We start from the raw sequence: 57,024 nt of genomic DNA on the forward strand, positions 1-57,024 counted from the left end.
GTTCCCCGCGTAAGAGGCGACGCGCGTTCCCCGCGTAAGAGGCGACGCGCGTTCCCCGCGTAAGAGGCGACGCGCGTTCCCCGCGTAAGAGGCGACGCGCGTTCCCCGCGTAAGAGGCGACCCTCTCGTTGTGGTCCAACGCGAATAGTTCCCCGTGCTCGACGTGATATCGCGTACGCAACGCTCCCCCTTGTGGTCCCGACTCCCGACGCGCCCAGCTCTCCCAACGCAACGTGCCATGCCAAGCCCTCCCCTTGTGGTCCCCCTCCCTTGTGGTCTCTCCCCCTTGTGGTCCTTGATCTCTCTTCTCTCTTCCTTGATCTTCTGCTCTCAACTGTTTGGTGGTGGTTTGTCTGCTGCCCGATCCGCACTATCTTCAGCGAAGCGGGAGATAGTGCGGATCGGGCAGCAGACGGACCACCACCAAACCCACAGGTCAAGGCGATTTCGTATCGCACTTTCATCGCAACGCTTGTGTGCATTCATTCCGCATCCAGTGTGCATTCATTCCGCATTCGTTCCGAATCGAAAACCGGTGCCAGACATAGCGAAAGGCCCGTCCAGCGGAGTGCTGGACGGGCCTTGGTGATTCGAGGGGGCGGCTACTGTCGCCGCGGTGGGTACTGGTCCCAGGTCACGCCGTCGAGGTCGCGGCCGTTCTGTTTGGGGGTGCGCCCGCCCCACTGCTTGAAGAAGAACGCGACCCCGGCAGCGACGCTCTGATCGCAGAGGGCACGGACCCAATCCGGGCGCATCGGCCGGGCCTCGGGGCCGGACTCCCCGCCGACGATGGCCCAGTCGATCCCGGTCAAGTCCAGGTTCGGTAGCGGCCCTAGCAGCGGCTCGCACGACAGGAATCGCACCGCGGCTGGTGTCTTGCGCAGTTCGTCTGCCCGCCAGCAGTATTCGTCGGACTCGATAGAGGTTCCGATCCAGACGTTCGGCAGAGGCCACCGGCTGTCGCGGGCGCCGGCGGTGTCCGGCGGGTCGGTGGCGTTGGCGCGACCGGCCGCGGCTTCGGCGACCTGGTCCTGGAATTGGTTGTCGGACAGGATTTTCGCGAGGCGTCCGGGGCGTTTCGTCAGGATCTGGAACGTGTGCTGGTGGGCGGTGGCCATGACGCCGAAGATCTCGGCCAGGAACTCGCGGGGGACACGGGCGTGGCCGAGGTCGCTCATGCTATTGACGAACACCAGCCGCGGGCGGCGCCAGCGCAGGGGCTCGGTCAGTGCTTGCTGGTGCAGGGTGAGGCCGAATCCGGGTCCGCTGGTGCGGGGGTGCCCGTCGGTCTGGTATTTCGCCGATCCCATGGCGCGTAGCCGTTTGGCCATGGTCAAGGCGTAGCAGTGGTCGCAGCCGGGGCTGATGCGGTCACAGCCGGTGGTGGGGTTCCAGGTGGTTTCGGTCCATTCGATTCCGGTGGTCCGGACGGTGGCATTCATGATCCATCTCGTTCTTCGCAGGGTTGGCGGGTGCTGTGGGTGTGCTAGCGGCGTATGGGTGGGGGTCAGCGGATGAGGTGGAGTGTCGCCCCTGGTCCGTCGCTGTCGCCGTCGGTGTCGCCGCGTTCGGCTTTGAGCCGCTTGACGACCTTGCCCACGTAGCCGTACGACAGTCCGGTCGCCGCGGCGATATCGCGCAGACTGGCGTCGGCCGAATGCATCGCCCAGATGGTCGCGTCGCGGTCCTCGGGAGAAACCGCCGTGTCCTCGGCGGGATCGGGGATGTGTCCTGTGCTGTGTCCTGGATGCACTGAGGACACAGCGGCTGTGTCCTGGGTGTGTCCTGTGGCAGGCGATGACACACCCGGGGACACGGTGGTGTGTCCTGAGGACACAGCAGGCGACAACGCTCCAAAATCCTCGAAATCCGTTGCGGGAGCGGTTCGCTCGGCGATCCCTGCGCGAGGTGTGGTCTTGAGTGCCTGGCCGAGTACCTCGATCAGGATTGTCAGCCCGTGCATGACGGCCATGGCCGCGATCGGCGCTGCACCTGCCACGATCGCTGCCGCCCAGCCCTTGAGGGTGCGTTCGGGCGACAACAACCAGGCGTGTGCGCCGTTGCCGACCAGGCTGACCAGCTCCGACATTGCGAGCATCCACCAGAAGAACGCGCGCTGACCCGGCTCGATGGTCGCGCCGTCCTTCTCGCGGCGTTTCAGCACGACCAGCGCGATAGCTGCCTGGATCAGCGGGCCGTCCACGATGACCGGGGCGCCCCACGCCAGCCACGACGTGATGCCTGCGGCCTGCGCGAGCCCGTGCAGGGCGATAGCCGACCATCCGCTCGCGGCGGTCAACACCGAAATCACTGCGATCAGAGCCGCGGTCTCGACATGATCGCGGGCGGGCCGGTTCCGACCCGGTGTGTCCTCGGCTGTGTCCTGGAATCGGTTCGGTGTGTCCTCCGCTCGGGCGGGTGTGTCCTGGCGGGCGGTGCCCGTGTCCTGCTGCGCGCCAGCCGGGACGGAAGGACACAGGGTGGGGTCGACGTCCTCGGCCGAGGACACGGCGGGCGGGTGGTCGGCGGTGACACGGTGCTGCGGGTCGGGGCTGGTGTCGGTGGCGGTCATGGCGTGGTCCCTCCTCTTGTGGTCGTCGCCGGGTCCGGGTGGGTGTGACCGTGGGGCGCAACAGTGCGCCCCACGGTCGATCCGGCGGCGTTGCCGGTCACTTGCCGCCGTGCACCGTGGCGGGGGTGTAGGCGGCGGTGTAGAGGCGGGCCTTGTCGTTGTCGGGGTCGGGGCCGGTGTAGGTGACCGACAAGGTCGCGCCGACATCGAAACTGGAGGCGCCAGCGGTGGCCATCGCCTGTCCGATCGCCTGTTCCATCCGGCTGGTCGGGTACAGATTCCGTGCCCCGACCGGGGTTTCGAGGGTGATGAACATCTGCATGATGGTGTTGCCGTAGCGGTCCTTGGCGACCTCGCCGGGGGCGCCGTCGAACTTCAGCTTGGGCTGCTCACCGATGTCGGTGATCCGCCCGTACACGGTGGTGCCGGGCGTGGTGTTCTTGGCGAACGCGGACGGGATCTTGTTGGCGGCCTTGATGAATCGCTGACCGAAGTTGGTGGCGGACATGGCTGGATATCTCCTCTGTGATTGAAGGTTCGGTGAGGTCAGCGGCTGCGAGTGCGCTGCTGCTGTTGTGGTTGGCGGTAGTGGCGGTCGAGGTAGGGCACCATCTCCAGGTCCTCGAAGCCGTGGCCGGCGTCGAGGTGGTCGGACAGGTCCTTGCCCGCGGCGGCTTGGAGCACCCGGACTTCTCCGACATGGCCGTGCAGGGTGTGCGCGACCTTGGCGGCGTGCAGGTAGCCAGGGCGGTCGCGGTCGGCGACAACGATCACCCGCCCCGCCCCGTGCAGCCATTTCGCGTGCTCATGGGTCCAGCTGCCGGTGCCCATGGCGTTGCAGGTGGCGATCTGCCCGGCCTCGAACGCGCGGGTGACGTCTTTCTCGCCCTCGCACACGTAGATCTCCCGGCCGCTGTGGACGGCGTCGAGGACTTCGGGCAGCCGGTAGGGCAGCGGCGCGAAACCGGTGTGTTCCCAGTCGTTTCCGTTCCACCGGGCTTGGGTGAACGACTTCCTGTCTCCCAATTCGTGTGGGGTCGAGCGGCGGGTGACCGCGCCTTCGATGCGCCCATCGGGCTGCCGATAGACGTAGGTGCACACGTTCTGCGTCGGCCCGATCGCTTCACCGAGATCGGGTTTCGACGGGATCGGCAACCGCGCGTAGTCGATGGCCTTGTCCACCAACGACACTCGCTGCTGCTGTTCCTGCTGGGCTCGGGATTGCGGGCGGCGTTGCCCGCGCTGGTGGGGCTGGTGGGGCTGGTTGGGGTTGCGTTCGGGTAGTCGGTCCCACATGTCCCGCACGCGGAGCCCGACCTTGTCGAGGACGTCCTTGTCGTCACAGCGGGCGAAGCAACGGACGATTGTCTTTCCCTGGGCGGGGTCGTAGCGCACCCCAAGCGAGGGATTGTGGTGCTTGCCGTCGGCCTCGTGGACCGGGCACAGGAACACTGTCCACCGTGCCCGGTCCCGGCCCGGCCCCATCGTGGCGGTCAAGGCAGCAGTGATCAGCTGCCACGAACGCCCCTGAGCCGGATCATGATTCATGACTGATCAGCGCTCCCGCTGCACCTGACGGCGCTGCGCGCGCGTCAGCCGAGCCAGCGGTGACGGCCGGCCCGCGGCTGTCACTCGCACTGCATCCCAATCGATGTCGGGATGGGCCGCCAATGCGTCGAGGTCGGCGGCCCGGTACAGCGCGACATTCGGCGCCTGGCTGCGGCGTTGCCAGCTGGAGCGGCCGTGTTTGACCGGTTCCAGCCACGCCGCTGTGACCAGGTGCCGCAGGTCACTGGCGCGGACCCGCAGATACTCGGCGGCCTCGTCGAGGGTGTAGAGACGACCGCGCACCGCTGCCGCCTCCAGCGCCGCGGCGTCGTCGAACCGTTCCAAGGTACGCCCGCAATACAGCGGGAAGCCCTTGTAGTCACCGACTTCGGGCAGACTGCCCGATCGCGCCAGTTCCTCGATGGTGTCGCCGGTGACCTCACGGCCGAACCGCTGCGACAACACCTCTGCGGCCCGCACCGCCCCGAGATCGGGAATCGGTCCCACCGCCTCCCGGATCTGATCGATCCGGAATTCGGCGTCGGCGACGACCGCGTCCGACCACCGCGTCGGCCGCGATGTCGTGCCCGCGTCCGGTGCCGGGATGATCCCGTCGGCCACCGCGCGGTCGAACAATGCCACCGACAGCCCGAGCCGTTCACCGAACTGGATCGGACCCCAATACCGGTGCCGTCGAGGCGAATTGCTCTCTGCCATGACGATCACCGCTCCCGCTGGATCGGGCCGCGGCGGCGGACCCGGTGCGGTTCGGTCAACTCTCTGGCCTGATAGAGGCTGCGACGCTGTACCTCGTCCAGGCCGAAGTCGTCGCCTTTGGCCAGGTTGAACTCGATGTTGTCGATGAACCGGTCCATGGTGTCGGGGGCGTCGCGCCAATCGGCGTACGCATCCGACAGGTACCGCCACTGGTCGGCGTGCGGGCCCGAGTTCCACCGGTCATCGATCTGACGGGTCTTGGCGTAGATCTCGTCGATCTGTTCGTTGGTCACGTCCGGCCGGTAGGCAGACTGCTGCAGCGCGGTCTGTTCCCGGAAGTCGGAACGCATAGCTTCCTCGTGCTCGGCTTCCATAACTCAGCGCTCCCTTCGGATCGGCGTGCGCTGCTGGTGAAGGGCTTCGATCGCGAGGTGCTCCTCGTGGGCGATGTTGCGGGCCTGGATCACGCTGCGGCGCATGTCCTCGGTGAGTCCGTAGTCCTCCCACACGTTGTCGCTGACGTCGAGGGCTTCGGCGAAGCCCTGCATCGCGTGCGGGTAGTCGCGGAAATCGGAATAGACCATGTGCAGGAAGTCCCAGTCCACGGCGTACGCCCCGGAGCGCCACCGCTGGTCGCGTTCGAAGGCCCGGCCGGTGATCTCGCGGCGTTCGGCCTCGGTCACACTGGGTTGCAACGCTTTCCACCTCTCGGTGATCTGGTCGTGGAAGTCGCTGCGCATGGCTTCTTCGTGTTCGGACTGCATGCTGGTCACCGGTCCCTTCTGATCGGCTCGCGCTGCGTGGACGGCTTCCACGTCTGCTGGGCGCAGCGCTGTTCGCGGGCGATGTTGTGGGCCTGGTTCAGGCTGCGTAGCTGCACCTCGGTCGGCCCGTAGTCGGCGTAGACGGTCGGGTTGGTGCGCAGGTCCTCGACGAAGATGCGCATGTCCTCGGGGTAGTCGCGCCAGTCGGTGTAGGCGGCGTGCAGGAACGCCCATTCCTGCGCATGCGGGCCCGACTGCCACCGCTGGTCGTATTCGGCGACCCGCCGACGGATCTCGTCGACCTGGTCGTCGGTGACCCCGGGCGCCAGAGCGTTCAGGCTGATCGCAACGCGGTCGGAGAAGTCCGCCCGCATCGCCTCTTCGTGTTCGCGGTGCATGATCACCGGCTCATCTGCGGGCGCGGCTTGTCCGCACCGTTGGTGAACTGCTCACGCCGGACGCTGCGGAGCTTGTCGACGGCCTCGTCACGCTCCCCGCGGTACCGGTCGCGATCGGCGCGCGCGGTGTCGAGGTCGCCCCGCAGATCCCGCAGCTCCTGGTTCAGGCCCAGCTGGGTGTTCTTCAGCGTGTCCAGATCGCCGTGCACTGATTCGAGCTGCTTCTTGTGGTTGTCGCGGTCGGCGGTCACCGCGTCCAGGCCCCGCTGCAGCATCAGCACGCGCCGCTCCAGGTCCTCGGAACTGGTTCCGGTGCTGGGCTTTTCGACCTTTCTTTCCTTGTCGGGGGGTTGGGGCTTGTCGGGGTTCAGGTCGCGGTGCCAGTCCTCGACGCTGGCGCCGATGTCGACCTGGTTGCCCTCGGCGAGGTAGAAGGGGTGGCGGCGGCCGGTCTCGCGGGCGCGCACGGCCAGCGAGGTTCCCGGCTTCCAGGAGTTGAACCGGACCGTGTCGTTCGTCCACGCGGCGGCCTCGGCTTCGGTGGCGAAGTAGCCGCGCATCAGCTGCTGCGACCCGTCGGGCGAGCTGGCGGCCAACGACACCTGGCAGCGGGAATTGGCTTCGGCGTTGGCGAATTCCCACCGGACCTGCTCGGTCGTCATCCCCGCGCGCTGGGCCTGCTCGGCGGCCTGGCGCCGCGCGAGCTCACCGTGGGGGTCGCGGCCGCGGCCGCTGGCCTGGTCGCGCAGCCACGTGTACTGCACGTGCCGGATGTCCTGGATCGCGTTGGCGCGGGCGTAGTCCTGATCGATCGCGACTTCCTGCGCAACGTGCGACGCCGACTTCGGCGCCGGCGGTTGCGGCTGACCCTGCTGCGGCGATTGGGTCGGCTGGGCGGGCTGGTCCACGGTCATCGACGCCACCCGACGGTCCCATTCCTGGGTGCGGGCGCTGACCCACTGCTCGGACTCGACCGCCGCCACCCGCGCCTCACGGCGGTCGCGGTCGGTCATCGGGGTGAACACCGCCGCGAAGGACGCGTCCATCGTGTGCGGGGCGCGGGTGGCGCGGTCCAGAGCCATCACGACCTGCCCGCGGTGCTCGATCCCGAGCGCGGAACTGCCCAGGCTTTCCTCGATCCGCAACCGCATCGCCTCCAGGCGCTCGATGTCGGCGGCGGCGTCGTGGTCGGTGTAGAGCGGGTCGTTCTCGCGCCGGAACCGCGCCACGGCGTGCTCGGAGCGGTAATCAGCGACCCGCTTGGTGTAGTAGGCGGCGTTGACCTTCTCGGCACCGACCTGGGCCATGATCTGCTCGGCCAACTCGCGGCGCTGCTTACGGTTCAGCTTCGGCGCGCGACCGTCGGCACCACGAAAGGTGCGCAGCCACTGCCCCGCGACGGTGAGCACGTCACGGAACGTGCGGCCGGTCTGCTGGGTGATCTCATCGATTTCAGACATGAGGTGATGAATTCCTTTCAGGGATACAGGGATTGGGTTATCGGGTGCGTTCGATGGGCGGGCGCTGCGCGGCGAGCTGCTGTTCGCGGTGATCGGCGGCGGTGTCGGTGAGGCTGATCCGGCTCGCAGGGCCGCGCACCCAGCCGATGCCCTTCTCGACGGTTTCCAGGTCGCGGTCCATGACCCGCAATCCCTGGTGAGTGAGGATGGCGGCCTCACGCGGGTCGGTCGGCGCGCCGAGATCGTCGGCCCGCAGGGACTTCGGGGACTGCACCAACAGCGCGTACTGGCCGCGGATTCGGGCGATGTCCTTGCGCAGTGCGCGCACGCGGTCGCCGAGTTCTCCGATCTCGTCGTACAACTCGCTGGGGATGGGTAGGACCGGCTCTTTCCGGTTCTTGAACATTGGTTTCCTTTCTGTGGAGCCCGCGAAGGTGCGGGGTCAGTGGGCTTTGCGATGGGCGCGGGCGGCGCGGTGTTCGGTGAACGCGGCCAACGCCAGCGACGGGGACGGGCGCCGCGCGGCGTCCCAGCTCAGGTATGCGATCCAGCCCAGCCCGTAGACGACGATGGGGACACCGACCTCGGCGGGCTGGCCCCACGCCGCGGTCGCGGCGAGGCCGACCACAACGGAGGAGCCCGCCGTGCTCGCACGCCAGATCCGGCCGTGGGTACGCGGGTTCGCCGCCGGGACCGGCACGGGGTCGCCGGATTCGGCGGGCGCGGCCGTGGCGGGCTGCTCCGGTACGGCGACCGGTCGCGCGGTCGGTGCGGCCTGCGGGTTCTCGTCGGCGACGTCGGAGAGGAAATCGGCGATCTCGTCGGCCATCACCTCGGCCTCGGCGGCGATCTCGTCGCGGCTGAGGCTCTTGCGGGGCTGCTCGTCGTCGTGCTCGTCGTCGTGGTCGTGGTCGTGGTCGTGGTCACGGAAGATGCGCATAGCGGTTGTGCTCCAATCGGATTCGCGCAGGTAGGTGAGGGGTTATGCGGTGGCGGCGGGCGTCGGGTCGTCGCCGACGGGTAGAACCGGGGCGGGCGAGGTGCCCGGCAGCGGGGTTTGTTCGGCCTTGTTCAGGGGCACGACCCGTCCGAAGCGGGCCTGACCGTGTTTGAAGAACACGAAGTCACCGGTGTCGAACTGGCGCACCCGGTCGGGGTCGACCAGCCATTTCTCGCCGACGGACACCTGGCCCTCGTCGCCGTGGCGCTGGCCTTTGATCAGGTGCCGTGACGGCAACATGACCGGCACCGATCCGGCGTGTTTGCACAGTTCACCGGCGTTTTCCATGTAGCCCAACAAGACTCCGCCGGCGCAGGTTTTCAGCAGTCGTCCCAGCGACCAGGCGTCGGGGGCGACCGATTCCGGGGATTGGCCGCAGAAGACCATGGCGATCTTCTGGGAGCGTCCGCGTTCGGCGATGTCCTCGATCCCGATGGACCCGTGCTTGGTGGTCAGGGCCGAGAGTTCGTCGATGAACAGGATCACGCTGCGCCGCAGGTGCTTTGCGGTGCGTCCGGCGCGCTGCATCAACAGCCGCAGGGTCATGGCGACCTGGGCGCGGGCGGCGTCCTTGTCCAGAGCCGGGACGGTCATGAACAGCACGTCGAGGTCGTCGAGGTCGACGCCGTCGTCGAAGACCATGCGCCCGCTGGTGTCCTTGAGCTCTTCGAACAGGTTGGTGCACTTGATCAACGCGTCGTCGAGCTGGGGAACCTTCTCGCCCTGCATGGCATCGATCTGGCGCACCACATCGGGGGCGTAGTTCCACGCCTTCTTGAGGTTGTCCTCGACCAGCAGGTTCAGGAACTCGACGTGGTTGCGGGGCTTGCCGGTCGGGTTGTCCACCACCAGGGCCGCGATGCGGGTTTGCATGCCCTCGAAGTGCTGGCCCTCGGCGGTGGTGGCCTCGCCGGTCGCCGCCAGCAGGGCCGCGACCATCGCTCGCAGGTCCCGCGCGGGGGTCTTGTCCCAGGCGTCGAGGGTGTCCATCCCCGGCACCCCGACCAGCGCGATCCGCTTGGGGTCCACGCCCTGGGCTTGCATGGATTCACGCAGGCTCATCCCAAGTTCGCGGTCGTCCTCGCCGCCCTTGCACGAGATCATCACCAGCAGTGGGCGGGCATGTTTGCCTGCCATCGCGGGCACCCCGGACCACTTCTGCCAGGCCCGCCACTCGTAGTCGAACAGCGCGGCGGCATAGCGTTCCATCAGGACGGTCTTGCCGCTGCCGGTGGTGCCGAACAGGGCCTGCTGCTTGCGGACATCGGAATGCGCGATGGCCAGCCAGGGTTCGTGCCGTTTGGTCAGCGTCCGCCATACCCCGGGCGCCTTGTGGCTGACGGTGTTGGCGAGGGTGCCGAGCACGATGTCGTGCCCACGGTGCAGGGGCGCACCCTTTTTCGCCGCGCGGGCCGCGGACTGCTGGCGCCGCGCGGTCAGCGAGTCCTGTACGCGTTTGGTGGTGCGCAGCGACTTCAACCCGACGGTCTCGGTCTTGATCAGGAAATGCGCCCACCACAGCGACGCCACCAACATCGTGGACGGCAGGCCGAGGACCAGCATCATCGACAGTCCGCCCAGATGCCCGTGGGCGAGGTGTTCGGCGCCGTCCCACAACAGGCTCAACGGTGTCGACCACGACCCGCCCGCCAACGCCGACGCCAGCGGCAACGCCCACGCCGCGGCGGCGAAGTTCCGCAGCCGGTGCGGCTCAACGGGTTTGGTAGCAGCGACGACCACGATCAGCACGAGCATCGCGGTCAACGCCGCCCCGCACACCAGCGCGGTCTCCACCGTCGCACCGGCATGCGACAGGTCCGGGTTCGACCAGTGGGTGAGCGGGTCGGTCGCCTCCCGCACGACCGGCGGGGTTCCGGGCGGGGCCTCGGCGGTGATCGGTGCAAACGGGGTCGCCGAAACGTCCGGCGCGGCGGCCAGGCCGCAGTCGGTGGGGGTGATCAGTGGGGTGCAGTCGGGGGTGCTCATGATGCTTCCTTGGAGATTTCGAAGATGGTGTGGCGCTCGCGTTTTGCCTCGCGGTCGGCGTCACGGATGCTCTGGCGGCGGTCTCGGAACGCCTGCCATTCCTTGTCGAAGTCCCGGATTCGCAGCTGCAAGGACAAGGAATCGAATTCGGCGGGCAGCCGGGCCGCGGCGGCCTCGACGTTGTTGAGAACCGCGTCGGTGCGGCACAGGTACAGCAGGCCGACCATGGTGTAGGGGTGCGCGTCACGGGCGGCACGGATCGCGCCCTGCAACGCGGTATCCATGTGAGCCTTGTCCTTGACGCTGAGCTCGACCTCCAGCGCCCACCAGCCGTAGCTGCCGCCCACCACGCCCAGGAACCGGCCGTCATGCAGATGCGGGCGCCCTGGCAGCGGGTCGATACCGGTGGAGAACTCCAACACCGCGGTACCGCGCCGCTTCTCGGCGGCGATGCGGGCGGCGACGGTGGCCTCACGCTGCAGGGCGCGTTCGGAGATGAACGCGGTCGGATCGTTGCCGACCAGCATGATCCGGGCCTGGGCGACCGCGCGGTAGTGCTCGGCGTACATCAGCGGCGGGGTCCATTCCGCAGGACGCCACCCCAGATAGCGGGCTTGCACTCGCGGCGGGGCGTACACCCACGCCCGGCCGCGCTGCACCTTCTCCAGCTCGCACAACAGCCCTTTGGCGATCAGCTCCCGCACGATCGCGTACGCGCTGGATTCGAGGACGTTGAGGTACTGGGCCAACACGTCGACCTGCATGCCGCGCATGTCCGACACCGCCCGCAACACCTGGGACTGACGTTCGGTGATCGCGGCCTGCCGACGCGACGGCAGAATCCGGCCCAGCGACCCCGCCGGCACACCGAGTTCGGCGGCGATCTCCTTGGCGCGGAACCCGCTTGCCCGCAAGGCTTGTGCCTCGCCCAGGACGGTTTCGACCTGGCGCAGGCTGACCCCGAGCAGTTCACGAATCTGGGTGTAGGTCAGCCCGGCATCTCGCAGGCCACCGATGATCTGGGTCCGGTACCGACGCTCCAAACCGGCGTAATGGTGGTTCCTCGTGTTGTGGTTCATCGGCTGCGCCTCCTGTCCTGGTCTAGGGATGCCGGTGTTGTGTTGGAAGTGCGGCGGGCGGCGAAGTCGTGGCGGGCTTGCGCGGCCAGCTGGGCGGCGTCGCGGATTTCGCGGGGCCGCACCCCGCATTTCGGGCAGCGTCGCGACGCCCCGCCCTCGCGTTTGAGCTGCCGCTCACGGGCGCGAGTGCCGTCCCAGGTGCGGGCCAGCTCCCAACCGATTCCGTTGTTGCGCAGCACTTCCAGCAGTCGCGCGCCGCGCCCGGCCCGGTGTTCGGCCAACCGGTGGTCCAGATCAGAGGTCCACCCGGTGTAATGGCGGGCGTGCCGATACGGGCGTTCGAAATGCAGCAGGTAGACCGTGCCCTGCGGCGCGCGGCGGCTCATCGCGACCTCACGATCCCGCGCTGACGCGGCACTGCACGCCCACGCGCGATATCGGTACGGGCCTGCGCCGCGAGCACACCCATGGCCTCGATCTCGCTGCACGAGTTCGGCTCACGTTCGGACTCCGGAGCACCGTCCTGAGTGCGGGCATGGGCACGGTCTCGCTCGACAAGCCGGGTGTTGATTCCGAGCCGCTCAGCGATCTCCGGGGCGGTCAAGCCCTGACTGGTCAGGCGGTCGACGTGTTCGCGGCGTTCCTCACGCGCGGATTCTGGTGTCCAGCGCGCTTTTTCGGGGCGCCCGTTCGGGTCGTCGATCGCGGTTTCGTCCCACTCCAGCGGCAACGGCCATCCATTGCGTGCGCCGATGGCCCGCGCCCGCGCCGACTGGCCCGGCACCCACTGCCAGCGGTCGAACACCGCCCGCACCGCGCGCTCACGCTCGGCCGTAATCGAACGCCCGAAAGTCTCACCGTCCGTGCGTTTGCCGACCAGGGCCGCCATCGTGGCACTGTTGGGCGCCACCCCGATCTCGCGAGCGATCCGCGAGGCCGAATGACCGGCCGCGACCAGAGCTTGCACCCGCCGCCGCGCACCCAGAATCGGCACCAACGCGTTGTCGGCAGCGACGTCGCCAGCATGCTCAGGAACAGCGACCTTCAAGATCGCGGCCTGAATCTGCTCACTGACGCGCCCGTTCGGGTTGGCCAGGACGCGGCTGATCGTGGAATGCCCCAGCCCGGCCAGGTGCGCGACCTGGCCCGGGCGGATACCTGCGGCACCGAGCATCTCGATATGAGCGAGCACCGCGTCATTGGGCACGCGCGGATTCCAGCGGCCGTAGGCGATCTGACGTTTGCGCAACCGGTCGTAATGCAGCTTGCACATTCCACGCCGCGCCACCTGGTCCACGCCGTCACCGCACCCGCATTCGGCGCTCATCGCGACCGCCTCCGATCGGGCTCCGCGCCAGGACGCGCGGACCGGCGCGCAGCGAGCTTCGCGCGGGCTTCCGAGATCAGCTCCCGCATGTCGCTGGCATCGATGCCGCGGTCTTCGCACGCGTTCGCCGAACGCACCCACCGCGCGATCTGCAACGACTCCCGTTGCGCCGGACTGCACTGCCGCTTCGGGACCGCGGTGGCCTCGTCGTAGAGGTAGCCGCGCACCACCCCGCGACGGGTGTTGGCCATCACCTGCGCCTGCGCCTCATCACCCGGACGCTGATTACGCTGGGCCAGTTGACGTTTGGTCCTCAGATGACCCGGAGCCATCCGCCACGGATAGGTCGGAATCCCATACCGCTCACCATCGGGATCATGGAACCGCGCGGTCATCGCGACCGCCGCCGATCAACCCCGACCGTCGCACGGGCCGCGGTGGCCTCCAGCGACGTCATCAACGCGCGTGCGGCGGGCCGCTCCTCGCTCCCCCGGGCCGGACGCGGCTGTCCGGGATGCTGAGCGCGGGCCTGCCCGACCCGATCGATCCACGCCGCCGACGTCAACTGCTCATGCGAGGCCGACAACGCGTACATCTGTTCCCGGTCGAGAACGTCGTCCAACGCGGTCGACAACTCGGCGACGCGAGCATCACGATCGGCCAGGACACGACGCAGCCGCTGGTTCTCGGCCTCCAACACAGCCTTCGACCCGAACAAAGCCGCCCAGTTCATACCAGATCACCCCCGGCGGGCAGCTCAGCCAGCGGCTCAACCGCGGTCGCCGCCAACGCATCCGCGATACCAGCGGACACCAGATCACGCAGCAACATCGCCTGCTCCAGCGTCAACTGCATCGACATGCGACCCCGGCCGGGATGGCCGTCGACAACGTCGACACAGATCCTGTCGACGTTCTCGAAGTAGCCGACCTGGAACGAACCCCACACCGACGTACCCACACGAACCTTGTCGACATTGACCGCGGACCCGTGCTCGTCGACCTGGGACACGTGGTAGCCCATGAAATCGCGCATCACGCCGCCCCCTTCGCTTCCGCAGGGACGCCGAGCAGCGCAGAGAGCTTGGTACGCACGGCTTCCGAGACTGGAGGGGCGTCGGCTACGAGCTTTGCGACGTACTCAGCGACGTCAGCCTGGCGCCGGCTTCCGGCACCTTCCTGCCTGCGTTCACTACGAGTACTCACGCCACACCGCCGGTCTGACTCAGGGGGCGGACCAGCGCGAGAACCTGGTCGCGATCCACCTTGATCAGTCGCGGACCGACCTGGAAGCCATCCAGCAGGCCGCCGTCGACCCAGCGGCGGATGGTTCGGGGATGAACTCCGCCGGCCAAATCAGCCGCATCACGGAGGCTGATCAGCGTCTTTCGCGAACCGTATGAACTGTTCCGCCTGCTCACGAACATCACTCCTCTGAACTATGAAGGCAACATCAGATTCACCATCTGATGTCTTCAAAGTTAGATCTGATGTCCTCTGATGTCTAGACATTCGTGCGCTTTTCATCACATTTGCTGGCGGTTTGGAAGAAGTCCCACGTCAGGAAGGTTGCATAGGCATCAACTGGTATGTTCTGTTTGCCAAGACAGCCATCGGAGGAGAACGTGGACATCACCGGCGACGCGAAGCACCGCCAGATCGCACGCGAGATCCGCAACGAGATCGAGTCCGGCCGACTGCGGCCCGGCCAGAAGTTGCCGAGTACACGGGTGCTGGCCGAGCAGTTCGGGGTGAGCGTTGCACCGGTCAACGACGCGATGGCCATCCTTGAAGAGGAAGGGCTGGTTGTTAGCCGACCACGTTCCGGACGAATGGTCAGTGACAATGCCGCGCCCGGAGCACCACGCCCACGGCGAGGACGGCCTCAGGTGATCTATGTAGGCGGCTATGCAGGCAGCGGAAAAACGGAGTTCGGCCGCATACTGGCGAAGATGACCGGTTGGGCGATGCTCGACAAGGACACCATCACCCGGGCTGTGGTCGATACGGCCCTCGTTCAGCTAGGCAGCACCGTTGCCGACCGCGAATCGCCGATCTACATGGACCTTGTCCGCCCTGCCGAATACGAGTGCCTCGCTGCCGCGGTTCGCGAGAACGTCGCGTGCGGCGTAAGCGTCATCGCGACCGCGCCCTACATCAAGGAGTTCGGAACTGAGGCTTGGTTCCGCCGTACAGCGGCTGAGCTCGACACCATGGGCGCGGACATGGAAGTGATCTGGATCCGATGCCAGCCAGATTCGATGCACTCATACATCACCCGGCGGGGCGCGGCCCGGGACAGTGGGAAGCTCGCCAGCTGGAACACCTACATAGACGGCCTCGACATCACTTTCGAACCACCCTGGACGCACACTATCGTCGTGAACGACCCCGATTCGCCGCCGTTGCGAGAACAGGCGCAGGATCTGATCAAATCCCTTAGGGACTGAGCATGGATACCGCGATCGCGCTGTACGGTCCGCCGGCAGCGGGCAAGGACACCGTAACGGCCGCACTCGCAAAGGCAGACAACAAGTTCCGCCACTACCAGCGCATGAAGGTCGGCACCGGCCGTACCACGGGATATCGGATGGCCTCATCCGCTGATCTCAACCATCTGGTCACCGCTGGCGAGGTCATCTACTCGAACAGTCGGTACGACTCGACGTACGTCATCGATCAGCCCGAACTGAACAGAATGCTTGGTGCAGACCAGATTCCGGTGCTGCACGTAGGCCAGCCGGAAGCCATAGACGCACTGCTCAATGCAGCTCCGGCGGTTCGGTGGGTCATCGTGGAGCTCTGGTGTCCGCGAGATGTGGCCGCAGGACGAGCAGCTGCCCGGGGCACCGACGATCTCGACGAGCGTCTCGCGGCCTGGGATGCGACCACGAGACTCACAGTCGCTGATGCCCGAATCGACACGGCATCCGTCAGTCCGGCTGAAGCCGCGGGTCTAATCGTCAAAGCCGTTCGCGCCGCCCAGTCCTCCATCGTGGTGCCGACGATGCACCTCGTACACCCGGATGGGTCTCTCGACCTAGCGGCTACCCACCGTCACGCGATCGCAGCTGGCGCTGGATGGGTGGACCACTTCCTGATTAATGGCTCGACGACCGCGGGCGGCGACCTATCTAGCAGCGAGCGCGCCGCCGTGCTTGATGTCTGGCTTGAGGCGGTCCTCCCGGGCCGACTCCTCGCCTGCACCTGGTCCACTGAGGACATCGCAGCTGCCGGCGAACGTCACATACGGCCAATGGCGGTGCTGCAGGCCGACAATCGATCCGCGGCCGAGCAGCTCCTTCGGCATCTGCCGACCGGGTCAACGATCTACAGCCACCCGATGTTCGGCAGCACGTTCGATGCCGACCTGGCCGCTTGGGCTCGACGCGAGGGCCATCTGCCATCTGGCGGGAAGCTCGCGAAGGTGAGCCTGGACGAAATCGCAGAAATACGCCACGCCGCACCCGCGTTCGCGACATGGGACGGTTCCTCACGGCGAATTCGAGATTCGGTTGGTGCTGGCGCCGCTGGCGTCGTAGCGACACCGCTCGCTGCGTCGCTTACCTCACTGCCACCCCGAAGTATTGCGCACGTTCAACAGGCCATCGATCTGACGCAGGCCCAGCTCGACCAGTTCCCAGAACGCGCCGACAAGCGCCGCTGGCTGCTCGAACAGATTCATGCGTGATCTGCCGATCGGAACAACATGATCGATGAAGTTACGCAGGTCCTCGTTCGTGCAGCCAAGGAAGCGATCTCGCCCCGATTTCGTCGCCTAGCCGTCGGAGACGTGGCCGAAAAGGGACCAGGGGATCTGGTCACAGTCGCGGATCGTGAAGCCGAACAACTGATTTCACAAGGACTGCGAGAGATCCTGGATGTCCCGGTAGTCGGAGAGGAAGCCGTTACTGACGATCCGTTCCTTCTCACAGCCTTGGAGAGCCCCGCGTGCTGGCTGGTGGATCCGATCGACGGCACATCGAACTTCGTGGCCGGCCGAAGCGAATACGCCGTAATGGCTGCACTGCTCCGCAGCGGCGAGCCCGTCGCCGGGTGGATCGTCCTGCCGGAGACAGGCCAGCGATACGTCGCTGAGCGCGGATCTGGGTCATTTCGAGACGAGCTCCGAATCCATCGACCACCCCCACCGGTAGAGGTCGAACAGCTTCGGGGCGCCGCGCCCACAAAGCGCCTCGGCAAGAAAGAGAAAGCCCGCTTGTCAGAAGTCGGCAAGAAATTCGCAGGCTTGGGACCAGGCTTTTTGAGCGCGGGTGTCAACTACGCTCGGCTGATCGACGGCGACCTCGACTTCGTCCTGTACCAGCGGTCACTGCCCTGGGACCATGCGGCCGGCACCCTAATTCTGTCCGAAGCTGGTGGCAACTCCCTTCGGCCAGATGGGACGCCATATCGACTGGCGGAGAACCCGGCCAACCAGCTGTTGAATGCAGCGAATCCAGCTTCCTGGTTTGCCGCGCGCGACGTCCTGTGGGAGAACTAGGTGCGCTAGATGATGTCGTCCGGCGGGGGCAGCAACGGGTACGGCCGGGTGCGATTCTGCTCCTCGATCCGTGCCCGGCACTCCGGGCACAACATCGACATGTAGCCCTCGCCGACCGGGCGCTCGCCGCAGATCTGGCACAATTTCTGATCGTCCGACACGCGCAGATCATAAGCGACCGCTCGGCTATGATTCGCACATGGGTTCGAATAACCGGCGTGTCTGGTATCTGCACCCGGACGGCTACGCCATCGATAACGACGAGTTGGTCCAGACTTCGCGCGGGTGGGCGCTCCCGACGCCGATCTTCTGCTCGGGCCCAGAACGCGACGTACTCCACGCGAGCCGGTCGACCCTCGGATGGACTGCGTGCCGCCGCGCGGGCTGCTCCCGCGGTCACCTTCTCCACACCTGCGGTCGCTGCGGCGCTCATGTGTTCCAGCCGGAACTTGGACCGGGCTGCAGCCCGTTGGCCTTCGATGGGCGGGACGGCGTCAGTGATGGCAGCTGACCACCTGCTCGCCGCGGTCCTCGACGTTCTCGCCGAGGTCGATCCCGCCGAGATGTTCGACGCGCGCGATGTACTGCGCGCGGTCCGGCCCACGGTCGACACAGCGCCGACCCTGGACGACATCGACGAGGTGCTCGCGCTGCTCGCCCTGCCGATGCTCGGTGGCGTCGTCGCCGTGTGCGACGGCGTCTATCGGAGCGGGGTTACAGCCGAGATCGTGGTCGCGAGGTTGCGGCGGCTCACCGAGGCCGTGCAGGTGGTCGACGACGAGGATCTAGCTGACCGCTATTGAACGTGCTGGAAGGCATTGCAGCGCTATCGATGCCAGCCACTTCTGAACTGATCACTTCTGGACACCTGCGGTGGCGTCCTTCAAGGCGGCCTGGGCAACCATGGAGAATCCGAAGTAGAGGTGAACCAGGCCGAGCATGGAAACCATGAAGTTGTGGTTCTGGATCCCTTCGCGCTCGGAGTCTTCGGCGAGTTCGTCGTATTCCTCACTGTGCTTGCCGTAGTGGATCAGCTCGCCGTAGTTGTACAGATTGATGACCTCGGCTGGGTTCACGTCGCCGTACATCTCGTGCTGGTCAATCTGGCCTGCTGGGCACCCGTTACTTGTGAGAACCATGCGACACACGATGTTCTGCAACGGACGACTCATTAGCTGGCCTCGGGCTTTGCGCCATGCTGCGAGGATTTCCATACGGCTATCGGCGTGGCCGTCAGTTTCCTGTTTGGCGTACCTAGCCAGGATGTTGGCAACGTTCGAGAAATCAGGATCGCCCGCACTAGAGCTGTGCAGCTGGCGGAACCGCACTGAGAACCCAACCATGTCTTCGTCATCGACCCGATCGAAGCTCATTGTTGCGTTGCCGTTCTCGATTGATAACTTCATCCCACCCTTATGGCTAACCACGCTGTAGGCCGCGGTCTTCTCGCAGACCTGGACGAAGCGCATCAGGTTCCGACGGTCGGCCGCGTCGATGGGCAAGGTGAACGCGGGAAAGTCCGCAGGATCGGGAAGGCCGAAGGCATAGGTGAGGTGCTGCCAGTGGTACTCGAAATGTGATGGCTCAGAAGAGTTTTCAATCAGCGGTGGCCTGAACTTCAGCGCCACCGGCAGGATGGAGTCCTGGTGCGTGGTCCACTTGGTTGTGAGCGTCCCACCGCGCTTCCCCTTTGGCACGACGTTGATCTCCGGCAGCGATTGCCGCTGCTTCTTCGGGGGCTTGGGGGGCTTCGGTGGCCTGTTCGGGTTTTTCCGCCCGTATTTCTTGCTCATGCTCCGCCCTTCTAACCGCTGTTGGAGGTCTCAATGCTGGATACAGGGTGGCCGATCCAGCGCATCTCTCGCTATCGATTTTCTTACCAGGACGCTACTGCGTACCCTCCGAAACGACTGAGCCCCACCCGGATTCCGGACGGGGCTCAACCAGCCCGTGGGCTTCTCGCCTGATGGCGTCGAATATCTGCACGTCAAACGCCCCGTTCACACCTCAGCTGACGTTCCGGAAACGAATAGCCTTTGCGCAGGACTCACCGGTCCTACCGCGGCCACTCCCGCCTCCCCTTCCGCTTCGCGTGGCCGGCGGAGTAGCGGCGCGTCGCATGGCCTCAGGGAACCGCCTCGCGCGCGCGGCCGTCGAACAGGTCATGGAGTACGACGAGTACCGGTGGCCGTAGGGCACCTGGGCTTCTTCATTGGAGTCAGACAACCACATCAAGTTCGGGGAGCAGCGTAGGCTGCCACTCCCTACCCGCGAGGCCGGCCGTCACACGCAGACGGAGCTTTCGCTCATGACCTGGCGCGACATACACCCAGAAGAGCACGGCACTGCCTGGACTCATCGCTTCGTGTCGTTCGGCGCGATCAGCGACAACGTCGGCCTGTCTGCTGACGTCGAACCTGATGTCGGGGCTGTCATAAATCTCGATGACGAGATGATCCAGCTGCCCTTGCCGAAGCCTGAGGCAAAGTTGCCACGATTCACCCGAGGTGGACTTCCAAACCGGCGTATCCCACTTTGGCGTGAGTTCGTCGTGTCGGCGGTCGGTGTCGGTTTCAGCCATCTGCTCCGCCGCCTCTGCCGATTTCTTGGCCGAATCGGCCTGGCGACGGGCATAAAACGCACTGTAGGCCGCGACCGCGGCAGCGATTAATGAGACAGCAACGCCAGCCGCTGTTAACCAATCGTTGAGGTGCACACCCGGACAGTAGCTGTGGACGGCGGCGGATCGGCGAGACTCGCTGAACCCCCGCTAGGATGTTCAGGCACCCGAAACGCGTTGCCGGTCAAGGACCGCGCGTAGTTGCTCCGGTGTGAGCCATTGCGGTCGGCCACGATGGATCATCTGATGGCAGTTCGCGCACAACAACACCAGATCGTCGATGGTGCTCTCGACCTCGCCTGAGAAGTGCAGCGGCACACGATGATGCACATGCACGAAACCGTCGCCCAAACTTCCATAGGTCTGCTCGAAGTCGAAGCCGCACACTTCGCACGCAATGTCGTGGCGCTGTTCCCGCGACTGCGCGATCTTCTCCGCCCGCAGCTTCGGGTTCCGCTCCCGCACGTTGACCAGTCGCCGTATCACCTTTCCCTCAGCGGCGGAAACAACGTCGATCCCGGCCCGTGGCTCCGACGCCGGGACCTCGTCCAGATCCATATCGGCATCGCCTTCGGCGAGACGACCCATGGAGCGCAGCGCGGTCGCCAGCGCATGCATCCTCTCGGGATCGGACACGAAGGCAGCGGCCACCTGCCGGGTGAGAGAGCCGCCCCGCTTGGCGGCGCCGAGGTGGCCGGGGCGTGCGGTCCGCAGATCTTCGAGCTTGTGGTGCACACTGCCCGGGCTGCGCAGTTCTTCCAGGTACTGAGCGAAGTCCCATTGCGTCCGCAGAAGCTGCGACAGCTCGGCTACTCGGACATCCGACTCAGCAATCGGCACCCAGTCGTTCCGCGCGAGGAGATCGCACGCCAGAATGGTCTCCTCAAGCTGCCAGTCAGGAATCTCGACAACATCGAACCCCAACGCTCGCAACGGGTCCGCGACAGCACGACCACCCGGTATCAAGGCCGCAGGCCAGTCGCTCATGAGCTCCACCGCGACTCCTGCAATGGGTTTCGCATCGTAAGCAACGCCGCCGTGCAGAACGAAGTAGCTGCGGTCCCGTCGAAAACCGTGCCGAGCCAGAAACCCATCCCGCCCTAGCTCGGTGAACAACTCGATCGCCTGCAACACATACGTACGCGTCACGCTTTGCAGCACAGCCACCATCGCGTCAGTCCCTCCCACAGTTTCGTGTCGCAGATTACTGAGACCCTCGGACAAACCTCACCAGGCTGAAGCATCCGACCGCTGAAATCACCCAGGCGGTTTCGTCGACAACCGCGCAAAGATCGATGAAATCCGTTCTGGGAGCTGGCTTCCCATCGACAAAGGTCGCGCCGCCGCCGCGATAAATGGGGGCCGCGGCGGACACCTTCGGACAATCGCTTCGCGCTGTGGACGGAAGATTGGGGAGGGTGCCTGAAATGCATCTAGGCGCGCTTCTGCTTGCAACTGGGGCAGAGATATGCGCTCCGAATGAGGTTTCCGGGTTTCGCTGACCATTCGTGTCCACAGCTGGCACATAGCCACCAATAGTTCGTGTGCGTGCTCGCGTTGATAGTCGCGGGGGTCGCCGTTCCGTTTCTGGTCAGGTGCCACTGCGCGGCAAGGTCGGGGTGTAGCTCCGCGAGGGAGTTCCCTTCGCGAACGGCACTCCTTGCAGCACTCATAGCGCGGGAGGCGCACCGCTTGCAGCCGAACCCCTTCTTGGCTCGGGTCCAGACCATCGCTTGCCACTCATTGCCGCATGTTGAACACAGCCAGTAGACACGATGAGCACTGCCTTCGCCGATCGTGGCTGGGTCGATGTCGATGTTCTTCGTCAGGTGCCACTCTTTCAGCAGGTGGGGATGCGTAGCGGCCAGAGAATGCTCAGCCGCGGGCTGCATTCGTCGGCGCATCACGATCTTGGAGGAACATTTGCGACACCCGGACCCCTTGGACACCCTGATGCCGGGGCTGCGCTTCCACTCATTTCCGCACTGGTCGCACAGCCACCAGACCGGTTTGGACGACCGGGGAGTTACATCGGCCGGGAGTCGGCCGGCGTTTTTCGTGGGGTGCCACTGCCGCGCTAAGACGGGATGCAGGTCGGCTAGTGACTGGCCCCGCTCGGGGGTGACTATTCCTGCGATTCGCTGGTGTGCCGCGCAGGGGCGGCAGCCTGCGCTGCGTGGATCCTTTGTCTGCCACTCGTGTCCGCAATCGCCGCAAAGCCACCAGATCGCGACATTTGTGACTCGGGGGTTCAGGTCGAACAGTGAGAGCTCGCCGTTCTTGGTCGGATGGAACTTGGCAACCAGATCGGGACGAAGGTCACCGAGCGACCTGCCCGGCTTGCGGAGCTTTCGCCTGGCACAGACAGGGCAGCCGCTACCGTCGCCGGTTCGGTGTTTGGGGGTCGTTCGCCATTCGTGGTCACACGCTTCGCATTGCCACCAAACGGAGACTTTTGAGGCGGGGTTGGTGAACGCGGGATCAGCGGATCCATTCTTTGTCGGGTGCCACTGAGCTGCGACAGCTGGATGTAGCGCCGACAGGCTGCCTTCGTGATGCCGTGTTATGCACGCGTCTGCTTCGGCTACGGCCCACAGTTCCGGAACTCCGCAGTAGCGTTCGCTGTGCGCCGGTTGATGGCCCAGTTCCGCCAGCTTTTCAAGAACCGCGACAGCCATTTTCTTGGTCGGGGCGCCGGCGGCGACTACGACATCTGAAGGGTTGATCATGGTGAGCGGGTGGTGGCGGACGCGAACGACAGTCCAGCCGGCACCGATTAGAGCCTGGGACTGCTTGGTGTCCTTCCGAATTGCATCGGGCAGGTGATGGTAGTAACTACCGTCGTACTCGACGATCAGTCGGTAGTCAGGCATCACGATGTCGGCTCTGACCGGTACTCGACCTACAACCGGAATCGGCGGGTGATCGTGGTCGACCGGGCAGCCCGCCGCCTGGAGCTCGTACGCTAGTCGGATCTCTTGCTCGGAGGTTCCCCACAGTGTGCATTTGGGGCAGCTCGTCGATCCAGCATTCCGCCTGTAAAGGATCGGCGCCTGCCAGATGTGGCCTTGGGCTGGACATTTCCACCACGCCATGAACTTGCTGGCGTGCTTGAAGTCCTGTGGTGTGCGATCTCCGTTCTTCGTCGGGTGCCACTGAGCTGCAACTTCAGGGAAGCGCTCACCGAATGATTGCCCTGGCTTGGGCAGATCTCGGCACTCGGGGCAGCCAGTCTTGTCCTTACCGGTCCTCGTATATACGCGCGCTTGCCACTCGTGACCTCGGTCCGGGCACCGCCACCAAACCAATCGGTCGCTGCCAGGTTTGAGTCCTTCTGGCCGCACGCCGTCGTTCCGTTCCGCGCACCACTGCGCGGCAATTTCCGGGTGCAACTCCACGAAGCTTTGGCCCGGTTTTGGCTTGTCGCGCAGGGCGATTCGAACCTTGTAGCTACACGGATTGCACCCGCTGCCCTGCACGGCGCGGCTCGCAATGGTGGCCTGCCACTCGTGGCCGCAATCGCGACACTGCCACCACACTTTTGTTCCAGATCCGGGCTTGAACAGAGACGGCGAAGTGCCGCCGTTCTTGCTTGAGTGCCACTCGGCGACGAGATCTGGGTGAAGGTCGCCCAGCGACTGGCCCGCCTCGGGCAGATTGCGTCGACGGCGACTGCACTTTGGGCAGCCGGTGCGTTTGCCGCTCGTGCGGTTTCCAACTGCCGTCTGCCACTCATGCCCGCAATCAGGGTCAGAACACAGCCACCACGCCTTGGTGGCGCTCGCCTGCGACACCTCGCCGGGCTGAAGCTCGCCGTTCTTCGTAGGGTGCCATTGGGCAGCAACCTGCGGGTGTCGTTCGGCCAGAGATTCGCCGGGATACGGCGTGCGCAGGATGTCGCCAGCACGCTTGTACGAACAGGGCGGGCAGCCGCTGAACGGTGGTGTGACTCGGACCTTCAGGGACATTTGCCATTCATTGCCGCAGCTAGAGCACAGCCACCAGACCTTTGTATGCGAACCGGCAGCGAGGTCTACGGCGCGGAGGGAGCCATTCCGGGTCGGGTGCCACTCGGCGGCGACATCCGGGCATCTCTCTGCCAGCGACTGGCCCGGCTTCGGCGATCCGCGCCTCACTGTCCCCTCCTGAGATCCCAACCGCGCGTTTACGTTACCTCATAGCCGCAGTGCACTGGCCTAACGAATGCCTCGCGGGCGCGGCGCCGATCGCGGCGAGTAGATCAGCCACTTCGAATGCCACCGCCCCGTCCGCTTGCACCGGAAACAAAGGCGGTGCGACCGACGCCAATGGTGGGCGCCCGCGAAAGAGCGCCCACCAGGGGTCGAGCTAGAGGGCCTTCTTGGGGCGACCGCGGCGGCCGGATGCCGAGCTGAGTCCGAGCGTCACATAGGTTTTTTCATGCTGGGCAAGGCGTTCCAGCCCGTGGTCACTTGCGGCGAGGTGACGCAAGACCTTGTCGATGGCCTTCTCGTAGGTGCTGCGCTGCGCGCCGGCGGTACCGACCTTCCACTCCCCTCGCTTACCGGCGGCTAGCAGAACGTCCTGTAATCAGCCTGCATGTCGGTTTCGCCCACTTCGGTAATGAGGGGCGCAGCGAGCGTACGTCCAGCTGACTTGGAAGATCCGACTCCTGAACCTCGGACGTTAGCCGAAATCCAGGTCACCCGCTTCGAGGGCTTCTCCCTCGAATGACGCGCGTCCACCACAGCGTCGGCGTTTCCTCGAACGTGGCCTATCCAGCCGGTAAATCGAGGAGTTGCAGATCCTGGCTGAATCGCATACGCAACTGTTCTTCACGTTCAGGTCTACCATCTGGGAAAGGCGGGTGCAGAATCTTCAACAACATTCCAGGGCGTTCCGAAGCTTCATCTCTCCGAATTTGCAGAATTTTCGCCCCATAATTGAATCCCGACTTCGTGTCATGGCATCCGAGGTGCTTGCCAACATGCTCCTGAGTCAACGCACCAGCCTTGATGGCTGTATCCCTTAGCGCACCCGGGGGAACGATCTCGAAACTTCCGTCAGAAGGATCCGCGACAGAGTCCGGCTCAAGGAATCCGAGACGGCGTGCCTGATCCTTTGTCTCCTTGATGTATTCGTCTACCTGCCTTTTCAGGGTCTCAAGGTAGGTAGCTGCGGCTTTGCTCGTATCATCTGCCGTGAAGGCTTCAAGGTCGAGCTCCGCACGTACGGAATTGGTATAGGCCTCGAAGGCGAGAGAGGCCTGGTTCATGAGCGGAGGCCTGCTCAGCGGCAGCGTTGTCGCTCTCGTCAGGGCGATTATTGCCGTATTTAGCGCGACCGCCTTTTCCAGAACGGCAACAGGTGCCACGACTCGAAGGTTATTGTACGACGTGGTCACCTTTTTGGCTTCATCCATCAGGTCCGTCGCGAATTCAATCTTTTCTTGTTCCTTTTCATCCGGAATTCCCGCCGCTGTAACTGCAGCATCCCTGACTGCATTGAAGATTGCTTTTGAATCGATCGCTTTCTCGATGACTGACGAACATGCCTCACCGAAGGCAGTGGCCGTCTCCCGTAGAATTTTCTGATTTGACTGCCGGTTTTCTCGGAGAGCCTTCCGCTCATCCATGCGAACTTCCTGTTCGGCCTTGCGCCGGTCGCTGGCGCGTACTGACCGAGCAGTGATGTAAGGACCGATGGTCCCAGCGATTATCGCGCCCGCGGGCACGCCCCACCAGAAGCCCGGCTGCGAGAGGAAGTCGCTAGTCGTACTCATGGCGCTCATCATCGCATGTGAAACCGACTCTGCTGGAACAACATCGCTAAGTCCAACGTGTTGTCGATCAACCGGCTGCGGTGAAGGTTCATCCCCTCCTAGTTCACCGGCGACGCAACGGTGTCCACTTGGCAACGAACTTGGACTTCGCCTTGAAGGGGTAGTACTTCCACCACGGGAGCTCAGCCTCTGAAGTCGTGACGTACGCGGTCCCCTCCTGGCGGGCAACCCTTCGATGTCTCCGGATCGTCGACCGACTCGTGTCACCATCCGGTTGCACAGGATTATCGAGGCCGTGTCGAACTGTCAGCTTCTGAGTCTCTTTTGACAGGAAGTCGAAGGCCTCCTCCATCTGATCAGCGAAGTACTCGAACGGATCGTCGAAGTGCGGATTCGAACCCTGACCTGGACGGCCCTCGCGCCCTACCCATCCGTAGCTCACTCGGCTCAGTTCGTCGATCCGAGCTAAAGCGGTATGGAGTTTGACGTTCACAGTGAACAACCGGAGTTGCTCGGCGCTGCGGGCAAGGCTGCGGCTCGCTTCGTCGAACTCCCCAACCAATGCGGCATAACCGGCAAGAAACGCCTTGTTCGCTTCCTCGTTCGACCGGTCGGAAGCCTCGATGAGAGCACCTGCCGCTCGGAGTTTTCCCGACCATGTCAGTCGGTGCTCAAGAATGTCGGCGACGAGCTGCCGGAGTTTGTCTTCCTGGCGTTCCTGATACGCCTCACGATGGCTGACCCGTTGCCATCTGGACGTAAGAGACGCACCGCTGAGTGTTCCTACAACACCGACGGTCGCGCCACCGCCGGGCGTCTTCAGCACGTCAATGATCCACGATCCCAGACTCAAATCGCCCTCCCAAGCACAGTCGCCAATTGCTAATCGGTTCCGATCCGTCGCAGCGCTCCGACGCCGACATCGACCCTGCGACGATGCCGCACACGCGCCGGGTTGGACGACCAAACCGCAGCTACAGGCGAAAGGACTCAGTCTTACGTGACCTGGCGGCCTGAGCCGACAATATCGCCTCTACCAGCACCGATCGACGCGCCGGCCTACTTCTTCGCAGACGCTAATCCGCTTCGGAACTCGACGACATCGCAAGATTTGAAGAAACCTCAGGTCACCAGGTCCTACCAGCAGTTCTGAGACGTTACCCGCCTGCGGAACACCGCCCTCTTGACGTCCAATATCTGCACGTCAAACTCCCTGCTCATGGATCGATTCCGCGTTCCGAAGCCGAATAACCTGTGTATGCAGCTCACCGAGTCAACCATCGTCGGCGACGCTTCAAGCTCGGTCCTCCAGCTGCATCGCCAGGCTGGCTATAGCGGACAAGAGTGCACTGTAGCTGATTACACAACGACATCGGACTGTTCGTCTCGTTCGAAAGAGGACACGATCATGAACGCCGAGGGGGAGGTTGGGTTCCCGTGCGCGACCGTGGCGCGAGCGCACGGACCTGACAGTCTGATCGGGGATTGACAGACCGGGGCGGGTTAGGTGAAGATAGTTGCAGCGCTACAGCTGCGTCTACACCCGGCTGCGTCTCTCTGTCCAAAGCACCGCTGGCACTTATCAATTCATGGCATCAGCCCAAGCCTAGCCCGATCTCTGCAGTGAGATCGGGCTTTTCGCTGTCGCCCTTCTCCGGTGCTGCAGAGAAGATCCCAGCACTCTTTGGAAGCGCCCAGGGCATGTAAGCGGTCGATCACGAGGGGCAGGCTTCTGACCACGCTGAGCGCTCGATCCCCATCCATCGCCACCGCCACCGCCCCTCGGGCGTGGCGGTCTTTTCATGCACGAGGTGAGTTGTGCCCGAAATCGTCAGACCACCCAGCCAGTGGAGACCAGGCCCACCCGCATTCCAGAACACATCAGCTGATCAGGCTGGCCCTCAGGGAGACGGCCGGGTTTTCAACTTCAGCGTCCGCAACGCTGCCGACGCAGCCTCCAAGTTCAGGCGTATTCGCGCAGCGCAAGACATGACCGAGCAGGTCATCACCGAAACCCGTTATGCCCCTTCCACTTTCCCTGCACCCGCAGCCGCCACACCGGTCCTGCGCGATGTCGCGGGTCCGGCGCCGATCATGCCGAAGATGCCCGACCCACACCTACCGGAGAAGATCGACCAAAAGACCAATCCCGCTCCGGCCAACCCAGCACCGGTGGCACCCCAGCCGGACCCCCAACCCCAACCGCCGGCCCCGGCGCCGGCCACAGGCCAAAACCCCTCCAACACAGGCGTTCCCACCCCGACCCTGGCGCAGCTCGGACTCGGCGCTCCCGGACAACCCGCGCCGCCAGCCCAAGGTGGTGTCGAAGACCTGACCGCGGTCCTGGCCGCTGGAAAACCCGCCCCCGGACAAACCCTCACTCTTCCCAGCGGCAACACCACCATCACCACCGGGGCCAACAACACCACCATCATCGGCACCACCGACCCCGCCACCGGCCACAACAAGACCCAGGTCCTCGACCAGAACGGCCTGGTCATCGCCACCGCCGAATCCGACATCGTGCTCGGCACAGGCGGACTCAGCCGCGACACCACCATCACCAGCATCGGCGGCGCCATCACCCAGGTCCGCTCCGTCGACGACGGCTACGGCAACATCACTACCTGGACCGCCAACCCCGACGGCTCGTATTCGGTGCGCTACCCCGACGGTACCCACGATGCCACACCCGGACATGCGAAGACCTATACCATTCCGGTCGGACTGAACCCGGCTGGACCGGCCCCGATCGAATCCGACATCACTGCCGACGGACAACAGGTGCACACCACGTCGCAGAACTCCGACGGAAGTGTGTCGACCGTCGCGTCGATCCTCAACCCTGACGGCAGTGTCGATACGACCTACCCGGATGGTCGCGGCGGCACCTACACCACCAACTCACGATTCGACGAGCACGGTCATGTCGAGCAAGCTCTTACAGGGCAGCACAACCCGGACGGAACCGGCTACCAGATCGAATACAACGGTATCCGTATCGACCGCGGTCCCGGCGGCAGTGTTCTGGTGACCGGAACACAGGACGGAACCAGCTACGAAAAGGGCTTCGATTCGGGCGGGCGGCCGTTCGAGGTGACGACCGACCTGCTGCACGGGTACAGCCTGAAAACCTGGACCGACGAATTCGGCCGGCCCCACCATGTGCTCACCGACATGGTCGCCAAAACAATTACCACATCGATCGCGCACGGAGGCGACGAAGGGGCAAACCGGCCGTGGACCGACGTTACAGTCACCGATCTGCAGGGCAAGCCGATTGCGCACTATTCCAAAGGCGGCGACGGCGGTGTCCGCACCGATGACGGCTTCATTCATTTCGAGGTGGAGGGCCAGGATGTCAAATACAACAGTGACGGCACTGTGTATGTCCCTGATGACCACAGCACCGCCTGGCAGCGTTTCATCGGCACCGATCCGCAACCGAAGGTGTACTTCGACAGCCACGGCAATCCGCAGCTGACACATTCTGGCCCGTTCGTCCCCGAATCATTGATCCAGATCCATCCCCCCGGCAACGTTCCGGGTGAGGCGTTCTATAAGACCCTCGATGGCACGCTGATCATCAAGGACAAGAACGGCTATCACTGGGGCGTTCCCTATGACGGTCCGCAGATCCTGCAGGGTGGCCCGCCGATCCGGCCGCCGGGGATTGGCCCGAGTGTGCCGGGCGAAGGTGTTCCGCCCTCCCGTCAAGGGCCCGGTATGAATCTCCCTGGTCGCGGACTCGGCGCGGTTGAAGGCGAATTGCCCGGGTTGGCCGGACAATTCCGTGCGGCGCCCGCCGCGGCGGCGCAAGTCGCAGAAGCCAATCTTACCCGTGTGACGTCTGCATCATCGACTTCCGAAGCCGCCACAGCGGCGCGTGCTCGCGCAACGACGCCGGTGCAGGAGGAATTAACACCGGCCACACGAGGGGCTGCGGCGGCCGGGAACTCCGCCGAATCCGCCATCGACGCAGCCTCTCGTGGCGGCAGGGCTGCAGACGGGGCCTCCCCCGTAACGACCGGCGCGCAGGCCGAGGTGCAAGCGCGTGTCGAGGTGGGTGTCAGCCGGCCCGCTGGTGAGGCCACAGCGCCCGCACCCACCCAGTCCGCTGCGCGGCGCAGTGCAAACGGTGCCAGTGCAGCCGAAACCGACTCCACCGGACCGGTGGCTTCCGACCGCGCGCACACTCAACCCTGGCAGCCTCAGAAGACACCGCCGCAACTCCCGCCAGGCCGGGCACGGCTATCGATCGAGCAGGTGCGCAAGATCCGAAATCCGCAGGCGCGAGGAGCGGCGGGTGAGGAGAATACACGCCAGCGCTACGGCGGCCAGCCCGAACGCCGGTATCCGGTGCCGAAGGGCAGCGGAGACCCGAACTTTCCCATCGAAGCCGATACCACCAGAAACGTCGACGTCCCCGTGTACTTGACCCCCATCGACACCCTCGCCATCGAAGTAAAAACCTACGGAATGTGGCGCCGAATCCAAATCAAGCCGGGTCAATGGGTTAGCCAGAGAAAAGAAGTGCCATTGAGCAAATTCATCGAGAAACAAGTCGCGAAGGATGTCGCGCGTCGTGTTATCGATCCCGGTTACCGGCCCTTATGGGAGTTTTTGGGCGCTGGCCCCAGTCCGGAATTGCGTGCAGAACTAATTCGTGCAAATATTACTATAGTCGAGCATCTCTGAAGGAAGGTACGGAAAATGCCAGAGAAAGCGGATAAACTTCTCGCATGGGATCGGGAACGTCGAATAGTGCTGGATGAGCTCATCCGCATCCTTGGCGTGGCCGATATAGATATGGACTCAAGGCCAGAGGAATTCCTGCCTTATCTGGAGCGTTTTGTCTTTGATCTCGATTATCAGAACATGACCGACGATGACTGGCTGTGGTTCCATAATTCGCTAGCGTCCTACGTGGCCCAAGTTCTCATCGTCCGGTACCACCCGACCTGGGATCTGGTAACGGATGAACGTGGCGAAAACTACTTGCTGGTGGTCCGGGGACGCGACGGTGCGGACCGTGCAGTATCCCCCATGGATGTGGTGCACGAGGATTTCGAGAAGTCGATTCCGCCAGATGTGATGAGGATGCTGGCAGCGGCCGAGTTCGCAATAGGTGTGCCCTGGCACTGATCCGTAGCTGTTCCAAAGGTTGAGGTGCCGCCGTTCGCGTACCGACGGCTGACGATTCGCCGATTGCAGTGTCGACGGACTCTTCTGCCCCTGGATGGTGGCGCTTGCTCGCTCCTCCAACGGGCGGGTCCTCCGGTCTGCCCGTTAAACCTGTCCTTCTCCGCGTAGAGGCTCGCGGGCCAAGAGCGGCGCTCCGCACGACGCGACGAAGGAGCGCGCCCTAGGCGTGGGGCTCGCGAACACAAGCAGGCGCCCTCTCAGGGATACACGGCCGCCAAGGCTCGGGCCTCTCATCAGCCCCAACGCGCTCCTACTTGCTCTTCGACGGTGACGCTACTCCGCTTCGGAATTCGACCCCATTGACATCCAATATCTGCACGTCAAACGCCCTGTTCAGAGCTCGACTCACGTTCCGAAGCCGAATAACCTCTGTACGCGACTCGGCGATCCAGCCGCCGCCGGCACCGCCTCGAGACCACTCCTCCGGCCGCATCGCCTGGCTGGCTCTAGTGAACTCAAGTGCGCGCTCATGCCAATTATCGTGTGGTTTCGGCACGGGCAACGCGGGGCGTGGACGGCGGTTCGCTCAGGTGCACGCCGATCACCGCAGCCTGATCGTGGCGGAGGAACGGTTGCCGACCGGTTGTGGGTGCCGGCGGCGTGCGCCTGGTAGGTCGCGATGAATTCGAGGCCGAGGTCGAACGCCACTACCGCGACGTCCGCATCCTCGGCATCGGCGGCGGCGCGAGCGAAGTCATGACCGATCTGGCGGCCAAGGTCTTCGGCTACCTGCGGTGACGTTCGGGACCTAGACTCGACCGGTGGATCTGCACATGCGGCACCTGCGCTATTTCGTCGCGGTGGCCGAGGAATTGAACTTCACCCGCGCGGCCGTGCGGGTCCATGTCGCCCAGCAGTCTTTGAGCGCGCAGATCAGGCAGCTCGAGCAGCAGATCGGGGTGACTCTGTTCGTGCGTAGCACCCGCACCGTCGAACTGACCGCGGCCGGGGTGGCTTTTCTCGCGGACGCGCGGGCCCTGCTGGCGGCCGCAGGGACCGCGGTGGACCGGGCGCGCGCACTCGAGCGCGGTGAGCACGAACAGCTGACGCTGGGTTTCCTGGAGGGCGCGGCGCTGACACTGACCGATCCCATCCTGTCCGCGTTCCGGCAGCGCCATCCGGGTGCTCGACTGGAGCTGCGGCAGTTCGCCTACAACGATCCATCGGCGGGCCTGTGCGGCGGTGAGGTGGACGTGGCCTTCGTCCGGTTGCCGATCTCGGCGCCCGAGCTCGACTTCATGCCGCTGTTCAGCGAGCCGGTGGTCGTCGCGCTGCCACCGGGGCATCGGCTGGCGGATCGGACGGTGGTGTCGGCGCAGGATCTGCTGGACGAGCCGATCCTCGGGTCGGCTTGCGCCGACCGTGCATGGAACTCGTTCTGGGAGTTGGATTCCCATCGGGGTGGACGGGCCGCACCGGTGGTCTCCCGGTCCACCACGCTGCTCGAGGAAATGCACAAGGTGATGGCGGGGGTAGGGATCGTGGTCACCGCCGCAGCGTGCCGCTGGCTGACCTTTCCCGGGGTGAAACTTGTGCCGATCGCCGACGCCGCGCCGAGCCGGGTCGCGGTGGGTCGGCGGCGTGGCCGGTCCTCGGTGCTGGTGCGCTCGTTCATGGAGCTGGCGCAGACCGTGCGCGACGAGCACCCGGAGCTGGTGCGGATAGTGGCCGAACCCGATTTCGGCGACCCCGCACCACCGCCGGCGCTGCTCTGACGATTCACCGCACGCCGAGGATTCACAACCGTATTCGGTCGATCACCCGGATCCAGGTGTTTCCGCCCGGCCGCCCACCAGTCGTAGCGTCCGGTCCATGAATCAATCCACCTGGCGGAACTTCGCGGGCGACCAGATGTGCCGCCCGCGCGCCATCGAGTGTCCTTCCAACGCAGCGGAACTCGCCGCCGTGGTTGAGCGGGCCGGCCAGCATGGTGAGGTCGTTCGAGTGGCGGGCGCGGGGCACTCGTTCAACGACGCCGTGCTCACCGACGGCACGCTGATCACCCTGGAACGGATGAACCGGGTCCTCGACATCGACCGCTCCTCCGGTCTGGTGCGCTGTGAGGCCGGGATCTCACTGGGCGCACTGAGCGCGGCGATGTGGGAGCAGGGTCTGGCCTTCGCAAACCTCGGAGACATCGATGTGCAGTCCATCGCGGGCGCCACCGCCACCGGCACACACGGTGCCGGCGTCGGCCTGCCGAATCTGTCGGCGAGCCTGCGATCGATCGAACTGACACTGGCCGACGGCAACCGGATCGAGATCGATGCCGACAGCGATCCGGAAGCCTACCGTGCCGCCCGGGTGAGCCTGGGTGCGCTGGGCGTGGTGAGCGCGGTGACCCTGCAGGCGGTGCCCGCCTTCACGCTGGCGGGCGTGGACACCGTCGCGCCACGCGCCGAGGTGCTGGACAGGCTCGATGAATTGGCCGATGGCAACGACCATTTCGGCTTCTTCGCTTTCCCGCACAGCCCACTGGCCATGACCAAGACCTGGAATCGGACCTCGGAAGCGCCCCGGCCACCGTCGAAGGCCGCCGGTTGGTTCCAGGACGAACTGCTCACCAACTACGCCTTCTGGGGCGTCTGCCGGCTCGGCCGCGCTCGGCCGCAGTGGATTCCGGCGCTGAACCGGTTGTGCACCAGGCTGTCCGGCAGTACCCGCCGGGTCGATCGCTCCTACCGGATCTTCGCTACCCCACGCCGCGTGCCGATCACCGAGATGGAGTACGCCATCCCGCGCGAGCACGCCGCCGAGGCGGTGCGGCAGGTTCTGGCGCTCGCCGAACAGCCGCGCTTCGACGTCCCGGTGCCGATCGAAGTGCGTTTCGTGGCCCCTGACGATGCCTTCCTCAGCCCAGCCGGAGGCCGGGCCAGCTGCTATATCGCAGTGCATCAGTTCGAGCGGATGGCTTGGGAGCCGTATTTCCGTGCCGTGGAACAGATCCTGCGCGGGGTCGGCGGGCGGCCACACTGGGGCAAACGGCACTTCCGCTCCGCCGCCGACCTGGCCCCGGAGTACCCGGACTGGGATCGGTTCGCCGCGGTCCGGGACCGGCTGGATCCGGGCCGTCGCTTCACCAACGCCTACGTCGCGCGAGTACTGGGGGATTGAGCGTGCCTCTGCTGTACGACCGTTTCCCCGAGCTCCGAGATACCGTGCCGCACCTGTCGCTGGGCGCGGCACCGACCCCGCTCTGCCGGCTGCCACCATTCCCCGGCACCGAGACCGAGATCTGGCTCGCGGACGAGGGCGCCTTCGGTGACGGTGGCTGGGGCGGCAACAAGGTCCGCAAACTGGAGTGGCTACTGCCCGACGTCGTCCGCCGAGGCCGGCGCACCATCCTCACCGTCGGCGGGCTGGGTACCAACTGGGGGCTGGCCACCGCGCTCTACGCGCGCGAGCAGGGGCTCGCCACCGTACTGGCCCTGGTCGACCAGCCGGTGGACGGGCATGTGCACGCCCAGCTCGAGCGCATCCGGAACTCCGGCGCCACCGTGTACTTCACGCACACCGTGGCGCGCACCGCACTCACCGTGCCGTGGCTGCTGGCCCGGCACCGCACCGGGTCGACCCCGCCGTATCTGCTGCCTGCCGGTGGGTCGTCGCCGCTGGGCCTGCTCGGCTACGTCGAGGTCGGCCTGGAACTCGCGGCCCAAGTAGCGGCCGGCGTCATGCCTGAACCGACACATATCGTCACCGCCGTCGGCTCTGGCGGCACGGCCGCCGGGCTGGCGCTGGGGCTCACCCTCGCCGGACTGCGCACCCAGGTGGTGGGCGTCGTGGTCAACGACAAGCTCCGGCTGGACCCGCGCAGCCTGCTGCGGACGGCCGGGCGTACCGAACGGCTGCTGCGTGCCCGCGGCGCGCACCTACCGAACGTGGCGCTGACGGCAGATCGGCTGTTGCTGGTGCGCGACCAGCTCGGTCCCGGCTACGGCCATGCGACCGACTCCGGCCGGGCCGCACAGATATCGGCCCGCGAGAACGCCGGACTACACCTCGAACCCGTCTACACCGCCAAAGCGATGGCCGCGATCCTGGACCCGCAGGGGGGATTCGGTACCGGACCCATCGTCTATCTGCACACCGACGGCACTCGGTGATCACACGAGACCGCAGCTCGAAACGAACGTAAAAGGGACGCCGACGAAACGACTGAGCCCCCACCCGGACACCGGATGGGGGCTCAGTAGAGTCTCTACCAGCAGCGATACACGCGCTGCCCTACTTCTTCGCAGAGGCTAATCCGCTTCGGAACTCGACGACGTCGCCGTCGGCCATGACGTAGTCCTTGCCTTCCATCCGGACCTTGCCGGCGGACTTGGCGGCGGCCATGGAACCGGCCTCGACGAGGTCGGTGAAGGCGACGATCTCGGCCTTGATGAAGCCGCGTTCGAAGTCGGTGTGGATGACGCCGGCGGCCTTGGGGGCGGTGTCGCCCTGGTGGATGGTCCAGGCGCGGGCTTCCTTGGGACCGGCGGTGAGGTAGGTCTGCAGGCCCAGGGTGTGGAAGCCGGCGCGGGCCAGGGCGTGCAGGCCCGGCTCGGTCTGGCCGATGGATTCCAGCAGTTCGAGGGCGGATTCCTCGTCCAGCTCGAGCAGTTCGGCCTCGACCTTGGCGTCCAGGAACACCGCGTCGGCGGGGGCGACGGCGGCCTTCAGCTCGGCCTTCTTGTCCTCGTCGGTGAGGATCGACTCGTCGGCGTTGAAGACATAGAGGAATGGCTTGATGGTGAGCAGCGAGAGTTCTTTCAGCAGCTCGGTGTCCAGCTGGTCGCGCGCGGCGAACAGGGTCTTGCCGCTGTTGAGGATTTCCTGCGCCTGCTTGGCGGTGTCGGCGACCGGCTTGCGGTCCTTCTTGACCTTGGCTTCCTTGTCGAGACGGACCACGGCCTTCTCGAGGGTCTGCAGGTCGGCCAGGATGAGCTCGGTCTCGATCACCTCGATGTCGGACAGCGGGTCCACCTTCCCGTCGACGTGGATCACGTCGTCGTCGGCGAAGACGCGCACGACCTGGCAGATGGCATCGGCCTCACGGATATTGGCGAGGAACTTGTTGCCCAGGCCCGCACCCTCGGAGGCGCCCTTCACGATGCCCGCGATGTCGACGAACGACACCACCGCGGGGACGAGGCGCTCGGAGCCGAAGATGCCGGCCAGCGTGTTCAACCTCGGGTCCGGCAGCGGCACCACACCGACATTCGGCTCGATGGTGGCGAACGGGTAGTTCGCGGCCAGCACGTCATTGCGCGTCAGAGCGTTGAACAGCGTCGACTTTCCGACGTTGGGCAGGCCGACGATTCCGAGGGTGAGACTCACGAGAGTGGGAGTCTACCCGGACCGGCAGCCCGCTCCGTCACCGCAGGTCCGGGGCTGGTCCGTCAGGCCCGTGGGTTGCGGCCGAGGTAGGCCAGCAGTTCGTCGGCCACCAGGTTGCCGCTCGCGGGCAGTCCGGTGACGACGGGCGCGAAGACGCCGTAGTCGCGCAGCGGCTCGACGAGGCCGCGGGCGGCGGTGAGCAGGTGCCCGGCCAGTTCTTCGGTGAGCGGCGAGGGCTGCCCGGTGCCGCTGGCGATGTCCCAGGCGTGCACCGCGGCGTCGAGCGCGCACATGACCGCGGCCACCGGGGTGGGGAGCTCGCCGTGCGGCAGCGGGGTGGGCACCGTCTCGGTGCCGTCGGTGACGGTGGCCCAGGCAGTGGCGGTGGGTTCGATTGCGGCGGAGACCAATTCGACCGCGCCGCCGTCGATGTGGCCGGAGGGCTCGAACGGGTTGCAGGCCGGGCCGTCACCGATGCCGAGGAACTTGGCGTAGGCCAGCTGATCACCGGCCGCGTGCTGAACCACCTGCGTCACAGTCCACTCCGAGCACGGGGTGGGGTTGTCCCATTGGTTCGCGCCCACACCGGCCACGACCTCGGCGAGCGCGCGGTGCGACGCCGCGAGGACCTCGCGCCAGGCCGGGGCGAGGACGGTGGCGGGCGAGTTGCCGGTCTGCGGGTTGGCGCTCATTGTTCTTGCCTCTCAGGTCGTTTCGATCCGTTGAGATAAAGGTATGACCCGATTAGGCTGGTTTTCTTCCTAATAATCCGGCCGGACGGAAGGGCGCTGTGTGACCTCCACCACAACCCGCTTGCTGCGCCTGCTGTCCCTGCTCCAGGAGCGCACCCTCACCGGAGGCGAACTGGCCGAACGACTCTCCGTCACCGACCGCACCCTCCGCCAGGACATTGCGCGCCTGCGCGAACTCGGCTACCCGGTGCACGCCGCCCGCGGCCCGGTAGGCGGCTACCGCCTCGGCCAGGGCGCCACCATGCCCCCACTGCTGCTCGACGACGACGAGGCCGTCGCGGTGGCCGTCGCCATGAACGTGGCCGCCGACGGCAGCACCGGCATCGCCGACATCCACGCCAATCTCCAACGCGCCCAGGAGAAAATGGACCGCATCCTCCCGAAACGCCTGCAACGCAAGGTCACCGCACTGCGTTCCGTCACGGACATCGGCCCCGCCGTCACCGGATCCCGGGAACCCGACGCCCCCGTCTCCGCCGAAACCCTCGCCACCCTGGCCACCGCCATCCGCGCCACCACCACCCTGCGCGCCGACGCCTCCGAACTCGAGCCCTACCGATTGATCAGCTGGCAACGCCGCTGGTACCTGGTCGCCTACAGTCTCGATTCCCACTCCTGGCAGGCACTCCCGGTGGCGTCGATCGCCGAAATCCTGCCCGGCACACGACATTTCGCCCCACGCCCACTCCCCGACTCCGACCTCGTCGCCTTCGTCCTGCGCGAAATAGCCTCCACCGGTTGGCAAGTCCACGCCCGCGTCACCGTCCTGGCCCCCGCTGAAACCGTCATAGCCCGCATCAACCCCACAGTCGGCGTCGTCGAACCCCTCGACGACACCTCCTGCCTCCTGCTGACCGGAGCCGACCGTCTGGAAACCATCGCCATCTACCTCAGCATGCTGATGATGGATTTCCGCGTCACCGACCCACCCGAACTCGTCACCCACATCCGCACCCTCGCCCACCGATACGCGGCCGCCACCTATCCGTGAACTCCACCGATGAGTCAGCAGCGATTGCCAGTGTGGTGATTACTACTGGGTGCCGGCAGGTTCGGGCAGGACCGTGACGTGGCGAACGGTTCCGGACAATCCTGGCAGCTCGACGGGTGCGGTCCAGGTGCGGAATCCGTCGTGGCTGTCGCTGTAGAAGTACTTCTTCTCGGTATAGGCGTCGAAATAGATCCGGTGTCCTCCGTCGGGCAGTTCGATCTCGCAGTGACCTTCTCGCGGTGCAGCGCCGAATCTCCGCTTCCGGCCGGAGTAGCGGCGACCCAGCGCTCTGAGCCGAGTCGATAGCCTCGGTCGATCCGTCCACCGCGACCCGGCGCAGACGAAACCAGTTGGCGGCCTTGATCGTCGGTTCAGGCGAGCTGATCGAGGAGGGCCGCCAGTTCGCGAGCCCGGAACATGACACCGGCATGGCCGGCCTCGAGGCTGTGCACGTCGAAGGGATTGCCCGGGGTGAGGTGGTCGGCGTCGTCGATCATTTTCGTGGCCAGCGCCGCGGAGATGACATTGTCCCGGGTGAGACGTATGTAGCTGTGGGGAATTCGTCCCCAGGTGTCGGCCTCGACCCGGGCGTCGGCGAAATTGGTTTGCGCGCCGTCCTCGGGCTGCATTCCGAAGTTGAGTACCAGGAGCATCTGCTCGAGCGTGGCCTCGGGCATATTGGTCACCCGGAAATCCTCGAGCGCTTCGGGATCGGCCGAACGCAGGTTGAATCGGATGAGGCCGCGGGATACCGGCTCCATTCCCAGGAACAGCGAATGGTCCGGATTCGGGATCGGGACGTCCTTCAAGGCTTCGGGAGTCTGGCTCAGCGCCATGGCGCTGGGCGCGTCCGGGGTGGACGGGCAGAAGGCGGACAGGTAGACGATGCGGTGAATGGCCTCGGGTATGGCATTGCCTACCAGACCGATCGTGATGCCGCCGAGGCTGTGGCCGACCAGGATCACCGGGCCGTGCCGCCGCACCTGCCGCACCGCGTCGATGACGTGGGTGACATTGTCCTGCACGGTGATTGCGGCCATCGGCGACGGCCCGGTGGTGAATGCGGCAATGTCCTGCGCCTGATACGACAGCGGTATCGAGGCGTCGAGCCCGTGGCCGGGCAGATCCACCGGCAGGCTGCGGTGTCCGAGCAATGCCAGTTCGCGCACCACGGGCGTCCAGAAGAAACTGTTGCTCGTCAAGCCGTGGACGAACACGAATGTCGGTGCGGTGGTGGAGATTTCAGAGAGTTGACCGTCAGGTTCGGGCATATTTCCCCCAGTGGTCGACAACGACGGATGCTGGGTTCTTTACCCAAACCCGCGTGCCGTCAACCTTCCGCGCTGAGGGAGGGCAGCTCACGGCTCGTGCTCGCGACGGGTGTGAGCTCGGCGGCGGGGATCTCGGTGCCGTGCAATGAGGTTCCGACGGTTTCGCGCAGGAAGGCGCAGGCGGCCAGGCCGATCAGGGAGGCGGCGACCATATAGCCCGCGGGGAACAGGGACCAGCCGGTGCGCTCGATGACCGCCTCGTTGACCAGCGGGGCGGTCCCGCCGAAGACGGCCGTGGATACGTTGTAGCCCAACGCGAATCCCGCATAGCGCACGTGGGTGGGGAAGATGGCCGGGAAAGTCGAGCTGATCGTGGACAGCTGCGGTATGTACAGCAGGCCCAGTACCACGAAACCGATGACGGCCCAGACGGTCCCGCGGCCCATCAGCCAGTACATGGGCACCGCGAGGACGGTGAGCCCCACCAGCGAGACCAGCCACAGCGGGCGCCGGCCGACCCGGTCGGAGAGCCGGCCGAACAACGGCAGCGACACCATCATCACCAGCTGGCCGATGAGCATCATGGCGGTGGTGGTGGATTCGCCCAGGCCGATGGTGTGCCGCAGGTAGGTGGGCTGATATGTGAGCAGCGTGTAGTTCACCACGTTGAGCGCGACCACCAGCCCGATCAGGGTGAGCAGTTCGCGCCGGTAGGTGGTCAGCACCTGGCGCAGGCCGCCCGGCGGGGTGGCCCGGTCGTCCTGCTCGGACAGCTCGGTGAAGACCGGGGACTCGTCCAGCTTGCCGCGCAGATACCAGCCGGTCAGGCCCAGTGGGACGGCCAGCAGGAACGGGATGCGCCAGCCGCCGGCGTACATGGCGTCCGAACCGAGTGCCAGCTGGCAGGCCAGCACCACCGCCGAACCACCGACAAAGCCTGCGAGCGTCCCGAATTCGAGGAAGCTGCCCAGGAATCCGCGCCTGCGGTCCTCCGCACATTCCGCGAGATAGGTTGCGGCGCCGCCGTATTCGCCGCCGGTGGAGAAGCCCTGCACCACCCGCAGCAGGATCAGCAGGATCGGCGCGAGCACGCCGGCCATGGCATGGGTCGGCAGGATGCCGATGGCCCCGGTGGCCACCGACATGATCAGGATCGTGGTCGCCAGCACGGCCTTGCGGCCGATGCGGTCGCCCAGCGGACCCCACACCATGCCGCCCAGCGGGCGCAACACGAACGAGATCGCGAAGCCCAGCATGGTGCCGAGGGTGCCCAGCGAGCCCGGGAAGAAGGCGGACGTGAGGTAGCCGGCCGTGGCGGCGTACACGCCGTAGTCGAACCACTCGGTGGCATTGCCCATGGCACTCGCGGCGACCGACCTCCGCAGCGGAAAGCCGGCCCTGTTCGGTTCCGTCGTATCTCGCACGAAACAGACCGATACCCACGCACACCATTCGCAAACTGCGAGGGGCCCCGAACGGCCCCGTCCCCACCGGCTCTTACCAGTGCCGACACCACGATCGTGATTGCCGTCACAAATGCGGCAAATTGGTCTCGGCGGTTCGATCGGCGGGGCCGGATACGCCCCAATCCCATCGCGTCCGTCTAGGGTATAGGCGCGGCGATGCCGCGCAGTCAGTGAGGCATGAACAGCGGTATGTTCCGTGGTTTTTCCACCGAATCCGAAAGGCGCTGTATGGCTGGGGACTTGACGCAAATCGAGCTACTGACGGAATTGGAGCCGGTTGTCGCGGCCAATATCGACCGGCATCTGTCCACGGCGAAGGACTGGTGTCCGCACGACTATGTGCCCTGGAGCGAGGGCCGCAACTTCGCGGCCATGGGTGGCGAGGATTGGGAGCCCGAGCAGTCACGGCTCTCCCAGGTCGCCAGGGTCGCGATGATCACGAACCTGCTGACCGAGGACAACCTGCCCTCCTACCACCGGGTGATCGCCGAGAACTTCTCCCGGGACGGCGCGTGGGGCACCTGGGTCGGCCGCTGGACCGCCGAGGAGAACCGCCACGCGATCGCCATGCGGGACTACCTGGTGTGCACCCGCGCTGTCGACCCCGTCGCGCTGGAGAACGACCGGATGGTGCACCTGACCCGCGGCGTCCACGCACCGGATGGCTTCGGCGGCGTCCTCGATCAGGTCGCGTACGTGACCTTCCAGGAGTTGGCCACCCGGGTCAGTCACCGCAGCACCGGACGGGTCTGCGACGACCCGATCGCCGAACGGATGCTGCAACGCATAGCGGCCGACGAGAACCTGCACATGATGTTCTATCGCAACGTCACCGGTGCCGCCTTCGACGTCGCGCCCGACCAGGCGATGGAGTCGGTGACCAAGATCGTGAAGACCTTCGCCATGCCCGGCACCGGCATGCCGAACTGGCGTCGCAACGGCGTTTTGATGGTCAAGCACGGAATCTACGATCTGCGCCAGCATCTGGACGAGGTCCTGTTGCCGGTCCTGCGCATATGGAACGTCTTCACGCGCACCGATTTCGGCGCGCGCGGCGAACGCAGTCGCGAAGATCTCGACCAGTACCTCGAGAAACTCGGTCGCGATGTCATCCGGTTCGAAGAACAACGCGAACGCATCCTCAGCCGCGAAGCGGCCCGGGTCGGCTAGCCGGTAGGTCGGGCGTGCGCACGGCGCATGCCCGACCAGGTACCGGTCCTGTGTGTCAGTGGCCGCCCAGACCGGAGAGGGCGATGCCGCGGACGAAGGCGCGCTGAGCGAGCGCATAGAGCAGCAGCAGTGGCAGCAGGATGACCGTGGCCGCGGCCATCAGCAGCGGCCAGTTGGTCGAGTACTGTCCCTGCAGCCGGACGAGACCCAGGGTCGCGGTCGCGTAATCGTTGCGTTGAATCATGATCAGGGGCCAGAGGAAGTCGTTCCAGACGGTGATCCAGGTGAGGACCGCCAGCACCATGACCGCCGGCTTGGTGTGCGGCAACAGGACTCGCCAATAGGTCTGCCACGGGGTACAGCCGTCCAGAATGGCCGCCTCCTCCAATTCGATGGGGAGGGTGCGGAAGAACTGGCGCATCAGGTACGTGCCGAAGGCGCTCCCGAAGAGACCGGGAACGATCATCGCCCAGGGCGTGTCCATCCAGCCGAAGGCCCGCATGAGCAGGAACTGCGGGATGACGGTGACGGTGAGCGGGACCATGAGGGTGGCCAGGTAGCCCACGAACAGCACCTCGCGGCCGGCGAAACGCAGGCGGGCGAAGGCGTATCCGGCCAGAGAGCAGAAGAAGACCTGGCCGGCGGTCACGCAGGCGGCGTAGACGACGGTGTTGAGCAGCATGCGGCCGAGCGGGATGGCATCGAAAGCCTCCCGGTAGTTGGACCATTGGGGATGCGACGGCAGCAGCGCCGCGTCGGTCAGCTCACCGTCGGACTTCAGGGAGGCCGAGACGGACCACAGGATCGGGGTCAGCGCGCACCACGCCACCACGATCAGCGCCAGATAGGTCAGCGCTCCGGTGATCAAGCGCCGCACCACCCCGCCGCGACTCAAAGCTCCGCCTCGGATCGCCGGGCCAGCCATTGCTGGATCAGGGTGAAGGCCAGCAGGATTGCGAAGATCACCCAGGCCAGGGCGCAGGCGTAGCCGACCTCGTAGAAGCGGAAGGCGTTCTGGAACAGCATGATTCCCAGGACGTAGGTGCCGGTCTCGGGGCCGCCGTTGCTGCCGGTCAGGGCATATGCCTGGTCGAAGGCCTGGACCGAGTTGATGACGGTGATGACCAGGACGAAGGAGAGGGCGCCGCGGATCAGCGGGAGGGTGATCGAGCGGAAACGGCGCCAGGCGTTCGCGCCGTCGATTTTCGCTGCCTCGTATAGGTTTCCGGGGACGCCCTGCATGGCCGCGAGCAGGATCACGGTGGCGAAGGGTACCGATTTCCACACCGTCACCAGGCTCAGCGAGACCATGGCCCACTCCGGATCGGTCAGCCACGGCACCGGGCCGAGGCCGAGCCGGCCCAGCAGAATATTGGCGAGCCCGTCATCGCTGGCGAAGATGAAGCGGAACACCACCGCCATGGCGACGGTCGACGCCACCAGGGGCAGGAACGCCACGGTCCGGAACACCCCGACACCGCGCAGTTTCCGATTCAGCAGTCCCGCGACGGCGAGACTGACCGCCACCGTCGGCACCAGCGTCAGGATCGTGAACACGGCCGTATTCCGCAGGGCGATATAGAACAGCGGGTCCGCGGCGAACAACCGCCGATAGTTCGCCACACCCACGAACCGCGGCGGGCTGAACAGATCCCAGGAGTGGAAGCTCAGATACAGCGAAAACCCCAGCGGGAACAGCATGAACACCAGGATGGCGGCCAGATTCGGTGCCACGAACAGCCTTCCGGCGCGCGCCCGCCGCCGCTCCAGCACCGTCCCACCCCTCATTCCGCCGCCCGCAGTAGCTGATCGATATCGGCGCTGGTCTGCCCGCCCAGCGAGTCCGCTGTCGCCGCGCCCCGCAGCACTCGATTGCAGCCACGCTCGAGCAGCGCTTCCACCTTGCCCCACACGGGCGTCACGGCCAGCGGACGCGAATTCTCGGGCCCCTCGGTGAAGACCTCGAGATTGCGCAGCGCCGGATGGGCCGCGGCGAATCCCGGTGACCGCATGGCCGATCGCAGGACCGGCACGAACAGACCCGACTCCGCGATGATGGCCTGCCCCTCGGGCCCGGTCGCGAACTTCACGAATTCCCACGCCTGTTCGCGCCGTGGACTGCTCGCCGCGATGGCCAGTCCGGTGCTGCCGATATCGGTGATCGCGCTCGAACCCCCGTCCGGCCCGACCGGCAGCACCGTGACATCGAAGTCGAGGTCGTCGTGCCCGGTGAACTCCGAGTACAGCCAGTGCCCGCCCATCAGCATGGCGGCCCGCCCGCTGCGGAACAGATCCTGCGCCGAAACCGATTGCCGGTCACCGACACTGGGCGCGACCCGATGCCGCACGGCCAGGTCGGCATAGAACTGGAACCCGGCCGCGAACCGCGGATCACCGAGATTGGTGCTGGTGGGCCGCACCGGCGGACTGAACCATTCGACGCCGTTGTTCATGCCGAAACAGGCCGCCGAGAAGTAGGGCACCCAGGCGTCCACGAACCCCCACTGCCCGATGCGCCCGTCGGCGTCGCGGTGGGTGAGCGCCCGCGCGGCCGCCAGGAACTCCGCGAACGTCCAGGCCTCGGACCAGCGGGCCGGCGGGCGAATCCCCGCCTCGGCGAACAGCTTCCGGTTGTAGTAGAGGAACACCCCCGACCACTGCTCCGGCAGCGCGTACTGCCCGCCGTCCCAGACGAAGGTGTCGCGCAGTGTCGCGTACCCGTCGGCGCGCAGCCGGGCGGCGTAATCCGGGTCCCGGTCGAGGAATTCGCGCAGATCCACCAGCACACCACGATCGGCGAGCCCGGCGTAGAGCAGCTCCCACGCCATCAGCACATCCGGGCATTTGCCGCCCGCGCAGTAGGTGAGCATCTGCTGCAGGGGATCGGGCCCGGACATGATGGTGCGGATCTTGATATCCGGTCGCCGCCGGTGGAATTCGTCGATGATGCGCAGCCGCGCCCGGGCCTCCTCGGGCCGCGCCTGGAAGAAGAAGGTGACCGCGTCGTCGTTCCCGCCCGCGCAGCCGCCCGCGGCCAGCAGCGCCGCCAGCGCGGCCGAGCGCAGCAGGCTACGCCGATCCATTCCGCCGGGCCGGGCCGCCCATTCGCTCGCCAAAGATATATCTCCGTGAACTAAACGAACTAAAGGACCACAGTGACGCAGATCTCGAATCAGCATGGCAGCATACGGGGAGCAACCTGCGACACGCGGCAAACACGCGAAATCGCGGGAACCCAACTGGCCCGCACCACCCCCGCGCGCCGTCCGCAGCGTCCGCCGGGCCACCCGTACCTGGCGGTACGACAGCAGGTGAACAGCCGGTCGAAGCCGGTTCACTCGCATGTCGGTTGGGCTACGTTGTGACCATTTCAGTTAGAAGCCGCAGTACCGCAGGGAGAGTTGTCGCATGGCGACCATCGAATACCTCCGGACGGATCCCGACCTACCTCCGGTAGGGGTCGTGGACCGGACGCCCATGACGCCCGCGAAGAAGGGCATCTTCCTCGTCATCGCCGTGATCGGCGCAATCGCCTGGGCCATCCTCGCTTTCATGCGCGGCGAGAACGTGAACGCGGTGTGGATCGTCATCGCCGCCCTCTGCACTTACGTACTCGCGTACCAGTTCTACGCCCGGCTCATCGAATACCGGATCACCAAGCCGCGCGATGACGTCGCCACTCCCGCCGAGGAGATGGAGAACGGCAAGGACTACATGCCGATGGACCGCCGGGTCCTGTTCGGCCACCACTTCGCCGCCATCGCGGGCGCCGGCCCGCTGGTCGGCCCGGTGCTCGCCGCACAGATGGGCTACCTGCCCGGCACCATCTGGATCATCGTCGGCGTGGTGCTGGCCGGTGCGGTGCAGGACTACCTGGTGCTGTGGGCCTCGGTGAAGCGCCGCGGCCGGTCGCTGGGCCAGATGGCGCGCGACGAGCTCGGCGTGGTCGGCGGCATCGCGGCCATCATCGCGGTGCTGGTGATCATGATGATCCTGCTGGCGGTACTGGGCATCGTCGTGGTGAATGCCCTTGCCGCGACCAAGAATCCGACCACCGGCGCGCTCGAGGGTGGCAGCCCGTGGGGTGTGTTCTCCATCTCGATGACCATCCCGATCGCCCTGTTCATGGGCCTGTACCTGCGCTTCTTCCGGCCCGGCAAGGTCGGCGAGGTGTCGCTGTTCGGCTTCGTGCTGCTGCTGGCGGCGATTCTGCTCGGCAATCCGGTGTCCCAATCCGGTTGGGGCCGCGACCTGTTCACGCTGTCCGGTACCACCATCGCCTGGATGCTGATCATCTACGGCTTCATCGCCTCGGTGCTGCCGGTATGGCTGCTGCTGGCTCCGCGCGACTACCTGTCCACCTTCATGAAGATCGGCACCATCGGCCTGCTCGCCATCGGCGTGCTGGTCACCATGCCGGTGCTGCAGGCCCCCGCGGTCTCCCAGTTCGCATCCAACAGCAACGGTCCGTCCTTCGCGGGCAGCCTGTTCCCGTTCCTGTTCATCACCATCGCCTGCGGCGCGCTGTCCGGCTTCCACTCGCTTGTGTCCTCGGGCACCACGCCGAAGCTGCTGGAGAAGCAGTCGCAGGCGCGCATGATCGGCTACGGCGGCATGCTGATGGAGTCGTTCGTGGCGGTCATGGCGATCATCGCGGCGTCGATCCTGGATCAGCACCTGTACTTCGCCATCAACAGCCCCGGCCTCACCTCGGCGCAGGCCGCGGCCGACAGCGTGAACAAGCTCGGTGTGGGCGGCAGCCCGATCGACGCGAAGTACCTCAACGACATGGCGCAGGGCGTCGGTGAGTCCCGGGTCTACTCGCGCACCGGTGGCGCGCCCACCCTCGCCATCGGCATGACCGAGGTGATGCACAAGTTCATCGGCGGTACCTCGCTCAAGGCGTTCTGGTACCACTTCGCCATCATGTTCGAGGCGCTGTTCATCCTCACCACCATCGACGCGGGCACCCGTGTCGCGCGGTTCATGCTCTCGGATTCGCTGGGCAACCTGGGCGGCGTGGCCAAGAAGTTCCGGGATCCGTCGTGGTGGCCGGGCGTGTTCATCTGCTCCGGCGTGGTCGTGGCCGCGTGGGGTTCGGTGCTGCTGATGGGTGTCACCGACCCGCTGGGCGGCATCAACACCCTGTACCCGCTGTTCGGCATCTCCAACCAGCTGCTGGCCGCGATCGCGCTGACCGTGGTGCTGGTGATCGTGGTCAAGAAGGGGCTCGTGAAATGGGCCTGGATTCCGGCGCTTCCGCTGGTCTGGGACCTGATCGTCACCATGACGGCCTCGTTCCAGAAGATCTTCTCGGGTGACCCGAAGATCGGCTACTGGACGCTGCACAACAACACCATCGACAAGCAGAACGCCTACATCGCCGCACGCGATTCGGGGCAGCTGCCGAAGGGCGTCAAGGACGCCGCCGCGCTGAATCAGCAGATCCACGATATGGACAAGATCATCCGCAATACCTTCGTCCAGGGCACGCTCTCCATCGTGTTCGCGGTGATGGTGCTGATCGTGGCGCTGGTCGGCGTGTGGGTCTGCCTGCGCGCCATCCGCAAGGGCGGCAGTGAGACCACCGAATCGCCGGAGGTGCCGTCGAAGATCTTCGGCCCCAGCGGTTTCCTCGCCACCAAGGCGGAGAAGGAGGTCCAGCAGGAATGGGACACGCTGATCGCCGAGGGCAAGATCCGCGCGCCCGGCGCGGCCACGGTCGCCAGTCATTGACGCGCCGATGAGTACCTCCGAAGCCCCGCTCGCCGCAGGTCCGCTGCGGCGGGCGGGGCTCGCCCTCGTCCGGGCCGTGAAAGCCGTTGCCTGGTGGTTCAACTCGATCCTCGGCGGCAACGACTACGCCCGCTACGTCGATCACCTGCGGCTGCGGCACCCGGGATGCGAGATTCCCAGCGAGCGCCAGTATTGGCGCGATCGCCATGCGGCCGCCGCCAAGAACCCCGCAAATCGCTGCTGTTGACACGAGTGGCGGTTTTCCGCCAACATCCATGTCCGATACCCGCTAGCAGAGGTCCGCCGGGACTGACATGGTGGTATGCGTGAGTGCGAACGACTTGGATTTCGAGCGTTGCTACCGCGCCGTGGCAACCCGGGACGCCCGGTTCGACGGGCAGTTCGTGACCGCGGTGCGCACCACCGGAATCTATTGCCGCCCTTCCTGTCCGGCCATCACCCCCAAACGCACCAATGTCACCTTCCTGCCCACCGCGGCCGCCGCACAGCAGCACGGCTTCCGCGCCTGCCGCCGGTGCCTGCCCGACGCCGCACCCGGCTCACCCCTCTGGAACACCCGTGCGGACCTGGCCTCCCGCGCCATGCGCCTGATCGGCGACGGGGTCATCGAACGCGGCGGCGTGCCCGCCCTGGCCGATGCCCTCGGCTACTCCCAGCGCCAGCTCACCCGGGTACTCACCAGCGAGCTGGGCGCCGGCCCACTGGCACTCGCGCGTGCCCACCGCGCGCACACCGCCCGGCTGCTGATCCAGACCACCCGGCTGCCCATGTCGGACATCGCGTTCGCGGCCGGATTCGCCAGCATCCGGCAGTTCAACGACACCGTGCGCGAGGTGTTCGCGGTCAGCCCGACCACGCTGCGCGAGGAATCCCGGCGTCGCAACGGCGACACACTCCCGGCCACCAACGGGCTGCTCACCCTGCGACTCCCCTATCGCGAACCGCTCGACAAGTCGTGGCTGGAATGGTTCCTGTCCGCCCACACCGTCCCGGGCGTGGAGCTGTGGGAGAACGGCGTCTACAGCCGCAGCCTGCGAACACCGCACGGCCACACCACCATTCGGCTGTCCATCCAGCCCGGCCACGTGCGGGCCGCACTGTCGCTACAGGACATGCGCGACCTCGCGCCGACCGTCGCCCGCATCCGGCACCTCCTGGATCTGGACGCCGATCCCATCGGGATCGACGAGGCCATGGCCGCCGGCATGGCGGGAAGTCCACCGCGCCCGGGCTTTCCGGGCGCCGTGCTGCCCGCCGGCATCCGGGTCCCCGGCTGCCTGGACGGCCCGGAACTCTTGCTGCGCACCATGATCGGTCAGCAGATCTCGGTGGCCGCGGCCAATACCCACACCGCGCGGCTGGTACAGGGCCTGGGCGAGACCATCGCCGGTCCGATCCCGCACCTGTTCCCCACCGCCGAGGCCATCGCCGAACGCGGCTCCGAGGTGCTGACCGGGCCGAGCCGGCGCACCGAGGCCATCGTCGGCGCGGCCAAGGCGCTGGCCACCGGCGACCTGGTGCTGCACTCCGGCCGTACCGCCGGTGAACTGCGCCGCGACCTACTGGCCCTGGACGGGGTCGGGCCCTGGACCGCGGACTACGTCACCATGCGCCTGCTCGCCAATCCGGACGTGCTCCTGCACTCCGACCTGATCGTGCGCCGCGGCGCGGGACTGCTCGGCATCGACCTCGCCGATACCGCCCGCTGGTCGCCGTGGCGCTCCTACCTCACCATGCACCTGTGGAAACACGCCCTCGCCCATCCCGCCGAGGCCAACCGGAGGACCCCGTAGTGAGCTCCGAAACCCCTGTCGGCACAGCCGATTACGCCACCGTCGCGACACCCGCCGGGCCGTTCACCGCCATCGTGGACGCCGACGGGGTGGTCCTCGCCTCCGGCTGGACCGTCGATCCGGAGGAGCTGCGGGCGCTCATCCACCCCGGCATCCGGCCCGCAGGACTGCGCGGACGCGACGCCCTCGGCGTGGTCACACGGGCCGTCACCGAGTACCACGCCGGTCACCTCACGGCCATCGACGGCATCGCCGTGCGCCAGGTCTCCGGACCGTTCCTCACCCACGCCTGGGAGATCCTGCGCAAGGTGCCGGCCGGAGCTCCCGTCACCTACACCGACTTCGCGGCCATCTCCGGGCGGCCCGCCGCCACCCGCGCGGCGGCCAATGCCTGCGCCCGCAATGCCGCCGCGCTCTTCGTGCCCTGTCACCGGGTGATCCGCACCGACGGCAGCCTCGGCGGCTTCCGCTACGGCCTGCCGATCAAGCGCTGGCTGCTCGACCACGAGTCGGCCTGAGGGCTCTCGCCCACGGGGTCCGCGCCCGAGCGTGCCCGGGCCGCGTCGGTGCCCGGGCGTACGGTGGCAGCCATGTGCCGCAACATTCACACCCTGCACAACTTCGAGCCGCCGGCCACCCCGGACGAGGTGTACGCGGCCGCCCTGCAGTACGTCCGCAAGATCAGCGGAAGCACCAAACCGTCCCAGGCCAACCAGGACGCCTTCGACCTGGCGGTGGAAGAGATCGCCGCCGCGACCACCCGCCTGCTGAACGGCCTGACCACCACCGCCCCGCCCAAGGACCGCGAGGCCGAGGCCGCCAAGGCGCGCGCCCGCGCCGAAGTGCGCTTCGCGGGCCGATAACCGAATCGGCCGGATCAGCGTGCGGATGCGCTGTTCAGTTCAGCCGGCCGTCCAGGGCCGCAGTTTCTCCGGGTTCCGGATCACCCAGATGCGGGTTATCCGGCCGTCTGCGATATCGAACGCGTAGACCGAGACGACGGTGCCGTCGAGCTGCGCGACCAGGCCGGGCTGGCCGTTCACCGTCCGCTCCAGCAGGGTTACCGCGGGGCCGCGGGCGGCGATTTCCATCCAGGCGTGGGCGACCTGCTCACCGCCGTTGATCGGGTCGTGGAAGGATAGCGCCAGGCCGCCGCCGTCGGCCGTGGCGATCACCTGCGGATCGAGCAGGCCGATCAGAGCCTCGATATCCTTTGTCTCCCAAGCCCGTTTGAAATCCCGGACCACCTCGGTGCGCACGGCGCCCGACGGGCTCCGCGAGGTATCGATGCGGCGGCGGGCACTGGAGGCGAGCTGGCGGCAGGCCGCTGGGGTGCGCCCGACGATGCCGGCCACCTCGGCGAAGGAATAGCGGAAGACGTCGTGCAGGATGAACGACACCCGCTCTGCCGGTGTCATGGAATCCAGCACGACGAGGAAGGCCATGCTGATCGACTCGTCGAGGGTGACCCGGTCGGCGGGATCGACGGGGGCGGGACCGTCGAGCCATTCGGATCGGTCGGGGACCGGCTCCGGAATCCATTCGCCCACATAGCGTTCCCGTCTGGCGCGCGCCGAGCCGAGCAGATCGAGGCAGATCCGGCCGGCGACCGTCGTCAACCACGCGCCGGGCGCCGCCACCTCCCGCCGCTGCCGCTCGGACAGCGCGTACCAGCGAGCGTAGGTCTCCTGTACCACATCCTCGGCCTCGGACAGGGAGCCGAGCAGCCGGTAGGCGAGATTGATCAGCTGACGGCGTTCATCGATCACCCCGGGCAGGTGCGGGTCGGTCATATGCGGCTCCTTCGGTCTGTGCGTACCCCACCGAAATCGACGAATCAGCGACCCGATTTGTGAGGTGGCCTGACATTCCGGACGGCTGTGTCGTCGGAGGGTCATGACGTTCTCAGCAGAGCAGGAGTTCCGGAAATGATCAGAATCGGCATCATCCTCGGCAGTACCCGGCCCAACCGCAAAGGCCCACAGGTCGCCCAGTGGGTTCTGGACTCGGCAGCGCAGCGCGGCGACGCCGAGTTCGAACTGATCGACCTGCGCGACCACCCGCTCCCGCATCTCGACGAGCCCGTGCCGCCGATGTTCGGCCCGTCGATGCATGCGCACACCCGCGCCTGGGCCGAACGGATCGCCCGATTCGACGGCTTCGTGATCGTCACCCCGGAGTACAACAGCGGCGCCCCCGGGGTGCTGAAGAACGCCCTCGACCATCTGCTCCGGGAGTGGACCGACAAGGCAGTCGGATTCGTCTCATACGGCGCGGCCGGCGGTGCCCGTGCCGTGGTGCAGCTGCGGGTGGTCTGCAGCGCGCTGGGCCTGGCCGATGTCGGCTATCAGGTCGCGATCTCGGTGCTCACCGACTTCGAGGACCACACCACCTTCACACCCCGCGACCATCATGCCGCCGCCCTGACCAAGACGCTGGATCAGGTCATCGCCTGGAGTGGTGCGCTCGCGCCGCTGCGCGCCGCCGCCGAAACCACTCTCGTCAATTCCTGAGGAGTCGATCATGACCACACCCGATGACCTTCAGTCACGCGCCGACCGCATCGAGGCCGATGAAGCCGAGATTCGCCGGAACATCGACAAGGTGGTCGAAGGACTGCGAGCCAAAGACCTCGACGCACTGAAACAGGCGTACACGCCCGACGTCGTGTCCTTCGATGTCGAGCCGCCGCTCCAGCATGTCGGGATAGCGGCGAAACTCGAGAACTGGGCGAAGGTCTTCCAGTTCTTCAAGAGTGTGACCTATGAGGTACGCGATCTGACGTTCACCATCGGCGATGATGTGGCATTCGGGCACGCCTTCGCTCGCCTCAGCGGCACGCTGAGGAACGGGGCCGCGACGAGCGGAATGTGGGTCCGGGTCACCTACGGCCTGCGGAAGATCGACGGCACCTGGTTGATCGCGCACGATCAGGTCTCGGTGCCGTTCGACATCTCGAGCGGCAAAGGCGTGGTCGACCTGGAGCCCTGACGGGACGGGGTGTCGGGGGCCGTCGTCGTGCGGGCTTTCGGCCTGCCGAAAGCCTATGCGCCGACCGAGGTTTCGAGGCGGGAGCCGGTGCGGCCGCGAATGACGTGCAGGCGGCTGGGGATGCGCTGGCGCATTTCGTCCACATGGCTCACCACGCCGACCACCCGTCCCCCGGAACGGAGCTCGTCCAGGACGCCCATCACGGCGTCGAGGGTGTCGGCGTCGAGGCTGCCGAAGCCCTCGTCGATGAAGAGGGTGTCCATGACCAGGCCGCCGGATTCGGCCGACACGACGTCGGCCAGGCCGAGAGCCAGGGCCAGGGAGGCCATGAAGGTCTCGCCGCCGGAGAGGGTTTTGGCCGGCCGGATCGCGCCGGTGTAGTCGTCGCGGATGTCGAGGCCCAGGCCGCCGCGGCGGCCACGCGGGCCCGCGGCATCGGTGTGGACGAATTCGTAACGGCCGCCGGACATCCGGCGCAGCCGGACCGAACCGGCCAGCGCCACCTCCTCCAGGCGGGCGGCCAGCACGTACGAGCGCAGGGACATCCGGCGATTGTTCTCGCCGCGACCGGACACCACCTCGGCCAGGCGGGCCAGCTCGTCGTGGGAGCGCTGGAGCGGGGCGATGCGATCGACGGCCGCCGACAGCTGTGCGCACAGTGCCTCCAGTTGCGTCAGCCGCCGGTCCGCCTCGGCATTCGCGGCGACGGCCCGGTTCAGCTCCGATTCGGCCTGCGCCACCGCGGTTTCCAGCTCGCGCGGATCGCCGGGTTCGTCCTCCCCGGCCGACTGGATGTCGGGTTCGGCGAGCACGGCCTCGGCGTGCGCGCGAGCCCGGTCGGCGGCCACCAGCTCGTCCTCGATGGCCGTCTGCTGCGCGGCGGTGCGGGAGGCGGCGTCGACCGCGCGGGCGTACTCGCCCAGCACGCCGTAGTCCGGCCCCGACTCCCCCATCACCGGCGGCGCGGAATCCACCAGACCCGCGTCGTAGGAGAGCTTTTCGACCCGGACGGCGGCCATCGCGACCTGCTCGCGGGCAGTGGCCGCCTCGACACGTGCGGACCGTAGCGCGGTGGCCTCCTCGACCAGCGCCGCCAAGCGCGCCCGGCGGCGGTCGACGGTGCCGTCGGCGCCTGCGGCCGCACGCAACCGCTCGGTGAGTTCGGCCAGCCGCCGATCGGTGGCGACGATCCGCTCCATCGTTGCGCTGGAACGGCTTTCACATTCCCGCGCCTCGTCCTGCAGCCGGGTCTGATCCGCGCGCAGCGTACCGAGTTCGGCGGTCAGCCCGTCCACGAGACCCGCGATGCCCTTGGCCGCGGTGTACCGCCGGGTCGAATCGTCCAGTGCGGCGGCCAGTTCCGCCTTGTCGACATCACCGCCCCGCTCGACCAGCACCTCGACCGCCCGCTCCAGCTCGGCGACCAGTTGCCCGGCCCGCTCCCGCTCGGCCTCGGCCTTCCGCTCCGCGGCCAGCGCCGCGTCCTCGTCGGCCTTGGACACCGCATGCTCGGCCGGCCGCGCCGGATCCGGATGCGCGAGCGACCCGCACACCGCGCACGGCTCGCCCGCGGCCAGGCCCTCCGCCAGCTCCGCCGCCATCCCGGCCATGCGCTGCTCCCGCAGTGCCTGCGTACGCTGCCACGCCTCGGCGTGCCCGGTCCGCGCCCGCTCGAAAGCGGTCCCCGCCGCGGCCAGTTCACCGCGCCGCCGCTCCAACTCCACCGCGGCCGCGGCCGAAGTGCGCAACCGCTGGCACTCGGCCTCCAGCCCGGGCAATGCGGCCGCCGCATCCGCGGCGTCCCGCAACCGGACCTCCACCGCCGCAACGGCTTCCGGCAGCTCCCGTAGCCGCTGGGCCAGTTTGCCGGACCGGGCCTCCAGATCGGCCTGCTCGGTCCGCAATCCGGCCAGCTCCCGCGTCAGCCGGGTCGCCGAATCCGCATCCGCCCGAACCTCATCGAGCGCGCCCACCTGTGCGCTCCACCGCTGCACAGCCGCCTCGAGCCCCCCGGCGCGGCCCTCGAGCATCGCCGGTGCAGCATCCTCGACACCGGTGCCGTCGTGCGTCCGGTCACCAGCGTCGGAGTCGACGGCGTCGAACGGGCTGAGGGCGGTGAGATCTCCAGCGTGACCCGCGTCGGCGTCGATGTCGTCGAGGTCGGCGGCGAGGTCGGTGCCGGTGAGTTCCGCTGCGGCGAGATCGGCTGCGGCCCAGGCGGTTCCGGCGAGCTCGGCGCTGGCCGGTTCGAGGAGACGGTCGGCGAGTCGCTCGGCGGCGCGGGTGGCCTCGTCGGTGCGGCGGCGCAGGGTGACGGCGGCGGCGCGAGCCTCGGCCAGGGCGGTGGCGACGGGTTCGGCGCGGCGGGCCCGGTCGAGTTCGGACTGACGCGCGGCGCGCTGGTCGGAGGTGGCGGCGAAGTCGGCCAGCTGGGTGCGAGCCGCGGTGCGGCGGCGGAAGAGCTCATGGCGGCGGCGCTCCGCCTCGGCGGCGGCGCGGACACCGGCCGAATCCTGCCGGCGCTGCCGCAGATCGGCGGCCGTCTCGGTCACCAGGGTGCGGGCGGCCGCCAGCAGTGACTGCGACCAGCCGACCGACTCGAGGAGCCCGGCCGTCTCGGTGGCGGGCACGCCCGCGGCCGTACCGACCTGGGCGATGAGACGGTCGATGCTGTGCTTGCGGGCATCCAGATCGGCGGAGCTCGCGCGGCGCTTGTCGACCAGCCACTGCTCGGCGGTGCCGAAACGCTCGGTGTCGAAGAGCTTTTCGAGCAGCTTCTCGCGATCCTCGTTGTCGGCACGCAGGAATCGCGCGAAATCGCCCTGCGGCAGCAGCACCACCTGGAAGAACTGATCGGCGCTCATGCCCAGCAGGCGCAGCACCTCGTCGCCGATATCGGGTATGCGGGACAGGTTCTGGCCCCGCCCGTCCAGCCACTCCAGCGTGGCGGCCGCGTTCTCCTTCACCCAGCCCGACTTGGCGCGCTTGCTCGGCCGCTGGAATTCCGCCGACCGGTTCAGGCGCAGCCGCCGGCCACCGACCGTGGCCTCCAGCAGCACCCGGGGTGGTGTCTGCTGGTCGGCGTGGTCCGAATGCAGCCGCTTGATATCGCCACGCGCCCCCGGCACGCTCCCGTACAGCGCGAACGCGATGGCGTCCAGCACCGTGGTCTTCCCCGCCCCGGTCTGCCCGTGCAGCAGGAACAACCCGTCCGCACCGAGCTCGTCGAAGTCGACGACGGCCGTCTCGGCGAACGGTCCGAACGCCGTCAGCTCCAACCGATGCAGCCGCACGCCGCGCCCCCTTCCCTCAACGCCACTCCCCATCCAACTACCCGGCACTCGCCGCCCACCGCGGGACACGCCGAAACACTCAGCGCCCCAACGCTCATGCGGTCATCCCGCCGGCCACGTCGCCCGATTCGCCCGGCTCCAACCCGAAGTCACCCGGATCGAACAGCCCGAGCGCCGCATCGGCCTCCGCCGCACCCACCCCACGCACCGACCCATCGAACCCGGCCGCACTCACCACCCGCGCCGCAACCTCGGCCCCGCCGCCTCCCACCGAATCGGCACCCCCCGATCCATGTCCGGCATCTGCACCCGACGCATCGGCATCATCGGGCACGGCGAACAACGCGCCTTCCGCGGCCACGACAGCCTCCGCCGGCACAGCAGCTGTCAGTGCGCCACCTTCGGTAGTACCGGCCGCCTCGGCAGAGACGGCAACCGCGGCGGCCGCAGCCCCGTCGGCAGACACGGCGGCCGGATCGCCCACCGCACCGCCAACAGGTACGACAACCTCGGCTGCGACAGCGGCCGGAGAAATCGGCGCGGCGGCCGGGGTGGGAACGCGCAGGGGGGCTTCGGTTTCGCGGGTAGCGGCGGCGAGGGCGCGTTCGAGCCAGGTCATTTCGCCGGGGGTGGGGGTGCCGCGGACGTCGGCGAGGAAGCTCTGGGCTATCTCGGTGTCGCGGCGGCCGTGCACGCGTTCGCGGTAGCGAAGTTCCGGGTTGCCCTCGGGGCGTTGCCATTCCACGTGGACGGCGTGCGGGAAACGCTCGCGGAGGCGACGCAGCGCGTCCACGGGCCGCGCCTCGTCGGTGAGGGTGGCCGAGACATAGTGTGATTCGGCCTCGGCGTACTCCGGCGCTTCCAGGAGGGATTCCAGGGGCCCGGTGAGTTGCGAGAGGCCGCGCACCACCGGGAGTTCGTGGCGCTGGACGGCGGACAGACCCGCGCCGGCGATGTCCACGATCCAGACCGCTTTGCGGTGCGAGCGCTCGCCGAACGAATACGGCAGCGGCGAACCCGAATAGCGGACGGACTCCGACAGCGTCTGCGGCGAGTGCAGGTGGCCGAGCGCCACATAGTCGATCCCGGCGAAGGCCGACAGCGGCACGGTCTCCACGCCCCCGACCGAAATGGACCGCTCCGACCCGGTGGCCTCGCCGCCCACCACGAAGGCATGCGCCAGCACCACCGACCGCGCCCCCGCCCGCCCGGCGAGATCGGCGCGCACCAGGCTCATGGCCGCATCCAGGATCTCGGCGTGCGAACGCGCCTGCGGCA

Annotated in this window: 54 protein-coding genes and 1 pseudogene (1 of these 55 only partly in view); 19 read left to right on the plus strand and 36 right to left on the minus strand. The window is 66.5% G+C overall.

The genetic code is table 11. The annotated features are described in order from the left end of the window. Nucleotides 1–602: 602 nt before the first annotated feature. The 19 genes from AB0L60_RS29840 to AB0L60_RS29930 form a co-directional block, all read right to left on the minus strand. The gene (locus AB0L60_RS29840; RefSeq protein ID WP_364620507.1) at nucleotides 603–1,442 is read right to left on the minus strand and encodes a phage Gp37/Gp68 family protein; all 840 of its coding nucleotides are present in this window, start codon (nucleotides 1,440–1,442) and stop codon (nucleotides 603–605) included. A 65-nt stretch (nucleotides 1,443–1,507) separates the two neighbouring features. After that, nucleotides 1,508–2,572: a DUF2637 domain-containing protein gene (locus AB0L60_RS29845; protein ID WP_364620510.1), complete on the minus strand. Its 1,065-nt coding sequence runs from the start codon at nucleotides 2,570–2,572 to the stop codon at nucleotides 1,508–1,510. 97 nt (nucleotides 2,573–2,669) lie between these two features. Further along, a complete protein-coding gene (locus tag AB0L60_RS29850; protein ID WP_364620513.1) occupies nucleotides 2,670–3,080 on the minus strand; it encodes a hypothetical protein in 411 nt (136 codons plus the stop codon). A 38-nt stretch (nucleotides 3,081–3,118) separates the two neighbouring features. Further along, on the minus strand, nucleotides 3,119–4,069 hold the full coding sequence (locus tag AB0L60_RS29855) for a toprim domain-containing protein (RefSeq protein ID WP_364620515.1): 951 nt from the start codon (nucleotides 4,067–4,069) through the stop codon (nucleotides 3,119–3,121). Nucleotides 4,070–4,126: 57 nt separating this feature from the next. Further along, a complete protein-coding gene (locus tag AB0L60_RS29860) occupies nucleotides 4,127–4,837 on the minus strand; it encodes a hypothetical protein (protein ID WP_364620518.1) in 711 nt (236 codons plus the stop codon). Nucleotides 4,838–4,842: 5 nt separating this feature from the next. Next, a complete protein-coding gene (locus AB0L60_RS29865; protein WP_364620521.1) occupies nucleotides 4,843–5,187 on the minus strand; it encodes a hypothetical protein in 345 nt (114 codons plus the stop codon). A gap of 27 nt (nucleotides 5,188–5,214) precedes the next feature. Next, nucleotides 5,215–5,610, minus strand: a complete 396-nt coding sequence (locus tag AB0L60_RS29870) for a hypothetical protein (protein WP_364620524.1) — start codon at nucleotides 5,608–5,610, stop codon at nucleotides 5,215–5,217. Further along, nucleotides 5,607–5,999: a hypothetical protein gene (locus tag AB0L60_RS29875; protein ID WP_364620528.1), complete on the minus strand. Its 393-nt coding sequence runs from the start codon at nucleotides 5,997–5,999 to the stop codon at nucleotides 5,607–5,609. The genes AB0L60_RS29870 and AB0L60_RS29875 overlap by 4 nt, the downstream gene beginning before the upstream one ends. A 2-nt stretch (nucleotides 6,000–6,001) precedes the next feature. After that, nucleotides 6,002–7,459, minus strand: coding sequence for a hypothetical protein (locus AB0L60_RS29880; protein WP_364620531.1), 1,458 nt, complete (start codon nucleotides 7,457–7,459; stop codon nucleotides 6,002–6,004). Nucleotides 7,460–7,496: 37 nt separating this feature from the next. Then, nucleotides 7,497–7,865, minus strand: coding sequence for a hypothetical protein (locus AB0L60_RS29885; protein ID WP_364620534.1), 369 nt, complete (start codon nucleotides 7,863–7,865; stop codon nucleotides 7,497–7,499). Between the two features lie 36 nt (nucleotides 7,866–7,901). Further along, on the minus strand, nucleotides 7,902–8,399 hold the full coding sequence (locus AB0L60_RS29890) for a hypothetical protein (protein ID WP_364620537.1): 498 nt from the start codon (nucleotides 8,397–8,399) through the stop codon (nucleotides 7,902–7,904). A gap of 42 nt (nucleotides 8,400–8,441) precedes the next feature. After that, nucleotides 8,442–10,445 carry a hypothetical protein gene (locus tag AB0L60_RS29895; protein WP_364620540.1) on the minus strand — a complete coding sequence of 668 codons (2,004 nt, stop codon included), beginning with the start codon at nucleotides 10,443–10,445 and terminating at the stop codon, nucleotides 8,442–8,444. Beyond that, on the minus strand, nucleotides 10,442–11,524 hold the full coding sequence (locus AB0L60_RS29900; protein WP_364620543.1) for a hypothetical protein: 1,083 nt from the start codon (nucleotides 11,522–11,524) through the stop codon (nucleotides 10,442–10,444). The genes AB0L60_RS29895 and AB0L60_RS29900 overlap by 4 nt, the downstream gene beginning before the upstream one ends. After that, the gene (locus AB0L60_RS29905; protein WP_364620546.1) at nucleotides 11,521–11,910 is read right to left on the minus strand and encodes a hypothetical protein; all 390 of its coding nucleotides are present in this window, start codon (nucleotides 11,908–11,910) and stop codon (nucleotides 11,521–11,523) included. Before AB0L60_RS29905 ends, AB0L60_RS29900 begins: the two co-directional genes overlap by 4 nt. Then, complete coding sequence (locus AB0L60_RS29910; RefSeq protein ID WP_364620548.1) at nucleotides 11,907–12,851, minus strand: hypothetical protein; 945 nt, start codon at nucleotides 12,849–12,851, stop codon at nucleotides 11,907–11,909. The genes AB0L60_RS29905 and AB0L60_RS29910 overlap by 4 nt, the downstream gene beginning before the upstream one ends. Next, complete coding sequence (locus AB0L60_RS29915; protein ID WP_364620551.1) at nucleotides 12,848–13,246, minus strand: hypothetical protein; 399 nt, start codon at nucleotides 13,244–13,246, stop codon at nucleotides 12,848–12,850. Before AB0L60_RS29915 ends, AB0L60_RS29910 begins: the two co-directional genes overlap by 4 nt. Further along, nucleotides 13,243–13,584 (minus strand): hypothetical protein, encoded by a 342-nt coding sequence (locus tag AB0L60_RS29920; protein ID WP_364620554.1) that lies wholly within the window; start codon nucleotides 13,582–13,584, stop codon nucleotides 13,243–13,245. Before AB0L60_RS29920 ends, AB0L60_RS29915 begins: the two co-directional genes overlap by 4 nt. Further along, entirely contained in the window at nucleotides 13,581–13,886 is a 306-nt protein-coding gene (locus AB0L60_RS29925; RefSeq protein ID WP_364620556.1) for a hypothetical protein, read from the minus strand. Before AB0L60_RS29925 ends, AB0L60_RS29920 begins: the two co-directional genes overlap by 4 nt. A 166-nt stretch (nucleotides 13,887–14,052) precedes the next feature. Continuing rightward, nucleotides 14,053–14,280 (minus strand): helix-turn-helix domain-containing protein, encoded by a 228-nt coding sequence (locus AB0L60_RS29930; protein ID WP_364620558.1) that lies wholly within the window; start codon nucleotides 14,278–14,280, stop codon nucleotides 14,053–14,055. Nucleotides 14,281–14,475: 195 nt separating this feature from the next. On the opposite strand from AB0L60_RS29930, the gene AB0L60_RS29935 reads away from it, so the two are divergent. Genes AB0L60_RS29935 through AB0L60_RS29945 form a run of 3 tightly spaced genes read left to right on the plus strand, consistent with a single transcriptional unit; the run spans nucleotide 14,476 to nucleotide 17,354 of the window. Further along, nucleotides 14,476–15,300: a GntR family transcriptional regulator gene (locus AB0L60_RS29935; RefSeq protein WP_364620561.1), complete on the plus strand. Its 825-nt coding sequence runs from the start codon at nucleotides 14,476–14,478 to the stop codon at nucleotides 15,298–15,300. Nucleotides 15,301–15,302: 2 nt separating this feature from the next. Beyond that, nucleotides 15,303–16,541 carry a hypothetical protein gene (locus AB0L60_RS29940; protein ID WP_364620564.1) on the plus strand — a complete coding sequence of 413 codons (1,239 nt, stop codon included), beginning with the start codon at nucleotides 15,303–15,305 and terminating at the stop codon, nucleotides 16,539–16,541. Between the two features lie 18 nt (nucleotides 16,542–16,559). Continuing rightward, nucleotides 16,560–17,354, plus strand: a complete 795-nt coding sequence (locus AB0L60_RS29945) for an inositol monophosphatase (RefSeq protein WP_364620567.1) — start codon at nucleotides 16,560–16,562, stop codon at nucleotides 17,352–17,354. A gap of 5 nt (nucleotides 17,355–17,359) precedes the next feature. Here AB0L60_RS29945 and AB0L60_RS29950 read toward each other — a convergent pair whose 3' ends face one another. Continuing rightward, nucleotides 17,360–17,515, minus strand: coding sequence for a hypothetical protein (locus AB0L60_RS29950; RefSeq protein ID WP_364620569.1), 156 nt, complete (start codon nucleotides 17,513–17,515; stop codon nucleotides 17,360–17,362). A 339-nt stretch (nucleotides 17,516–17,854) separates the two neighbouring features. On the opposite strand from AB0L60_RS29950, the gene AB0L60_RS29955 reads away from it, so the two are divergent. Beyond that, the gene (locus AB0L60_RS29955; protein WP_364620572.1) at nucleotides 17,855–18,157 is read left to right on the plus strand and encodes a hypothetical protein; all 303 of its coding nucleotides are present in this window, start codon (nucleotides 17,855–17,857) and stop codon (nucleotides 18,155–18,157) included. A 51-nt stretch (nucleotides 18,158–18,208) separates the two neighbouring features. Here AB0L60_RS29955 and AB0L60_RS29960 read toward each other — a convergent pair whose 3' ends face one another. The 6 genes from AB0L60_RS29960 to AB0L60_RS29985 all read right to left on the minus strand — a co-directional run bounded on the left by AB0L60_RS29960 (nucleotide 18,209) and on the right by AB0L60_RS29985 (nucleotide 26,561). After that, the gene (locus tag AB0L60_RS29960; protein ID WP_364620575.1) at nucleotides 18,209–19,147 is read right to left on the minus strand and encodes a hypothetical protein; all 939 of its coding nucleotides are present in this window, start codon (nucleotides 19,145–19,147) and stop codon (nucleotides 18,209–18,211) included. Nucleotides 19,148–19,572: 425 nt separating this feature from the next. Continuing rightward, complete coding sequence (locus tag AB0L60_RS29965) at nucleotides 19,573–20,070, minus strand: hypothetical protein (protein ID WP_364620578.1); 498 nt, start codon at nucleotides 20,068–20,070, stop codon at nucleotides 19,573–19,575. 63 nt (nucleotides 20,071–20,133) lie between these two features. Next, nucleotides 20,134–21,144, minus strand: a complete 1,011-nt coding sequence (locus AB0L60_RS29970; protein WP_364620581.1) for an HNH endonuclease — start codon at nucleotides 21,142–21,144, stop codon at nucleotides 20,134–20,136. A 263-nt stretch (nucleotides 21,145–21,407) separates the two neighbouring features. After that, a complete protein-coding gene (locus tag AB0L60_RS29975; protein ID WP_364620584.1) occupies nucleotides 21,408–24,110 on the minus strand; it encodes a zinc-ribbon domain-containing protein in 2,703 nt (900 codons plus the stop codon). A 617-nt stretch (nucleotides 24,111–24,727) separates the two neighbouring features. Further along, nucleotides 24,728–25,735 carry a hypothetical protein gene (locus AB0L60_RS29980; RefSeq protein WP_364620587.1) on the minus strand — a complete coding sequence of 336 codons (1,008 nt, stop codon included), beginning with the start codon at nucleotides 25,733–25,735 and terminating at the stop codon, nucleotides 24,728–24,730. 103 nt (nucleotides 25,736–25,838) lie between these two features. Beyond that, nucleotides 25,839–26,561 carry a hypothetical protein gene (locus AB0L60_RS29985; protein ID WP_364620590.1) on the minus strand — a complete coding sequence of 241 codons (723 nt, stop codon included), beginning with the start codon at nucleotides 26,559–26,561 and terminating at the stop codon, nucleotides 25,839–25,841. A gap of 1,163 nt (nucleotides 26,562–27,724) precedes the next feature. On the opposite strand from AB0L60_RS29985, the gene AB0L60_RS29990 reads away from it, so the two are divergent. The 6 genes from AB0L60_RS29990 (at nucleotide 27,725) to AB0L60_RS30015 (ending at nucleotide 35,046) form a co-directional block, all read left to right on the plus strand. After that, nucleotides 27,725–30,433, plus strand: a complete 2,709-nt coding sequence (locus AB0L60_RS29990) for a hypothetical protein (protein ID WP_364620593.1) — start codon at nucleotides 27,725–27,727, stop codon at nucleotides 30,431–30,433. Nucleotides 30,434–30,448: 15 nt separating this feature from the next. Next, nucleotides 30,449–30,880, plus strand: coding sequence for a hypothetical protein (locus tag AB0L60_RS29995; protein ID WP_364620595.1), 432 nt, complete (start codon nucleotides 30,449–30,451; stop codon nucleotides 30,878–30,880). A gap of 645 nt (nucleotides 30,881–31,525) precedes the next feature. Further along, the gene (locus tag AB0L60_RS30000; RefSeq protein WP_364620598.1) at nucleotides 31,526–31,678 is read left to right on the plus strand and encodes an acyl-CoA dehydrogenase family protein; all 153 of its coding nucleotides are present in this window, start codon (nucleotides 31,526–31,528) and stop codon (nucleotides 31,676–31,678) included. Between the two features lie 23 nt (nucleotides 31,679–31,701). Then, entirely contained in the window at nucleotides 31,702–32,655 is a 954-nt protein-coding gene (locus AB0L60_RS30005) for a LysR substrate-binding domain-containing protein (RefSeq protein ID WP_364620601.1), read from the plus strand. 97 nt (nucleotides 32,656–32,752) lie between these two features. Further along, a complete protein-coding gene (locus tag AB0L60_RS30010) occupies nucleotides 32,753–34,054 on the plus strand; it encodes a D-arabinono-1,4-lactone oxidase (RefSeq protein WP_364620604.1) in 1,302 nt (433 codons plus the stop codon). A 2-nt stretch (nucleotides 34,055–34,056) separates the two neighbouring features. Continuing rightward, a complete protein-coding gene (locus AB0L60_RS30015) occupies nucleotides 34,057–35,046 on the plus strand; it encodes a pyridoxal-phosphate dependent enzyme (RefSeq protein ID WP_364620606.1) in 990 nt (329 codons plus the stop codon). A 121-nt stretch (nucleotides 35,047–35,167) separates the two neighbouring features. Here AB0L60_RS30015 and ychF read toward each other — a convergent pair whose 3' ends face one another. After that, nucleotides 35,168–36,262 (minus strand): redox-regulated ATPase YchF, encoded by a 1,095-nt coding sequence (gene ychF, locus AB0L60_RS30020; RefSeq protein WP_364620609.1) that lies wholly within the window; start codon nucleotides 36,260–36,262, stop codon nucleotides 35,168–35,170. A 62-nt stretch (nucleotides 36,263–36,324) separates the two neighbouring features. Beyond that, the gene (locus AB0L60_RS30025; RefSeq protein ID WP_364620612.1) at nucleotides 36,325–36,954 is read right to left on the minus strand and encodes a TIGR03086 family metal-binding protein; all 630 of its coding nucleotides are present in this window, start codon (nucleotides 36,952–36,954) and stop codon (nucleotides 36,325–36,327) included. A gap of 100 nt (nucleotides 36,955–37,054) precedes the next feature. Between AB0L60_RS30025 and AB0L60_RS30030 the strand changes: the two genes are divergently transcribed. Further along, entirely contained in the window at nucleotides 37,055–38,005 is a 951-nt protein-coding gene (locus AB0L60_RS30030) for a transcriptional regulator (protein ID WP_364620614.1), read from the plus strand. 371 nt (nucleotides 38,006–38,376) lie between these two features. On the opposite strand, the gene AB0L60_RS30035 is transcribed toward AB0L60_RS30030, so the two are convergent. Next, nucleotides 38,377–39,276, minus strand: coding sequence for an alpha/beta hydrolase (locus AB0L60_RS30035; RefSeq protein WP_364620617.1), 900 nt, complete (start codon nucleotides 39,274–39,276; stop codon nucleotides 38,377–38,379). Between the two features lie 59 nt (nucleotides 39,277–39,335). After that, on the minus strand, nucleotides 39,336–40,634 hold the full coding sequence (locus AB0L60_RS30040) for an MFS transporter (protein ID WP_364620620.1): 1,299 nt from the start codon (nucleotides 40,632–40,634) through the stop codon (nucleotides 39,336–39,338). 336 nt (nucleotides 40,635–40,970) lie between these two features. Here AB0L60_RS30040 and AB0L60_RS30045 point away from each other — a divergent pair, with 336 nt between their 5' ends. Continuing rightward, nucleotides 40,971–41,912 (plus strand): acyl-ACP desaturase, encoded by a 942-nt coding sequence (locus AB0L60_RS30045; protein WP_364620622.1) that lies wholly within the window; start codon nucleotides 40,971–40,973, stop codon nucleotides 41,910–41,912. A 55-nt stretch (nucleotides 41,913–41,967) separates the two neighbouring features. Here the strand turns inward: AB0L60_RS30045 and AB0L60_RS30050 are convergent, their stop codons facing one another. From AB0L60_RS30050 to AB0L60_RS30060, 3 genes are read right to left on the minus strand one after another with little or no spacing between them, the layout of a single operon-like run. Then, entirely contained in the window at nucleotides 41,968–42,807 is an 840-nt protein-coding gene (locus AB0L60_RS30050; protein WP_364620625.1) for a carbohydrate ABC transporter permease, read from the minus strand. After that, the gene (locus AB0L60_RS30055; protein WP_364620627.1) at nucleotides 42,804–43,700 is read right to left on the minus strand and encodes a sugar ABC transporter permease; all 897 of its coding nucleotides are present in this window, start codon (nucleotides 43,698–43,700) and stop codon (nucleotides 42,804–42,806) included. Before AB0L60_RS30055 ends, AB0L60_RS30050 begins: the two co-directional genes overlap by 4 nt. Then, the gene (locus AB0L60_RS30060) at nucleotides 43,697–44,995 is read right to left on the minus strand and encodes a sugar ABC transporter substrate-binding protein (protein ID WP_364620850.1); all 1,299 of its coding nucleotides are present in this window, start codon (nucleotides 44,993–44,995) and stop codon (nucleotides 43,697–43,699) included. The genes AB0L60_RS30055 and AB0L60_RS30060 overlap by 4 nt, the downstream gene beginning before the upstream one ends. 325 nt (nucleotides 44,996–45,320) lie before the next feature. Here AB0L60_RS30060 and AB0L60_RS30065 point away from each other — a divergent pair, with 325 nt between their 5' ends. The 5 genes from AB0L60_RS30065 (at nucleotide 45,321) to AB0L60_RS30085 (ending at nucleotide 50,325) form a co-directional block, all read left to right on the plus strand. After that, the gene (locus AB0L60_RS30065; protein WP_364620629.1) at nucleotides 45,321–47,648 is read left to right on the plus strand and encodes a carbon starvation CstA family protein; all 2,328 of its coding nucleotides are present in this window, start codon (nucleotides 45,321–45,323) and stop codon (nucleotides 47,646–47,648) included. A gap of 43 nt (nucleotides 47,649–47,691) precedes the next feature. Beyond that, on the plus strand, nucleotides 47,692–47,895 hold the full coding sequence (locus AB0L60_RS30070; RefSeq protein WP_364620853.1) for a YbdD/YjiX family protein: 204 nt from the start codon (nucleotides 47,692–47,694) through the stop codon (nucleotides 47,893–47,895). A gap of 67 nt (nucleotides 47,896–47,962) precedes the next feature. Then, nucleotides 47,963–49,462, plus strand: coding sequence for an Ada metal-binding domain-containing protein (locus AB0L60_RS30075; RefSeq protein ID WP_364620631.1), 1,500 nt, complete (start codon nucleotides 47,963–47,965; stop codon nucleotides 49,460–49,462). Next, nucleotides 49,462–49,980, plus strand: a complete 519-nt coding sequence (locus tag AB0L60_RS30080) for a methylated-DNA--[protein]-cysteine S-methyltransferase (RefSeq protein ID WP_364620634.1) — start codon at nucleotides 49,462–49,464, stop codon at nucleotides 49,978–49,980. The genes AB0L60_RS30075 and AB0L60_RS30080 overlap by 1 nt, the downstream gene beginning before the upstream one ends. A 72-nt stretch (nucleotides 49,981–50,052) precedes the next feature. Beyond that, the gene (locus AB0L60_RS30085; protein WP_364620637.1) at nucleotides 50,053–50,325 is read left to right on the plus strand and encodes a DUF2277 domain-containing protein; all 273 of its coding nucleotides are present in this window, start codon (nucleotides 50,053–50,055) and stop codon (nucleotides 50,323–50,325) included. Between the two features lie 39 nt (nucleotides 50,326–50,364). Here the strand turns inward: AB0L60_RS30085 and sigJ are convergent, their stop codons facing one another. After that, nucleotides 50,365–51,255 (minus strand): RNA polymerase sigma factor SigJ, encoded by an 891-nt coding sequence (sigJ, locus tag AB0L60_RS30090; protein ID WP_364620640.1) that lies wholly within the window; start codon nucleotides 51,253–51,255, stop codon nucleotides 50,365–50,367. 135 nt (nucleotides 51,256–51,390) lie between these two features. On the opposite strand from sigJ, the gene AB0L60_RS30095 reads away from it, so the two are divergent. Both AB0L60_RS30095 and AB0L60_RS30100 read left to right on the plus strand, forming a co-directional pair. Continuing rightward, entirely contained in the window at nucleotides 51,391–51,975 is a 585-nt protein-coding gene (locus AB0L60_RS30095) for an NAD(P)H-dependent oxidoreductase (RefSeq protein ID WP_364620642.1), read from the plus strand. A gap of 10 nt (nucleotides 51,976–51,985) precedes the next feature. Further along, nucleotides 51,986–52,453 (plus strand): nuclear transport factor 2 family protein, encoded by a 468-nt coding sequence (locus AB0L60_RS30100; RefSeq protein WP_364620644.1) that lies wholly within the window; start codon nucleotides 51,986–51,988, stop codon nucleotides 52,451–52,453. Nucleotides 52,454–52,506: 53 nt separating this feature from the next. Here AB0L60_RS30100 and AB0L60_RS30105 read toward each other — a convergent pair whose 3' ends face one another. Both AB0L60_RS30105 and AB0L60_RS30110 read right to left on the minus strand, forming a co-directional pair. Further along, nucleotides 52,507–55,746 (minus strand): SMC family ATPase, encoded by a 3,240-nt coding sequence (locus AB0L60_RS30105; RefSeq protein WP_364620647.1) that lies wholly within the window; start codon nucleotides 55,744–55,746, stop codon nucleotides 52,507–52,509. 583 nt (nucleotides 55,747–56,329) lie between these two features. Beyond that, nucleotides 56,330–57,024, minus strand: a pseudogene (locus AB0L60_RS30110) (exonuclease SbcCD subunit D); its annotated part runs 427 nt beyond the window's last position; the annotation flags it as partial.

This window comes from Nocardia sp. NPDC051981, assembly GCF_040680715.1.
Classification (GTDB): domain Bacteria; phylum Actinomycetota; class Actinomycetes; order Mycobacteriales; family Mycobacteriaceae; genus Nocardia.

Bases quoted from the DNA above. Each gene is read 5' to 3' on its own strand.
- AB0L60_RS30075 (WP_364620631.1), top strand. From the start codon at position 47,963: ATGGTGGTATGCGTGAGTGCGAACGACTTGGATTTCGAGCGTTGCTAC.
- AB0L60_RS29890 (WP_364620537.1), bottom strand. From the start codon at position 8,399: ATGCGCATCTTCCGTGACCACGACCACGACCACGACCACGACGACGAG.
- AB0L60_RS30040 (WP_364620620.1), bottom strand. From the start codon at position 40,634: ATGGGCAATGCCACCGAGTGGTTCGACTACGGCGTGTACGCCGCCACG.
- AB0L60_RS30025 (WP_364620612.1), bottom strand. From the start codon at position 36,954: ATGAGCGCCAACCCGCAGACCGGCAACTCGCCCGCCACCGTCCTCGCC.
- AB0L60_RS29925 (WP_364620556.1), bottom strand. From the start codon at position 13,886: ATGCGCGATTTCATGGGCTACCACGTGTCCCAGGTCGACGAGCACGGG.
- AB0L60_RS30065 (WP_364620629.1), top strand. From the start codon at position 45,321: ATGGCGACCATCGAATACCTCCGGACGGATCCCGACCTACCTCCGGTA.
- AB0L60_RS29895 (WP_364620540.1), bottom strand. From the start codon at position 10,445: ATGAGCACCCCCGACTGCACCCCACTGATCACCCCCACCGACTGCGGC.
- AB0L60_RS29900 (WP_364620543.1), bottom strand. From the start codon at position 11,524: ATGAACCACAACACGAGGAACCACCATTACGCCGGTTTGGAGCGTCGG.
- AB0L60_RS30085 (WP_364620637.1), top strand. From the start codon at position 50,053: ATGTGCCGCAACATTCACACCCTGCACAACTTCGAGCCGCCGGCCACC.
- sigJ (WP_364620640.1), bottom strand. From the start codon at position 51,255: ATGACCGACCCGCACCTGCCCGGGGTGATCGATGAACGCCGTCAGCTG.
- AB0L60_RS29845 (WP_364620510.1), bottom strand. From the start codon at position 2,572: ATGACCGCCACCGACACCAGCCCCGACCCGCAGCACCGTGTCACCGCC.
- AB0L60_RS29840 (WP_364620507.1), bottom strand. From the start codon at position 1,442: ATGAATGCCACCGTCCGGACCACCGGAATCGAATGGACCGAAACCACC.
- AB0L60_RS29940 (WP_364620564.1), top strand. From the start codon at position 15,303: ATGGATACCGCGATCGCGCTGTACGGTCCGCCGGCAGCGGGCAAGGAC.
- AB0L60_RS30100 (WP_364620644.1), top strand. From the start codon at position 51,986: ATGACCACACCCGATGACCTTCAGTCACGCGCCGACCGCATCGAGGCC.
- AB0L60_RS29990 (WP_364620593.1), top strand. From the start codon at position 27,725: ATGACCGAGCAGGTCATCACCGAAACCCGTTATGCCCCTTCCACTTTC.
- AB0L60_RS29905 (WP_364620546.1), bottom strand. From the start codon at position 11,910: ATGAGCCGCCGCGCGCCGCAGGGCACGGTCTACCTGCTGCATTTCGAA.
- AB0L60_RS29865 (WP_364620521.1), bottom strand. From the start codon at position 5,187: ATGCGTTCCGACTTCCGGGAACAGACCGCGCTGCAGCAGTCTGCCTAC.
- AB0L60_RS30055 (WP_364620627.1), bottom strand. From the start codon at position 43,700: ATGAGGGGTGGGACGGTGCTGGAGCGGCGGCGGGCGCGCGCCGGAAGG.
- AB0L60_RS29875 (WP_364620528.1), bottom strand. From the start codon at position 5,999: ATGCACCGCGAACACGAAGAGGCGATGCGGGCGGACTTCTCCGACCGC.
- AB0L60_RS29960 (WP_364620575.1), bottom strand. From the start codon at position 19,147: ATGAGCAAGAAATACGGGCGGAAAAACCCGAACAGGCCACCGAAGCCC.
- AB0L60_RS29970 (WP_364620581.1), bottom strand. From the start codon at position 21,144: ATGGTGGCTGTGCTGCAAAGCGTGACGCGTACGTATGTGTTGCAGGCG.
- AB0L60_RS29915 (WP_364620551.1), bottom strand. From the start codon at position 13,246: ATGACCGCGCGGTTCCATGATCCCGATGGTGAGCGGTATGGGATTCCG.
- AB0L60_RS29880 (WP_364620531.1), bottom strand. From the start codon at position 7,459: ATGTCTGAAATCGATGAGATCACCCAGCAGACCGGCCGCACGTTCCGT.
- AB0L60_RS29945 (WP_364620567.1), top strand. From the start codon at position 16,560: ATGATCGATGAAGTTACGCAGGTCCTCGTTCGTGCAGCCAAGGAAGCG.
- AB0L60_RS29885 (WP_364620534.1), bottom strand. From the start codon at position 7,865: ATGTTCAAGAACCGGAAAGAGCCGGTCCTACCCATCCCCAGCGAGTTG.
- AB0L60_RS30035 (WP_364620617.1), bottom strand. From the start codon at position 39,276: ATGCCCGAACCTGACGGTCAACTCTCTGAAATCTCCACCACCGCACCG.
- AB0L60_RS29910 (WP_364620548.1), bottom strand. From the start codon at position 12,851: ATGAGCGCCGAATGCGGGTGCGGTGACGGCGTGGACCAGGTGGCGCGG.
- AB0L60_RS29955 (WP_364620572.1), top strand. From the start codon at position 17,855: ATGGCAGCTGACCACCTGCTCGCCGCGGTCCTCGACGTTCTCGCCGAG.
- AB0L60_RS29995 (WP_364620595.1), top strand. From the start codon at position 30,449: ATGCCAGAGAAAGCGGATAAACTTCTCGCATGGGATCGGGAACGTCGA.
- AB0L60_RS29980 (WP_364620587.1), bottom strand. From the start codon at position 25,735: ATGAGTACGACTAGCGACTTCCTCTCGCAGCCGGGCTTCTGGTGGGGC.
- AB0L60_RS30095 (WP_364620642.1), top strand. From the start codon at position 51,391: ATGATCAGAATCGGCATCATCCTCGGCAGTACCCGGCCCAACCGCAAA.
- AB0L60_RS30045 (WP_364620622.1), top strand. From the start codon at position 40,971: ATGGCTGGGGACTTGACGCAAATCGAGCTACTGACGGAATTGGAGCCG.
- AB0L60_RS29860 (WP_364620518.1), bottom strand. From the start codon at position 4,837: ATGGCAGAGAGCAATTCGCCTCGACGGCACCGGTATTGGGGTCCGATC.
- AB0L60_RS29850 (WP_364620513.1), bottom strand. From the start codon at position 3,080: ATGTCCGCCACCAACTTCGGTCAGCGATTCATCAAGGCCGCCAACAAG.
- AB0L60_RS30060 (WP_364620850.1), bottom strand. From the start codon at position 44,995: ATGGATCGGCGTAGCCTGCTGCGCTCGGCCGCGCTGGCGGCGCTGCTG.
- AB0L60_RS30010 (WP_364620604.1), top strand. From the start codon at position 32,753: ATGAATCAATCCACCTGGCGGAACTTCGCGGGCGACCAGATGTGCCGC.
- AB0L60_RS29920 (WP_364620554.1), bottom strand. From the start codon at position 13,584: ATGAACTGGGCGGCTTTGTTCGGGTCGAAGGCTGTGTTGGAGGCCGAG.